Origin of the sequence: Enterococcus lemanii, from assembly GCF_016909125.1 — a bacterium.
GTDB classification, from domain to species: domain Bacteria; phylum Bacillota; class Bacilli; order Lactobacillales; family Enterococcaceae; genus Enterococcus_I; species Enterococcus_I lemanii.
Window position 1 is genome coordinate 1 of the sequence record NZ_JAFBFD010000009.1, and the last position, 57,671, is coordinate 57,671.

The 57,671-nt window shown below is 37.5% G+C and carries 50 protein-coding genes and 1 pseudogene (1 of these 51 running past the window's edge); 14 read left to right on the top strand and 37 right to left on the bottom strand.

Annotation, left to right across the window (positions count from 1 at the left end; translation table 11 throughout):
- Nucleotides 1-1,032 (top strand): IS4 family transposase (locus JOD14_RS03755; RefSeq protein WP_204653362.1); only part of this gene is annotated, 1,032 nt, incomplete at its 5' end.
- A 127-nt stretch (nucleotides 1,033-1,159) separates the two neighbouring features.
- Here JOD14_RS03755 and JOD14_RS03760 read toward each other — a convergent pair.
- Both JOD14_RS03760 and JOD14_RS03765 read right to left on the bottom strand, forming a co-directional pair.
- The gene (locus JOD14_RS03760) at nucleotides 1,160-3,079 is read right to left on the bottom strand and encodes a PTS fructose transporter subunit IIABC (protein ID WP_204653363.1); all 1,920 of its coding nucleotides are present in this window, start codon (nucleotides 3,077-3,079) and stop codon (nucleotides 1,160-1,162) included.
- A 122-nt stretch (nucleotides 3,080-3,201) separates the two neighbouring features.
- Nucleotides 3,202-4,665: a peptide MFS transporter gene (locus JOD14_RS03765; protein WP_204653364.1), complete on the bottom strand. Its 1,464-nt coding sequence runs from the start codon at nucleotides 4,663-4,665 to the stop codon at nucleotides 3,202-3,204.
- A gap of 383 nt (nucleotides 4,666-5,048) precedes the next feature.
- On the opposite strand from JOD14_RS03765, the pseudogene JOD14_RS13590 reads away from it, so the two are divergent.
- Nucleotides 5,049-5,132, top strand: a pseudogene (locus tag JOD14_RS13590) (oleate hydratase); the annotation flags it as partial.
- 183 nt (nucleotides 5,133-5,315) lie between these two features.
- Here JOD14_RS13590 and JOD14_RS03775 read toward each other — a convergent pair.
- From JOD14_RS03775 to JOD14_RS03800, 6 genes are all read right to left on the bottom strand, one after another.
- The gene (locus tag JOD14_RS03775) at nucleotides 5,316-6,431 is read right to left on the bottom strand and encodes an RNA-guided endonuclease InsQ/TnpB family protein (protein ID WP_204653366.1); all 1,116 of its coding nucleotides are present in this window, start codon (nucleotides 6,429-6,431) and stop codon (nucleotides 5,316-5,318) included.
- A gap of 332 nt (nucleotides 6,432-6,763) precedes the next feature.
- The gene (locus JOD14_RS03780) at nucleotides 6,764-7,168 is read right to left on the bottom strand and encodes an organic hydroperoxide resistance protein (protein ID WP_204653367.1); all 405 of its coding nucleotides are present in this window, start codon (nucleotides 7,166-7,168) and stop codon (nucleotides 6,764-6,766) included.
- Nucleotides 7,152-7,598 carry a MarR family winged helix-turn-helix transcriptional regulator gene (locus JOD14_RS03785; RefSeq protein WP_204653368.1) on the bottom strand — a complete coding sequence of 149 codons (447 nt, stop codon included), beginning with the start codon at nucleotides 7,596-7,598 and terminating at the stop codon, nucleotides 7,152-7,154. The genes JOD14_RS03780 and JOD14_RS03785 overlap by 17 nt, the downstream gene beginning before the upstream one ends.
- 66 nt (nucleotides 7,599-7,664) lie before the next feature.
- Nucleotides 7,665-8,318 carry a GNAT family N-acetyltransferase gene (locus tag JOD14_RS03790; protein ID WP_204653369.1) on the bottom strand — a complete coding sequence of 218 codons (654 nt, stop codon included), beginning with the start codon at nucleotides 8,316-8,318 and terminating at the stop codon, nucleotides 7,665-7,667.
- A 146-nt stretch (nucleotides 8,319-8,464) separates the two neighbouring features.
- Entirely contained in the window at nucleotides 8,465-9,781 is a 1,317-nt protein-coding gene (locus JOD14_RS03795) for an APC family permease (RefSeq protein WP_204653370.1), read from the bottom strand.
- Nucleotides 9,782-9,917: 136 nt separating this feature from the next.
- Nucleotides 9,918-10,946, bottom strand: coding sequence for an NAD(P)H-dependent amine dehydrogenase family protein (locus JOD14_RS03800; protein ID WP_204653371.1), 1,029 nt, complete (start codon nucleotides 10,944-10,946; stop codon nucleotides 9,918-9,920).
- An 86-nt stretch (nucleotides 10,947-11,032) separates the two neighbouring features.
- Between JOD14_RS03800 and JOD14_RS03805 the strand changes: the two genes are divergently transcribed.
- The 5 genes from JOD14_RS03805 (at nucleotide 11,033) to JOD14_RS03825 (ending at nucleotide 16,798) form a co-directional block, all read left to right on the top strand.
- Nucleotides 11,033-11,869, top strand: a complete 837-nt coding sequence (locus JOD14_RS03805) for a MerR family transcriptional regulator (RefSeq protein ID WP_204653372.1) — start codon at nucleotides 11,033-11,035, stop codon at nucleotides 11,867-11,869.
- Between the two features lie 255 nt (nucleotides 11,870-12,124).
- Complete coding sequence (locus JOD14_RS03810) at nucleotides 12,125-12,814, top strand: response regulator transcription factor (RefSeq protein ID WP_338031664.1); 690 nt, start codon at nucleotides 12,125-12,127, stop codon at nucleotides 12,812-12,814.
- 1 nt (nucleotide 12,815) lies between these two features.
- Entirely contained in the window at nucleotides 12,816-13,781 is a 966-nt protein-coding gene (locus tag JOD14_RS03815) for a sensor histidine kinase (protein WP_204653375.1), read from the top strand.
- 199 nt (nucleotides 13,782-13,980) lie between these two features.
- Entirely contained in the window at nucleotides 13,981-14,751 is a 771-nt protein-coding gene (locus JOD14_RS03820) for an ABC transporter ATP-binding protein (RefSeq protein WP_204653376.1), read from the top strand.
- Complete coding sequence (locus JOD14_RS03825; protein WP_204653377.1) at nucleotides 14,726-16,798, top strand: FtsX-like permease family protein; 2,073 nt, start codon at nucleotides 14,726-14,728, stop codon at nucleotides 16,796-16,798. The genes JOD14_RS03820 and JOD14_RS03825 overlap by 26 nt, the downstream gene beginning before the upstream one ends.
- 66 nt (nucleotides 16,799-16,864) lie before the next feature.
- Here the strand turns inward: JOD14_RS03825 and JOD14_RS03830 are convergent, their stop codons facing one another.
- A complete protein-coding gene (locus JOD14_RS03830) occupies nucleotides 16,865-17,149 on the bottom strand; it encodes a hypothetical protein (protein ID WP_204653378.1) in 285 nt (94 codons plus the stop codon).
- 105 nt (nucleotides 17,150-17,254) lie between these two features.
- Between JOD14_RS03830 and JOD14_RS13090 the strand changes: the two genes are divergently transcribed.
- Entirely contained in the window at nucleotides 17,255-18,061 is an 807-nt protein-coding gene (locus tag JOD14_RS13090) for a methyl-accepting chemotaxis protein (RefSeq protein ID WP_239576072.1), read from the top strand.
- A gap of 125 nt (nucleotides 18,062-18,186) precedes the next feature.
- On the top strand, nucleotides 18,187-19,230 hold the full coding sequence (locus JOD14_RS03840; protein WP_204653379.1) for a hypothetical protein: 1,044 nt from the start codon (nucleotides 18,187-18,189) through the stop codon (nucleotides 19,228-19,230).
- Nucleotides 19,231-19,295: 65 nt separating this feature from the next.
- Here JOD14_RS03840 and argF read toward each other — a convergent pair whose 3' ends face one another.
- From argF to JOD14_RS03915, 15 genes are all read right to left on the bottom strand, one after another.
- Nucleotides 19,296-20,198 (bottom strand): ornithine carbamoyltransferase, encoded by a 903-nt coding sequence (gene argF / locus JOD14_RS03845; protein WP_204653380.1) that lies wholly within the window; start codon nucleotides 20,196-20,198, stop codon nucleotides 19,296-19,298.
- Between the two features lie 13 nt (nucleotides 20,199-20,211).
- On the bottom strand, nucleotides 20,212-21,390 hold the full coding sequence (locus JOD14_RS03850) for an aspartate aminotransferase family protein (protein ID WP_204653382.1): 1,179 nt from the start codon (nucleotides 21,388-21,390) through the stop codon (nucleotides 20,212-20,214).
- A gap of 14 nt (nucleotides 21,391-21,404) precedes the next feature.
- Nucleotides 21,405-22,262, bottom strand: coding sequence for an acetylglutamate kinase (argB, locus tag JOD14_RS03855; protein WP_204653383.1), 858 nt, complete (start codon nucleotides 22,260-22,262; stop codon nucleotides 21,405-21,407).
- Between the two features lie 18 nt (nucleotides 22,263-22,280).
- Nucleotides 22,281-23,513 carry a bifunctional glutamate N-acetyltransferase/amino-acid acetyltransferase ArgJ gene (gene argJ, locus JOD14_RS03860; protein WP_204653385.1) on the bottom strand — a complete coding sequence of 411 codons (1,233 nt, stop codon included), beginning with the start codon at nucleotides 23,511-23,513 and terminating at the stop codon, nucleotides 22,281-22,283.
- A 4-nt stretch (nucleotides 23,514-23,517) separates the two neighbouring features.
- The gene (gene argC / locus JOD14_RS03865; protein WP_204653387.1) at nucleotides 23,518-24,465 is read right to left on the bottom strand and encodes an N-acetyl-gamma-glutamyl-phosphate reductase; all 948 of its coding nucleotides are present in this window, start codon (nucleotides 24,463-24,465) and stop codon (nucleotides 23,518-23,520) included.
- A 33-nt stretch (nucleotides 24,466-24,498) separates the two neighbouring features.
- Complete coding sequence (gene argH, locus JOD14_RS03870) at nucleotides 24,499-25,872, bottom strand: argininosuccinate lyase (RefSeq protein WP_204653388.1); 1,374 nt, start codon at nucleotides 25,870-25,872, stop codon at nucleotides 24,499-24,501.
- Nucleotides 25,872-27,101, bottom strand: a complete 1,230-nt coding sequence (locus JOD14_RS03875; protein ID WP_204653389.1) for an argininosuccinate synthase — start codon at nucleotides 27,099-27,101, stop codon at nucleotides 25,872-25,874. Before JOD14_RS03875 ends, argH begins: the two co-directional genes overlap by 1 nt.
- 1,021 nt (nucleotides 27,102-28,122) lie before the next feature.
- Nucleotides 28,123-29,313, bottom strand: a complete 1,191-nt coding sequence (gene iadA, locus JOD14_RS03880) for a beta-aspartyl-peptidase (RefSeq protein WP_204653390.1) — start codon at nucleotides 29,311-29,313, stop codon at nucleotides 28,123-28,125.
- A gap of 69 nt (nucleotides 29,314-29,382) precedes the next feature.
- Entirely contained in the window at nucleotides 29,383-31,104 is a 1,722-nt protein-coding gene (gene yfcC, locus JOD14_RS03885) for a putative basic amino acid antiporter YfcC (RefSeq protein WP_204653391.1), read from the bottom strand.
- A gap of 739 nt (nucleotides 31,105-31,843) precedes the next feature.
- The gene (locus tag JOD14_RS03890; RefSeq protein ID WP_204653392.1) at nucleotides 31,844-33,232 is read right to left on the bottom strand and encodes a DUF1958 domain-containing protein; all 1,389 of its coding nucleotides are present in this window, start codon (nucleotides 33,230-33,232) and stop codon (nucleotides 31,844-31,846) included.
- Nucleotides 33,233-33,363: 131 nt separating this feature from the next.
- The gene (locus JOD14_RS03895; RefSeq protein WP_204653393.1) at nucleotides 33,364-34,254 is read right to left on the bottom strand and encodes a helix-turn-helix domain-containing protein; all 891 of its coding nucleotides are present in this window, start codon (nucleotides 34,252-34,254) and stop codon (nucleotides 33,364-33,366) included.
- Between the two features lie 73 nt (nucleotides 34,255-34,327).
- Complete coding sequence (locus tag JOD14_RS03900) at nucleotides 34,328-36,136, bottom strand: FtsX-like permease family protein (RefSeq protein ID WP_204653394.1); 1,809 nt, start codon at nucleotides 36,134-36,136, stop codon at nucleotides 34,328-34,330.
- A gap of 13 nt (nucleotides 36,137-36,149) precedes the next feature.
- Complete coding sequence (locus JOD14_RS03905; protein ID WP_204653395.1) at nucleotides 36,150-36,902, bottom strand: ATP-binding cassette domain-containing protein; 753 nt, start codon at nucleotides 36,900-36,902, stop codon at nucleotides 36,150-36,152.
- A 21-nt stretch (nucleotides 36,903-36,923) separates the two neighbouring features.
- Complete coding sequence (locus JOD14_RS03910; protein WP_204653397.1) at nucleotides 36,924-37,301, bottom strand: DUF1093 domain-containing protein; 378 nt, start codon at nucleotides 37,299-37,301, stop codon at nucleotides 36,924-36,926.
- Between the two features lie 157 nt (nucleotides 37,302-37,458).
- Entirely contained in the window at nucleotides 37,459-38,364 is a 906-nt protein-coding gene (locus tag JOD14_RS03915; protein ID WP_204653399.1) for a LysR family transcriptional regulator, read from the bottom strand.
- Between the two features lie 120 nt (nucleotides 38,365-38,484).
- On the opposite strand from JOD14_RS03915, the gene JOD14_RS03920 reads away from it, so the two are divergent.
- A complete protein-coding gene (locus JOD14_RS03920) occupies nucleotides 38,485-39,675 on the top strand; it encodes a coenzyme F420-0:L-glutamate ligase (RefSeq protein WP_204653401.1) in 1,191 nt (396 codons plus the stop codon).
- Between the two features lie 432 nt (nucleotides 39,676-40,107).
- On the opposite strand, the gene JOD14_RS03925 is transcribed toward JOD14_RS03920, so the two are convergent.
- The 4 genes from JOD14_RS03925 to JOD14_RS03940 form a co-directional block, all read right to left on the bottom strand.
- Entirely contained in the window at nucleotides 40,108-40,500 is a 393-nt protein-coding gene (locus JOD14_RS03925) for a YbaN family protein (protein WP_204653403.1), read from the bottom strand.
- Between the two features lie 73 nt (nucleotides 40,501-40,573).
- A complete protein-coding gene (locus JOD14_RS03930) occupies nucleotides 40,574-41,770 on the bottom strand; it encodes an NAD(P)H-dependent oxidoreductase (protein WP_204653405.1) in 1,197 nt (398 codons plus the stop codon).
- 17 nt (nucleotides 41,771-41,787) lie between these two features.
- A complete protein-coding gene (locus JOD14_RS03935; protein ID WP_204653407.1) occupies nucleotides 41,788-42,396 on the bottom strand; it encodes an NADPH-dependent FMN reductase in 609 nt (202 codons plus the stop codon).
- Nucleotides 42,397-42,430: 34 nt separating this feature from the next.
- Nucleotides 42,431-43,330: an FAD:protein FMN transferase gene (locus JOD14_RS03940; protein WP_204653448.1), complete on the bottom strand. Its 900-nt coding sequence runs from the start codon at nucleotides 43,328-43,330 to the stop codon at nucleotides 42,431-42,433.
- A gap of 459 nt (nucleotides 43,331-43,789) precedes the next feature.
- Between JOD14_RS03940 and JOD14_RS03945 the strand changes: the two genes are divergently transcribed.
- The 3 genes from JOD14_RS03945 (at nucleotide 43,790) to JOD14_RS03955 (ending at nucleotide 46,728) form a co-directional block, all read left to right on the top strand.
- On the top strand, nucleotides 43,790-45,307 hold the full coding sequence (locus JOD14_RS03945; protein WP_204653408.1) for a DUF1846 domain-containing protein: 1,518 nt from the start codon (nucleotides 43,790-43,792) through the stop codon (nucleotides 45,305-45,307).
- Between the two features lie 15 nt (nucleotides 45,308-45,322).
- Nucleotides 45,323-46,147, top strand: coding sequence for a DUF368 domain-containing protein (locus JOD14_RS03950; protein WP_204653410.1), 825 nt, complete (start codon nucleotides 45,323-45,325; stop codon nucleotides 46,145-46,147).
- 74 nt (nucleotides 46,148-46,221) lie between these two features.
- Entirely contained in the window at nucleotides 46,222-46,728 is a 507-nt protein-coding gene (locus JOD14_RS03955) for a COG2426 family protein (protein ID WP_204653412.1), read from the top strand.
- A 201-nt stretch (nucleotides 46,729-46,929) separates the two neighbouring features.
- Here the strand turns inward: JOD14_RS03955 and metF are convergent, their stop codons facing one another.
- Entirely contained in the window at nucleotides 46,930-47,790 is an 861-nt protein-coding gene (gene metF, locus JOD14_RS03960; protein ID WP_204653413.1) for a methylenetetrahydrofolate reductase [NAD(P)H], read from the bottom strand.
- A gap of 3 nt (nucleotides 47,791-47,793) precedes the next feature.
- Entirely contained in the window at nucleotides 47,794-50,040 is a 2,247-nt protein-coding gene (gene metE / locus JOD14_RS03965) for a 5-methyltetrahydropteroyltriglutamate--homocysteine S-methyltransferase (RefSeq protein WP_204653414.1), read from the bottom strand.
- 181 nt (nucleotides 50,041-50,221) lie between these two features.
- On the opposite strand from metE, the gene JOD14_RS03970 reads away from it, so the two are divergent.
- On the top strand, nucleotides 50,222-51,154 hold the full coding sequence (locus tag JOD14_RS03970) for a LysR family transcriptional regulator (protein ID WP_204653415.1): 933 nt from the start codon (nucleotides 50,222-50,224) through the stop codon (nucleotides 51,152-51,154).
- A 714-nt stretch (nucleotides 51,155-51,868) separates the two neighbouring features.
- On the opposite strand, the gene JOD14_RS03975 is transcribed toward JOD14_RS03970, so the two are convergent.
- From JOD14_RS03975 to trpD, 7 genes are all read right to left on the bottom strand, one after another.
- Complete coding sequence (locus JOD14_RS03975; protein ID WP_204653416.1) at nucleotides 51,869-53,095, bottom strand: hypothetical protein; 1,227 nt, start codon at nucleotides 53,093-53,095, stop codon at nucleotides 51,869-51,871.
- An 18-nt stretch (nucleotides 53,096-53,113) separates the two neighbouring features.
- Complete coding sequence (locus JOD14_RS03980; RefSeq protein ID WP_204653417.1) at nucleotides 53,114-53,626, bottom strand: hypothetical protein; 513 nt, start codon at nucleotides 53,624-53,626, stop codon at nucleotides 53,114-53,116.
- A gap of 176 nt (nucleotides 53,627-53,802) precedes the next feature.
- Nucleotides 53,803-54,582: a tryptophan synthase subunit alpha gene (gene trpA, locus JOD14_RS03985; protein ID WP_204653418.1), complete on the bottom strand. Its 780-nt coding sequence runs from the start codon at nucleotides 54,580-54,582 to the stop codon at nucleotides 53,803-53,805.
- A gap of 1 nt (nucleotide 54,583) precedes the next feature.
- The gene (trpB, locus tag JOD14_RS03990; RefSeq protein WP_204653420.1) at nucleotides 54,584-55,777 is read right to left on the bottom strand and encodes a tryptophan synthase subunit beta; all 1,194 of its coding nucleotides are present in this window, start codon (nucleotides 55,775-55,777) and stop codon (nucleotides 54,584-54,586) included.
- A 5-nt stretch (nucleotides 55,778-55,782) separates the two neighbouring features.
- A complete protein-coding gene (locus JOD14_RS03995) occupies nucleotides 55,783-56,400 on the bottom strand; it encodes a phosphoribosylanthranilate isomerase (RefSeq protein ID WP_204653421.1) in 618 nt (205 codons plus the stop codon).
- Nucleotides 56,397-57,155: an indole-3-glycerol phosphate synthase TrpC gene (gene trpC, locus JOD14_RS04000; protein WP_204653423.1), complete on the bottom strand. Its 759-nt coding sequence runs from the start codon at nucleotides 57,153-57,155 to the stop codon at nucleotides 56,397-56,399. Before trpC ends, JOD14_RS03995 begins: the two co-directional genes overlap by 4 nt.
- A 17-nt stretch (nucleotides 57,156-57,172) precedes the next feature.
- Nucleotides 57,173-57,671 carry the 3' portion of an anthranilate phosphoribosyltransferase gene (trpD, locus tag JOD14_RS04005; RefSeq protein WP_204653425.1) on the bottom strand. 506 nt of this gene lie beyond the right edge of the window, so 499 of the gene's 1,005 nt are visible here — the last part of the coding sequence; the start codon falls outside the window, past its right edge; its stop codon occupies nucleotides 57,173-57,175.

Genomic DNA, 57,671 nt, shown 5'->3' on the forward strand with positions numbered 1-57,671 from the left:
AATGAGGACCGTAAAGAAGTGTTTATTGTAGATGACTCCATGTATGAGCGATTAAACGCGAAAAATGTCGAGCTTTGCGGTTGGCAATACGATCATGCCAATCATAAAAATAAGAAAGGCTTTCGTTTTCTTCAACTTGGCTGGAGTGACGGCAATACCTTTTTACCTGTTGCTTTTAGCCTGTTATCTTCAAGTAAGAAAGTCCGTGAAGCAGGGAAAGTGGATCATCGCACCCATTCTGGAAGAAGAAAAGCGCAGGCACAACGAAAAGGCACGGATGTCCTAGTTGAGCTTCTTCAAGCGGCTCTAAAAGAAGGAATAACAGCCAACTATGTCTTGTTTGATTCTTGGTTTTCAAGTCCCAAAATGTTTCATGCGCTACACAAGATGAAGCTTCATGCCGTATGTATGCTTAAACGCTCAAAGAAAGTTTATTATCGATACCATGGTGAATGGGTCGATGTTAAAACCATTTTTCAAACAGAGAAAAAGCGAAGAGGTCGTTCAAGATATCTGCTTTCTATTTGTGTTGAATCTGAAATAGATGGTCAAGTACTGCCAATTAAACTTGTGTACGTAAGAAATCGGAATAAGCGCAATGATTATCTCGTCCTAGCCACCACTGATATTTCTTTGAGTGAAGATGAAATCATTCAGCTATATGGAAAACGCTGGTCAATTGAGGTTTATTTTAAAATCTGCAAACAACATCTTCGTCTGTCCAAGTATCAAGGGCTTTCTTATGACGGAATTTTTGCGCATACGATTACAGTCGCCGTTAGTTACCTTATTTTGGCTGTCCAACACCGTGAACAAACCGATGAAAGAACGATGGGCGAGTTATTTTATTTGATGATTGAAGAATTATCAGATATCAGTTTTTCAGAAGCAATCAGCCAACTTCTCGAGCTTTTTAAAGAAGTATTTGCGAACGAAATGGTGCTTTCTGAAGAAACTTTAAATAACATCATGGACCAGTTTCTCAAAAAACTACCTCAAGCAACACAAAACCAGTTGAAGTTGGTTGCTTGAAACTAAATTATCGGGTTGTTTTCTTGATATCATGGGATTCGTGTGCACTTTTTATGTTTCAAGTTTTAGTCTATAACACTAAAATAAACCATGTTGACGAGAATTACCAACATGGTCTACTTTCTTTTTACATTTCAGCAAGTAACGCTTTAATTTCTGCTTGATTTTTGGCTTGCATTAATGCTTGACGGAAATCATCGTCCATTAACTTACGTGATAAGCGTTGTAAAATTTTTAGATGCATATCGCCTTGTGCATTTTTAGGCACGGCAATCATAAAGATTAAATGAGACGCTTCACCATCAAGTGATTGCCAGTCAACACCCGCATTGCTTCTTGCAAAAGCTAAAGTTGGGGTGGTTACGCTGTCTGATTTTCCATGAGGAATAGCGATTCCCATACCAATTCCAGTTGTACTTTCGGCTTCACGGGCATAAATGGCTTCTTTAAAACGAGCTGCATTGGTCACATTCCCAGTTGCTGCTAAACGAGTCGTTAATTCATCAATCACGGCTTCTTTTGTTGCAGCTGGAATATCTAAGACAATCGAATCATCGGCAATAATATCTAAAATGGAAGAAAATTCTGCTTTTGGTGTGGTTGCTTCTGTTTGAGTAGCAACTTCTGCTACAACGACAGGCGGTGCTGTTTGAATGGTTGGTTTTAAGAAACTTAACATCAAGACAGTTACAGCAATCCCGGCTGCGACTGCCACAAAGAACATTAAAACATTCCCAACCGCTCCTAATACTGCGACAATTGGGCCACCGTGTGCGACTTGGTTGGTTACACCACTTAACATCGCAACGACGGAACCAGTCATTGAACCAACAACAATACTTGGAATTACTCGAACTGGATCGGTTGAAGCAAATGGAATCGCTCCTTCAGTAATCCCAAAAAGTCCCATTGCAAACGCCGCTTTTCCAGCTTCTTGTTCTGGACGAGTAAATTTATTTTTCAAAACAAACGATGCAGTTCCTAAAGCAAGTGGTGGGATACAAATCGCAACTGCAATTGGTCCCATAATAGAGTAGTTCCCTTCTGCAATTAGACCTGAACCAAATAAGAACGCGACTTTGTTAAATGGCCCACCCATATCAAAGGCAATCATCGCCCCTAAAATCATCGCTAAAATAACTTCACTACCACCTTGCATGCCAACGAGAAATTCCGTTAACGCTTTAAACATCCAAGCAACTGGTTCGCCAATAATATAAATAAAAGATAATCCGACAATGACTGAACTCACAATTGGAATAATAATAATTGGCATAATTGATTGGACAACTTTTGGTACGGGAATTTTTTTAATCGCTAACACAATGTAACCGGCTAAGAAACCAGTAATAATTCCGCCTAAGAAGCCCGCATTTGCGTCACTACCATACAAGGCACCGTTAGCCGCTAACATCCCGCCGACAAAACCTGGAACTAAACCAGGACGATCCGCAATACTTTGTGCAATGAAGGCGGACAAGACGGGTACCATTAAGCCCATCGCAATACTACCAATACTTAACATCGTGGCCCAAATCGTACCCTCAGGAACCGCAATCCCACCAGGACCAGGTTCACCACCTAAAGTTAAAGCCAGTGCAATTAATAATCCACCAGTTACCACAAATGGCACCATGTAAGAAACACCATTCATCAAACTCTTATAGATTTGTTGCCCGATTCCTTTGGCTTCTTTTTGTTGCTCAAGGTGTTCCGTTTTTGAATCACTTAAATGAATCGGCGCTTTGTTATCTAAAATTTGTTGAACCAAAGCAACTGACTTATGAATGCCATCTTGCACGCCCACGTTAATTAATTGTTTGCCATAAAAACGAGACAAATCAACTTTCGTATCGGCTGCAATAATCACCCCTTGCGCTTCTTGGATATCTTGGGCACTCAGTTCATTTTCAACACCAATGGAACCATGTGTTTCGACAATGACTTGTACGCCTAATTCTTTTCCAGCTTTTTCTAAGTTTTCGGCTGCCATGTACGTATGAGCAATACCAACTGGACAAGAAGTAATTGCTACGATTTTTTTCATTTTTACCACTCTCCTCACTTTCTATTATATAAAAAAAGAAAAAAGAATTAAGGTTAAGCGCCTTCCGTTATAACGGCAATCAGGGAAAGATTAAAAAAAGCCGCATTTCTGCGACTTTTCTTTTAGCGAACGTTCCCCATTAAATTTTGAATTGGTTGGCGAATGAAATAAAGGGCAATCCCTGTTAATACTGCGACGCCTCCGACAATCCCGAAATACGCACCTTCTGTAGCTGGTGTAAAAAAACGAGCAATTTGTGCATTAATCGCTTGCGACGTTGCATCGGCTAGTAACCACAAAGCCAAAGTTTGTGCTTGGAAAGCTTTTGGCGCTAGCTTAGTAGTCACTGATAAACCAACTGGTGATAAACACATCTCACCAATAATCATAATAAAGAAGCTCAAAATTAACCACATCGGGCTCACTCGTTGCTCAGTTCCAAATAAAATTGATGGAAACATTAATAAAATGAACGAGCTACCGGTAAATAAAAGCCCAATTGAAAACTTTGCCACCGTTGAAGGTTGTCGATCCCCTAATTTTGTCCATAACCAAACAAAAAATGGCGTTAGCACAACAACAAAGACGGGATTTAAGATTTGGTACCAACTCGCTGGTACATTAAAACCCCACAGCGTCCCTTGCGTTCGATCCGCCGCAAACAAAGCTAAAATCGATGACCCTTGCTCTTCTAAAGACCAAAAAACAATTGCTGATAAAAATAAAGGGATATACGCTCGAACTTTACTGCGTTCTTCTGGTGTTACGTCTTTTGAAGTCAGCATTTTGGTAAAATAATAAAAAGGCAAGCCAATTCCGAGCACACTAACAAAATTAATAAAAAAATCAATCGTTAGACGGTTGGTTAAAGCAGCGAATACAAAAATGAGCATCACTACTGCTGAAACCAAGCCAATTGTTTTGGCTAATTTTTGACGTTCTTCTTTTAAAATTGGGTTCGTTGGTTTTAAACCAATGGCTTTTAATGTTTTTTTCCCTTGAAAATAATAAACGACTAACCCAACAAACATCCCCACAGCCGCCACTGAAAAACCTAAATGATAATTCACATTTTGACCGAGTGTACCGACAATAATTGGGGCGAGTAAACTTCCTAGGTTAATCCCCATATAAAAAATTGAAAAACCTGCATCGCGTCTTAAATCTTCCGGCGCATATAAATTGCCGACCATCGTAGATACGCTAGCTTTTAGCATTCCTGTCCCAATTACAATGAAAATCATCGAAATAAATAAAGCCGTCATCCCAAATGGTGTGGCCAAAACAATGTGGCCGAGCATAATAAATAGCCCACCAATAAAAACGGTTTGGCGCATCCCTAACAAACGGTCAGAAATCCAACCGCCTAAAATACTTGACATAAAAACGAGCGAGCCATATACGGACATAATGGCTACGGCTGTTGCTTTTGGTAAAGCTAAACCACCATTAGCAATCGTGTCATACATGTAATAGAGTAAAATTGCCCGCATACCATAATAACTAAATCGTTCCCACATCTCGGTAAAAAATAATGTTGCGAGTCCTTTGGGTTGGCCTAAAAAACTTTTGTCTGTACTGTCCATAATTCCACCTTTTCTTTTTTCAAAAATAGTTCAATTTTTCTGAAAATTTATGCTATGCTTTTCCTAAACACTGAAAAATTATACGCCTTTGATGAAGCGATGCAAGGTATCCAACAAAAAAATCATTTAATTCTCATGATTTTAATTTAAAATCGTTCTTTTTTAATTTTATTTTAAAATTAGACATTTCTATTAAATAATCACTATTTAAAAACCAATTTAGTTTGTACGGAGGAGTTAGCAATAAATGCATAAAAACCTTTTTTAACAAAAGAATATGAAACAATTTATTTAAAAAAAGAATGAGTGACGAGTATCAATTAACAAATCGGGGGAGGGGGCATCAAATGAAGGATTGCAAATAAGGATTTTCTTGAATTTTAATGGAAAACCATTTTGAAACGCTTTGGGATCTCTTTCGCTCCATTCCGTCACTTGAGCAACCCGGACAATCTGTTTTAGGTCAACGACCCACCACTTAACGTAACCGTTTGAAGTGGGGGCTTGTGTCTGTCTAAATTCGACAGGGTTTCTGCCCTTACAGATAACCATTACACTTATTCCTACCCAGTAGTGCGAACGGTTGTTTAGACCTCCTACCTTCGTATGGTGGAATATAAGGACGGTTGACTTCGCCCCTACCACAAGAGTTATACTCTTGTGGTAACAACACCGATATGTTCAATTCCTTTGCGGTGTAAGTTCATCGCTGCAATACGGTCGTCATTTGATTCGTACTGGCAATTCTTACACTTAAACAGGTGTCGTTTTTTATTGCGATTTGCTTTTTCAATATGTCCACATTTCGGACACGTTTGAGACGTGTATCTAGGATCGACCGTAATTACCTTTTGTCCGTTCAGTTTTGCTTTATATTCCAAACATTGACGGAATTGGTAGAACGCCCAGGAGACAGAAACATAGCGGTTTTTCACGCGTACTTTTTCAGTCGCCGAACGAACGCCCGTTAAATCTTCTAAAACAAACAGCGTCCCTTTCGGGTATTTATCAACGAGTGCTTTTGTAATCTGATGGTTCACATCAGCGACATAACGGTTTTCTCTTGAGCCGATTTGTTTTAATTTTTTACGAGCAGAAGGCGTTTGACGCAATTGCAATTGTTTACGAACGGCTTTAAATTGCCCGCGTTTATGTTTGACAACGTTACCATTGTAGAACGTGGTCTTTCCTTGACTGTCATACGTCGTCGCTAGAAAATTAATACCTAAATCAATACCAACAATATTCTTGACATCGGTGTCGTTCAGTTCTGGAAACTCTTTTGTCATCGGTATGTGCAAAAACCATTTTTGATATTTGTACACTAATTTCGCCGTGCCGAATTTCCACGTACCATTAAAGTATTTTTTCATGGCGGTACGTTCGTAATTCAATTTAAGGCGACCCGCTAACGTGTTTACGCTAAATTGATTTTGCGTCAGAGAATAATCTCGATTCCAAACGAGGTCGTATTCAGGAAGCTTAAACACAATGAAAGACCAGTGGTGTCCGTTCGATTGCGCTGATTTATAACGCGCGCTAACGGTTTTCATTACCGATTGTGCCATCTGGCTTTTTAGCTCAAACAGACGTCGCAAATCAGCGTAATAGCGCTTGTTTAAACTTACTTGATTCAGGTCTTTTGTCTCAAAAACATGTTTCGACAGCCAATTGCACGCCTCACGGTAAGCGTCCGTTGTGGCCTTTAGATTTTCCGCTTGGAGACTCGAAACGTAAACTTGTATTTTTGCCGTAACGGTAGACATCCACTTCACCACCTTTCACTAATGTTATTATACTATATATATCCTAGTGAAATTAAATACTTTATGTTAGAAAAAAGCATTTCAGCTATGTTCGTAGCTGACGACCATTCCTCACCCACTTATCGTTTGGCTTCGCCCTGCACACGATGGAAGTGGGCGTATCCTTGTCGGGTTTAGATGAAAGATAAGCTCTTCTTGCATGAAGCGATGAAGAAAATTAAAGGAACTTTCCTTGAAGAAGTTCTAGAAGAAGCCAAACTCATTTAACAAAAAACACCTTTGAAATCCGCGTTTTTCCAAACGAATTTCAAAGGTGTTTTTCTTGCTATTATTTAAACAATCTCAAGCGTCACAGGAACATTTCCACGAAGCGCTTTTGAATAAGGACAAATTTGATCCGCTTTTTGAGCTAAGAAAGTGGCACGGTCATGATCGACGCCCTCAATGTGAATTTCTAATGTTACTTCAATATGGAAGCCTTCCACATCATCGGCAAATAAACCAACGCGAGCAGTTACGGTACTTGGATGTTCGTCTTTTTCTTGACTCATGGCAAGTTCTAATGCGCCATTGAAACAAGCACTGTATGCAGCAGCAAATAATTGTTCTGGGTTCGTTGCATTTTCAACTTTTTTTCCTGGAGAGGTCACTTTATGTTCAAAACTATGATCTGGTGAATAAACTTCTCCTTCGCGGCCGCCGGTGTTGATAATTTTTGTTTCATAAACTTTTTTCATGGGTGATTCCTCCTACTTTCTTTGCTAGTTGGTTGATTTGATGTAGTAAGCGAAAATATTCTTCTTGGTCTTCGGTCACAATCGTTAAACAACTCGTCACCGTTGAAAGAATTGCTTCTTGATTGTCTTGTGCTTTTTGGGTCAAAGCAACCAAAACTTTTCGCTCATCGCTCTTACAACGTTCGCGCGTCACGTAACCGTTTTGTTCCATTCGTTTAATCATTGGTGTTAAAGTACCACTATCTAGCGACAAGGCTTGACCAATTTCAGAAACGGTTTGTTGGTCTTTTTCCCACAAAACAAGCAGCGTTAAATATTGCGTATATGTTAATTGAAAAGGTTCTAACGCCATATTATACACACGGGAAAATTCTTTTTGCGCATTATAAATCGCAAAACACAATTGTTCACTAATTACCGGTCGGATCATTTTCTCTCACCTCCATCTATTTAGATTGTACACAATTTAATTTTAAAAAACAAATGATACGCTCACTTATTTTGTTACTTGTTTTATTTCAGTTAAAATGGGTTCTTTGATGACCGTCGCTAATACCTCTAAAAGCCCATGATGGTAGTCATTGTCTAAACGTAAGCCTTCATTTTTGCATAAATAAAAACCAAGTTTGTGGTACAACACCACTGCTGGGTAGCTCCATGTTTGTGTATGAAGCATCACGTCTTGACCTGGGTTTAATTCTGGAAATAAAGATAAAACTTTAGCAACAACCGCTTGTCCCAGTCCTAGACCTTGTCGGGTTGGATCCACGCTCACCCAATGCAAAATCGGTTGAAATACTCCTTGCTTATCGGCAAACCAAGCCGTCGCGGTTGCAACGACTTGTCCTTTAGCATCTTCAATAAAGACTTGCCTTTTAGTTAAATCAATTACTGGCAAATGATATTGTTCTCTTAATTTTTCCAAACGTTCGCCGCCTGGTAAAAATTCAGCCTGATAACGCTCAAGCGCGGCCTTATCCGTTTCAAATTCAGCTACGGCTAACTCTAACTTCGCCCAGTGCTTCTCATCGCCTGGTTGATAAAAGCGAAAACGATAACCCTTGGGTAACGCAGGCACTTGGACCTGTAAAAGATCTTGGGCTGCAATTTTCATATAAATGTGTTTAAATGGAATATTTTTATCTAGCATAACAATGACCTCCAGTTCTTTTTTCTCTATTATAACGGATGATTAACAAAAAAAGGGACTGCGACATCAGCCACAGCCTCTTTTGATCTATAAGTATTCTTTTTATAATCCCGGATGCAAGAACAGCTTGGAGCAAAACGCCATTTTCAACACCTTTTTTTGCCGTAATAATAAACTGGGATTCCTAGTAGGGTTAGGCCGATTCCGGAGATGACGAGTAAAGGTTGGGTTAAACAAGTCATGACTAATATAAAACCACCGCCCAACATGGCAATGAGTGGTACGATTGGATAAAATGGTACTTTATAAGGACGCAACAGATTCGGTTGTTTGACGCGTAAAATAAAGACTGCTGCAAAAATTAAGAGACTGAAAAACCACATAACAAACACAAGCATGTCTGTTAGTAAGTCGAAGCTTCCTACAAAAATCATCGCACAAGCAATTAAAATTTGAAAAAGAGCTGCCCAATAAGGAACATACGTCCGACGTGATAATTTTGTTAAAGGTTGGCTAAAACGAAAATTATTTTGCAACGCAAGCGCATAAGGGACACGTATGCCGGTCATTGTATAACCATTTAATGCGCCATAGACTGAAATTAAAATACCGAGTGTGACTATTTTTCCGCCTGAATTTCCAAAAATCGCCATGGCCACTTCTGATGAGGCATTTAAATTTCCAGCGATCGCATCGACTGGTAAAGTTTTTACAAAAACAAAATTAATAAAGCAATAAACGAGTGTCACAAAACCAAGTCCTAAAACAATGGCTTTGGGCAAATCTTTTTCTGGTTGTTTCATTTCACCAGCAACGTTTCCAACATTTAACCAACCATCATAAGCAAATAAAGTGGCTAACAACGCCCCGCTGAACCCCGCTAACCAAGAGGAATTCGTATTTAAATCTAGGTCGACTAGTGAGACGGTTACTTGTCCAGGTGTCAATAAACCGACGATAATAATCGCTGCAATTGGCAATAGTTTAATAAACAATGTGATTGTTTGAACTTTTGCAGCCACTCTTGTTCCTAATAAATTAATGCTCGTGACACTAATTGCCGTTAAAAGAGCAATTGGGATTAAAAAGACGGTACTTAGATGAAAAAGATGAATAAACTGTGTTGCAAAAATGATACTCAAGGCGGCAATATTGGCTGGGAAATAGATAATTGATTGCGCCCAACCTAACAAGAAGGCCGGTAATTTGCCATAAGTTACTTCAATGTACTGAATTGCGCCTCCTGTTTTAGGAATGGCTGTTGCTAATTCTGCAACTGTTAATCCACCGCAAATTGTTAACAACCCAGCGACAAACCAAGCAAGTAAAGCGAGTTGCGCATTTTGTGTATGCGAGACGACCGCTGCTGCTTTAAAAAAGACCCCTGCACCAATCACGGTCCCCATAACAGTTGACAAAGCGCCTGTTAAAGAAATCTCTTTTCTTAATTTTTGATTTTCCAATTATTCCACTCGCTTTCTGTAATAAAACTTATTAGTCAAAGTATACTGAAAATTTATGGAAATTTCCATTGTGATTTCATAAAAAAAGAAAAACTCAAATGCAGATCAAAATGATCAGCATTTGAGCAAATTTTATTTATACATAAAGATGTAGCGGGTAAGTTAAGTAATTAGGTTCTTCTAATTTTTCAGCTGTTACAAAACCCGCTGGGGCATGTAAAACTGATGGGATTCGGTTAACTACCGTTGCACAGGTATGCGCTACAGTATCCGGTTTTTCAAGTGAGAAGACCATATCTGGCTCTCCAGTAATTTCCCAATCACACATATCGCCATCATTTTCACGGTACACTTTTCCAATACATTCGACTTCAAGTTCAATGCCTTGATGGGTATGAATTGTTGTTACTGCCGACATACCAATTGCATCGCCAGCTGGGATTGTCCGACCTAATGTTTCAGAATAAACATCTTCTTCTAAGACAAATGGAACACTCTTTTGGCTAATCGCTTGAATCGTCCAATGCATTTTAGCACAAATGCCTTCTGCTGCGTTCCACATGTAAGATGGTAAACTTTCAGCTTGGGCAATTTCAGTTTCAAATGTTACTAAATCATAACCTGCACCATGCGCCTCTGCTAAAGCCAAACCATAATCTTCTACGTTATAGCTAACTGCACCTTTTATTTTTTTAATTTTGTTCATTCCAGCCATCATCAAGGTTGGTATATTAATCCAGTAAATATCTTGCATGCCACTTCCAGTAATTGTTACCCCATGTTTTTTTGCCAATTTGTCTAAGCGGTTGGTAACAGCCGGTGCGGTATTCCATGGATAAATCGCTTCCTCACACGTCGTAATTACGTTTACGTGGTTAACAATGCATGTTTCATAGAACTTTTCCATTTCTTCCATATAACTAAATATCGTTACAATCGCAATGTCTGCGTCACAACTTTCCAATACTTCTTGGGCATTCGCAGCTATTTTTACGCCTGTTTGATAGCCTAATTCTGCGAAATCGCCAATGTCTTTTCCGACAACATTCGGATTATTATCAATCGCACCGACAATTTCTGCACCATGATCCATTAAATACTTCACTAAAACTTTTGACATTTTACCGCAACCATATTGAACGACACGAATTTTTTCTGTAAACATTGAACTGCCTCCTATTAATTGTATTTATTTTCACATTCATAGTATAATCTCTCTAGTAACTATAGAGTCAAGGGAGAGTATTGAAAATGTTTTCAAAGATGAAAATTGGTGATTTTGCACGTTATAATCAAGTTTCGATTCAAGCGTTACGTTATTACGAAGAAATTCATTTGTTAGCCCCAATTTGGGTTGACCCCATAACCAACTACCGCTACTACCATATTAAGCAATCGGCTGTCATCGACAACATTCAATTCTTCCAACAGATCAATTTTTCTTTAGCTGAGATAAAACAAATCATGAATGATACTGATAGTTTGACCGAACTAAATGAGCTAGTTGAAAAAAAGAAAAACGAATTAACGAATCAGTTAGCTAGTATTCAATTACAACTACAAGCTATTAAGAATTTTCAAGAAGGTGCACTCACTTATCAAAATAAACAACACTGTCAAACCATTGAAATTTGTGAATTTCCGGCAAGGTATATTTTGTCGTATCCAATTAGTCAAAACATTTATACGATGTCAGAAGAAGAGTATGAATTTTCTTTGCGAGAGTTTAAGAACCAGCGAAGTGATTCAAATCAATTTAAATGTGTTGGTTCTCTGATGCCACGCCAGTCTTTTATTGACCAAAGTTTTATTTCAAAAGAGCTTTTTATATTTACGAACAAGAAAAATCCCCTAGCAAAACAACTACCTAAAGGAACATACGCTACTTTTTATTGTCACTCTTTTAAGGAAGAACTGCATCGCTTAAAATCGTTTCATCTTGAATTAGAACAAAAGAATTATCAAGTCATTGGTGACTATATTTGCGAGGTTTTATACGAAAAAAATAAAACTTCAGATATTAACCGCTCCATGTTTATTCGTATGCAAATTCCAATTAAACAAGTCGCTTTAAACGAATCCTTTTAAAATTAGAAGTGATTCGTTTCTCTCAAAAATTCATTTTGCCAACATTCAAAGTAAATCTTATCTTCACTTAATAGCTCCTTTTTTTCACGCGCTTTATTTTGCATAACAAGTCGATTTGATATCAATTTCCCCTTCTAGCATTTACGCATTAAAAATTCTTATAATAAAGTGGTCTTCTTTTACAAGAAAAGGTAAAATAAATAGCAACACGTACTTTATGGATGGAACAAAAAATAGTAAATGAGGAGACTTGCTGTGAAAATATTTTTAGTTGAAGACGATTTTGCTCTTGCCAAACTCGTGAAAGAAGCAATTGAAAAATATAATTTTGAGGTTTTTCCTAGCACCAATTTTCAAGCACTTGATCAAGAATTTCTAGAAGTTCAGCCTGATCTAGTCTTAATGGATATTAATTTGCCTTACTTTGATGGCTTTTACTGGACAAAACAAATTCGACAACACACCAATGTTCCTATTATTTTCTTATCTGCCAGAGATTCACCGATGGACCAGGTGATGGCTGTAGAATATGGTGGCGATGATTATTTGGTCAAGCCTTTTGCCAATGAAGTCCTTATCGCTAAAATTAAAAGCCAATTACGGCGTGCTTATGGCGAATATGCAGCCAATAAGGAACGAACTCTTGCGCGACAAGGTCTAGCTTATTATCCTGAAAGGCTAGAAGTACATTATCAAAATCAAAAAGAATTGCTGACCAAAAAAGAAGGCGAACTTCTCGAACTACTACTAGAATCCGCACCAAAACTTGTCCCTCGTGAAATTTTATTAATGAAAATTTGGGACGATGCTCGTTTTGTCGATGATAATACGTTATCGGTGAACATGGGACGTTTACGAAAAAAACTAGAGGACCTCGGTTTGCCGACAAACATTATCACAACGGTTCGCGGCAAAGGTTACTTATTAGACTGGGGGGAAGCTTAAATTGATCCGTTTCTACTTAAAAATGAATGGTTTTGCATTGTTTACTAGCTTTGGGATTGTTAGTTTTCTTGCCTTTGTTATTTATTTAACCAATGCTTTTTCCTTACAGTTAGTCCTTTATTTTTGGTTTATTTCGATTTTATTGTTTGTTTTTGTTTTTTTCTTTGATTGTCGGTCGAAAAAAGAGTTGTATCGTTTTTTATCGGGGAAAACCGATCAATTGCTAATTGGTGATACGAGCAATCTAAGTCAACAAATGAAACGAAAAATGGACGAACGTTTACGAATTGAAGAACAAATGGTTTTAAAACATGCCCAACGTCAACAACAACAAATCACTTTCATGAATTTATGGGTTCATCAGATGAAAACGCCACTGAGTGTTCTAGAGTTAATGGCACAAAATAACCAGCTTACTCGTCACGATGTTTTGACTGAAACCCATCGCTTAAAATCTGGCTTAAACTTAGCGTTAAACGAAGCGCGTCTAGGAACTGATTTTCAAAAAGACTTTATTTTAGCGCCTTTATCGCTAAATAAAATCGTTACGAACGCCGTCAATAACCAAAAAACCGCTTTTATCCAGCGGAAACTTTTCCCTAGTGTTGAAATTGAAGAGGCCTTGCAAGTAATTAGTGATGAAAAATGGCTAACGTTTATGATTGAGCAACTACTTACCAACGCACTGAAATATTCACATCCACAAGGAACGATTGAATTAAAGGCGGTAACTGAGGAACAAGCAGTGACACTCACGATTACCGATCACGGGATTGGAATTCCGGCTTCTGATTTACCACGAGTGAAACAAGCTTTCTTTACAGGGGAAAATGGCCGGAAATTTGGTGAGGCCACAGGGATGGGGTTATATTTAGTCCAACAAGTTGCCGATGAGTTGGGGATCGAATTAACGATTCATTCAACTGTTGGCTATGGAACGAGTGTCGCACTACAAATCCCGACTTAGACATCCTTTCAATAAAGAACAAGCACTCAAACATTTTCGTCGCAAAAGAACTTTTGCCACTTGGCTTAAAGTTGCGCATTTGTTTGCGTCTTTGTTCTTTTTTTATCTTACAAATTTGTAAGCAAGTTGTTAGTTACAACAATAGGCAGAAGTTTGGTTCTTTGCTACACTTTAGAAAAGACGTTTTAGGAGGAAAAGCATGTCGTTACTAAAAATTAAACAACTCACAAAAAATTATTCTGGCGAAGTCACGGTTGAAGTCTTAAAAGGAATTGATTTAACGATTGAAAAAGGGGAAATGGTGGCGATTATGGGGCCTTCTGGTAGTGGGAAGACGACTTTACTTAATTGTATTGCGACACTTGACCAACCAACAACTGGCGAAATTTTACTAGACAATGAAAATCCCCAGCTTTATGAAAAAAATCGCTTGGCTGATTTTAGACGTCATAAGCTTGGTTTTGTTTTTCAACATTATAACCTGCTCGCTCCTTTAACCGTGATTGAAAATATTGTCCTGCCACTTACTTTAGATGGGGAAAAACCAGATGTCATGTTAAAAAAAGCGGATGAATTGTTAGAAGAATTAGGGATTGCAGCTTTACGTGACAAACGTACTTACCAACTTTCTGGTGGTGAAATGCAACGAGTGGCGATCTGTCGTGCCTTGATTCATCAACCAACCTTGATTTTAGCCGATGAGCCGACTGGAAACCTTGATTCAAAATCAGCAGATACGGTCATGCGTTTATTAAGTCAACTGAACTTTGAACGTCAAATTACGACGCTAATGGTTACGCATGACGCTTATTCTGCTAGTTTTTGTAACCGTGTGATTTTTATTAAAGATGGTAAATTTTATAATGAAATTTACTTAGGGAAAAGTCGAGAAGAATTTTACCAAAAAATCTTAACGGTTTTAAGTCATTTAGGAGGTCGTTCGCATGCGTTTTTCCAAGCTGATTATTAATAATGTCATCCGCTCACATCGAACCTATCTTGGCTATTTTTTAAGTAGTACTTTTTCAGTATTTGTCTTTTTTATTTTTTCAATTTTGAATTTCCATCCTCAACTAAAAAGCGGCCTTGGGGGAAGTAATCATTTAATTGCTGAGTTTGCTCAAATGGCGATGGTCGTCAGCCAACTCTTAATTGTTTTTCTTTCTTTCATCTTCCTTTGGTATTCTTTTGGTGTCTTTGCTAAATCAAGGCAAACCGACTTAAGTATCTATGTCATGCTTGGGATTCGACCACGTGATCTCAAACGTTTGCTTTTTGGTGAGAACATGGTCATTGGAGCCGCTGCGATTACTTCTGGCACTTTATTTGGGTTGGTTTTTATGAAGATTATTTTAATTTTCATAAAAAGTTTATTAAATATTACGAGTGGTTTAGACTTTTATTTCCCAACGATGGGGATTCTTACCACAGTAGTTATTTATTTTCTTTTATTTTTACTTGTTAGTTTTTTACTGATTATAAAAATCGAAACAGCGAATCTCACGCAACTTGGCAAAAGTGGCGACATGCCTGATCCTTTACCAAAAGTTCGCTTCATCTATGTGTTGCTCGCTTTTTTATTAATCGGTTCTGGTTATGGTGCACTTGTTTACTTTGTTTTCAGTCTTCGAGGTTTCTTCACGTTGTTTTTCGTTGTTTTTGCCACGGTGATCGGAACATTTTTATTCTTTCACCAAGTTAGTGTTTTTTACTACTTACGTAAACGACAATCCACCCGTTTTTGGAAAAAAGAAACTTTTTTACTTACGACAGAAGGCATTCATCGCGCCAAAGAAAATGCCAATTTATTTGCTTTAATTACTTGTACTGCCGCCGTTGCCCTTGTCGGTGTTTCAGTCACTGCAACTTTAGGTAGTTATGAGGCAACGACTAGAAACAACTTACCGGCAGCTTTTGTTTTCAGTCGTCCGTCTTCCATTCATAAAAACACGGCCACAACGACTGAAAATTTAGGACAAGAGATTCTAACAAAAATCAAAATAGCTGGTCATTCAGCGAGTTTGGAAGAATTTGATACGTATGCTTTTAGTTTTCGCATTCCAACGGTTAGCTCGAATTTTTATGGTAGCATCATGCGGGTTTCTGATTATAATCGAATTGCTAAACGATTCAAACTTGAAACACTACCAATCACTGAAAATGACCTTTTCGTCCCTGCTTTTGATGTAGAATCCATTGTTGAAAACCCTACCGAACAAGTGATTGAAGTCCCAAAAAACGAAGACGATTATAGTGATCCCTATGAATTAAATTTAATCGATGCGCCTTTTTCCTTTCGACTAATTAATTATGAAAAGACTTGGCTTGCTTCGGATGCGTTTGTCGATCGTTTTTTAAATGACGCACAACCAACAGATATCTACGGACGCTCTTATCAAGTCATTGATTTTCCTGGCTGGGAAAACTTCCCGGATTTAAATAATCAAATTATTGATGAATTGAATTATAAAGTGCATCTTTTTGAAGAAAATATGGAAAACTTACATCAGGCGTCTGAGGCTGGTAAAATTACGAACGAGGAATACGCTGAACAATGGGATATCGCTTATCAAGATTTTTTTGAATTTACTTCTTTGTATAATAATTGGAAAATGAAGCGACAAGCGAATGGGTTTATCTTAATGATTGGTTTATTACTTGGCGGGGTCTTCTTTCTTTTCACTGCTTCTATTTTATATTTTCGTTTATTTGGTGATTTGGATAAACAAGGTCGTTATCACCAGACGCTTTATCAAATTGGTTTAACACCTAAAATGCGACGAAAGATTATTATACGCCAGTTATTTACCATGTACTTTTTACCACTCTTACTTGCGACATTGCATTCGGCCGTTGCGTTTTGGGGGTTAGTGCAACTAAGCGGCATCTCTCTTTGGCATTATTACTGGTTCATCATCGCGATTTATTTTGTTTTACAACTGATTTTATTTACTCTTTCGTGTTGGCGTTATTTGATTCATCTAAATGTGCGTGCGGAAAATCCACAATCTTTTTAAAACAAGGTTAAAGAGCACAAAAAAGAAGGAACGCTTTTTTATAAAGAGCGTTTCCTTCTTTTTTCTTTACTGTGCGAGTTCGCTGGCTTTTTTCAATAACTCATAAGTTGTGGCATACGTCTGGCAAGCGTCGTTTGGCAAGGTATAGTTTTTTGTTATCGTGGCGATTTTATTAAGATAAATACGTAAATCAGCTGTTGGTGTCGTCTCAACAGCGTCTTTCATTTGTAAAAAGGTTGCGCGAACGACATGTAGTTCAGGGTGGTTTTCACCATGTACTTTGGCAACGACTCTTGTAAATTTGTCTAGTTGTTCTAAATTTTCCATTAAGTAGTCTTGATAATTTTCCATGTTTTTTCTCCTCTTTCTATCTTTTCCCTCTTAAACTTGCTTATATTATAGCCGATAGAGTCATTGATGGAATTGATAAAAATCAAGTAAGAATGGAGAATAAAAATGAATATCTCTACACAAGTGCTGAATCCAAATGATGTCCTTTTTGCAATGGAAAATAGTCTGGCGATGATTCAGTTAAACTTGAATCGGGAAGTAATTTGGGTAAATCAAACATTTGCTCAAGTTCTAGGCTATCAAGCAAGTGAAATGATCCATTTAAAACACCAAAGCCTTTGTACCCAAGAGCTTTTGAAACATCCACGTTACGAAAAATTTTGGCAAGATTTGCAAGCAGGCAAAAAATTCCAAAATAAAATCCAACGTGTTGGGAAAAGAGGGGATATTGTTTGGCTTGAAGCAACTTATTTTCCAATTGTTGGGGAATCGGGAAAAGTTGAAGCAGTCATGAAAATTGCAACCGATGTAACAAAAAGAGAAAATGACCACCAAGCGGTTCTAACACGCTTAAAGCAAGCACCAAAAGAATTGGTTACACTTGTTCAGCATAATAATATTGAGCAAGAACTTGCCTTAAATGCTTTAAATGAACAAACGATGAGCATCCAAGAAGTCTCTACTTTGATTCAACAAATTTCTCGTCAAACAAATATTTTAGCTTTAAATGCAGCCATTGAAGCGGCTCGGGCGGGGGAACATGGCAAAGGTTTTAATATTGTAGCTGAAGAAGTCCGAAAATTAGCTGCGAACGTCGCTAAATCAATTGAGCAAGTCAATAACAACGTTGACAATATTCGTCGAGAAGTTCAAAGTGTCAATACGATTTCACAACAACTTCAAAGTGAAATGATTGAAACTGAAAAACATTTCGAAAAAATGATTGAAGAACTAGAAAAAGAAGCAAAATAAATAATAGCACTCCCCACCTACCGTTCAAATTGACTATCGCATAACAACCCTAAGAGCCTCTTAGGGTCTTTTCTTGCTTTTTTTGCTTAATTTATTACAATTTAACTAGGAAGGGGGAATTTATTTTGAAAAACAAAAAAATAATACTTGGCCTAATTGTTTTAGTAGCTGGCGGTTTGTTATTTGCTTATTCTTTGTTTTTTCCGAAATCGAATTATTCCACAACTACGACCCATTTAGCCAAAGAATATCCAGAACTTCATGCTGCTTTGTTGGATGAAAAACCTTATACGCAATACAAAATTCCGAACTTAGATAAGATTGCTTCAATCAATGTCGAAACAGGCAAGGTTGGTTTTACAGCTAATATGGTGCCACAAGGGCTCGTTATTGCTGAAAATTATTTGATTCTTTCGGCCTATAACAAGGGAAAAGAATTCCAGTCGGTTTTATTTTTACTTGATAAAAATTCTGGTAAGTATATAAAGACCATTGTTTTACCTGGGACCCCGCATGTTGGTGGCTTAGCTTATGACTTTATTCATCAGAATTTATGGATCACAACGGAAGCCGAAAATGGTTCTGCTCAAATTTCAGCTTTGTCATTGCAACAATTAGAGGATGATGATTTTTCCCATGCAAAAAAAGAAATCCAATACTTAACCCAAACGCTTTTGACCGATGTAAAGAGTGCTTCTTTTATCACTTACTATAACGAAGAATTATGGGTTGGTGACTTTACAAAAGAACATGAAGGTGAATTGATTAGTTATTTTTTAAATGAACAAGGTTTTTTAGATTTCTCAAAAAAAGGGAGTAATCAAGCTTTAAAAAGTCGCCGAGCAAAAGATGAGACTTTTAATACGGAAAAGAAACTCCAAGGCGTCGCTTTTTATCACGATACGATTTTATTTTCGCAGTCGTTTGGTGATAAAAGTTCCCACCTTTTGTTTTTTGCTAATGATATTCATAAGCCGCAATTTGATTTTGATTCCGATGATTTATTGCAATCATTGGACTTTCCTGCTTATCTTGAGCAAATCTTTGTTGAAGATGAGCGTTTGTATGCGATTTTCGAGTCTGATGCAAAAGAATATCGTTCTAGACTAAATGCGTTTCCAATTAATCACGTGTTGGTCTTTGATTTCAAAAATTTAATTCAACAGTAGCTTGGTTTTGCTAAAAAAATCCGAACAATCTTCGCCTTCTTTTTGGCTTGATTGCTCGGATTTTTTTACTTCATTAATTTTACTAAGACGGCTTTTTGTGCATGAAGGCGGTTTTCGGCTTCATCAAAAATTACATCGGCATATTTTTCAAAGACTTCTGTTGTAATTTCTTCTTCGCGGTGTGCAGGTAGACAGTGAAGCACAATGGCGTCTTCTTTTGCAACGTCCATCACGGCTTGGTTAATTTGAAAACCAGCAAAATCCTGTTTTCTTTGCTCGGCTTCTCCTTCATCGCCCATTGACGCCCAAACGTCGGTAATCACTACGTCGGCTTGGCTTGCCGCGGCTAAAACATCGGATGTTTGTTCAAACAATGGATTATCTGCTACGAAAGCCGCAATTTCTGGATGTAACTGGTATTTGTCCGGGGTTGCTAAAGAAAATTGCATCCCTAATTTTAACGAACCTACAATTAAAGAATTGGCCATGTTATTGGTATCCCCGATGAAGCAAACTTTTAATCCTTCAAAACTGCCTTTGTACTCACGAATCGTTAATAAATCGGCTAAAATCTGGCAAGGATGAGCAAAATCGGTCAATCCGTTAATGACTGGAATCTGACTGTATTTCGCTAATTCCTCTACTTCTTCTTGTCCAAAAGTTCGAATCATAATACCGTCACAATAACGAGACAACACGCGCGCCGTATCAATGGTTGGCTCCCCACGACCAATTTGTAAGTCATTTGAACTTAAGAAAAGCGGATGGCCCCCTAATTGAAACATCCCCACTTCAAAAGATACGCGGGTTCGGGTAGAGGATTTTTCAAAAATCATCGCTAATGTTTTACCGGCTAAATGAGGATGAGCAATGCCGTTTTTTTGTTCATATTTTAATTGATCGGCTAAGTTTAGCAAGTCTAAAATCTCTTCTTTTTCTAGGTCTAAAATTTTTAATAGATGTTTCACTGGGTTTTCCCTCCTAATGGTTGGTCGCATTTAAAACGTGCAATAAAATTTCTAATCCTTGATTTAATTCTTCTTTTGTAATGTTTAATGGCGGAAGTAAGCGAACTTTTTCCTTGGCGCTTAAGACAATTACCCCATTGGCTAAACATTCTTTTAAGACTGCTGGTGCGGTTTTTGTTTTTAGTTCAATCCCAAGCATTAAGCCAAGTCCGTCAATTTGACCGACTTCTGGCGAACTTTGTAAAACGGTCTTAATTTGGTCACTTTTTTCTCTGACTTCTGCTAACAACGCGTCATCAAGCGTTTGTAAAATTACTAGTGCACCGGCACAAGCAACTGGATTGCCGCCAAAAGTAGTGCCATGATCCCCATATTGAAAAACGTTGGCTAATTTCTCATTACATAAAAACGCCCCGATTGGCAATCCGCCACCTAAGCCTTTTGCTAGTGTGGTAATATCTGGTTGAAAACCGTATTGTTCGCTGGTTAAGAAAGTCCCCGTGCGTCCGACACCTGTTTGAACTTCGTCAGCAATAATCAGGATATCTCTTTCTTGGCAAAAGGCGACGAGTTGTGCAACAAACGCTTGGGTTAACGGAATCACGCCCCCTTCTCCTTGAATAAATTCAATGATAACGGCACAAACTTGCTCGTCTAGCGCTTCAGCTAAATGGCTCGTTTCGTTGGCTGGTATCGCAACAAAACCGGGTGTAAATGGAAAATAATTTTGATGGAAAACTTCTTGTCCTGTTGCCGCTAATGTCGTAATTGTTCGTCCGTGAAAAGAATTGACTAAACTTACGACTTTGTTGCGATTGGCTTTGGCTCCGTAGCGATCATGGCTATATTTCCTAGCGAGTTTAATGGCGCCTTCATTAGCTTCGGCTCCTGAGTTTGCAAAGAAAACCTTTTGGTAACCGGTTCGTTCACAAAGTGCTTGGGCTAATTCTGCAGCAGGCTTAGTGTAATATAAATTAGACGTATGCTGTAGGGTTTGCGCTTGTAAGGCGACTGCTTGGGCCCATTGTTCTGGTGCGTATCCTAGTGCATTGACCCCGATACCACTGCCAAAGTCAATATAGGTTTTCCCTTGTTCGTCTGTTGCCGTTGCACCTTTGCCTGAAACAAGGCAAACTTCTTGTCTTTTATACGTTTGCATCGTGTATTGATCCATTTTTTCCTGCGTACTCATGACTTTCCCCTTCCCTAGTAAAACATCGTTCCGACGCCTTCTTTTGATAATAACTCAATTAAAATCGAATGTGGTGTGCGCCCGTCAATGATAATTGAACGCTTCACGCCTCGACGAATCGCCTCCACACAACAATCAATTTTAGGGATCATGCCCCCAGAGATAATGCCTTGTTGTTTCAAACGTGGGACTTCACTAACATGAACACTTTGAACAAGCGTTGATTCATCGTCTTTATCGAGTAATAACCCTTTAATATCAGACATTAAAATTAGATTTTCCGCGCATAAAGCCGCTGCAATCTTTGCCGCTGCGGTATCAGCATTAATATTATAACTTTGCTGGTCGTCTCCAATACCAATCGTTGAAACCACTGGAATATAACCTTGGTCAAGCGCCGTAAAAATTGGTTCTGGATTAATTTGTGTAATTTCTCCAACAAATCCTAAATCGTCTGGACCGGTTAATTTTTGGGCTTGGATCATTGACGCATCCATTCCACATAACCCTAAAGCTTTCCCGCCATTTTTTTCGAGTTGAGCGACTAAATTTTTATTAATTTTACCTGCTAAAACCATTTGCACAATTTCCATGGTCTCTTGATCGGTATAACGTAGGCCATTAATAAATTTCGGCTGTTTCCCAACGCGGGCTAACATGTCATTAATTTCTGGTCCACCACCATGAACAAGTACGATTTTGATGCCAATTAAAGAAAGCAAGACTAAATCTTTCATGACATAATCTTTGAGCTCATCGCTAGTCATTGCGTTGCCGCCGTATTTTACGACGACAATTTTTTGATGGTATTTTTGAATATAAGGCAGGGCATCGGTTAAAACATCTGCCCGTAACTGGTTTTCAATTTTCAATTTTGCCCCTCCTGTATTTTAGGTATGGTAATCCGCATTAATTTTGACGTAATCATAAGTTAAATCGCAACCCCAGGCGGTCGCTTCTTCATTCCCGGCTTGTAAATCGATAAAGATTTGAATTTCATCGGCTTTTAAAATTTTACCTAAATCCATTTTCTCAAAGTCAACGCCACGACCATTTTGACAAACAATTGCTTGCCCTTTATCGGAAGCAAACGTCACATTGACTTGATTAATATCAAAATCTGCTTCGGTATAACCAATCGCGCATAAAATTCGGCCCCAGTTCGGGTCTTCGCCAAACATCGCGCTTTTCACTAAGCTAGAAGTAATGACGCTTTTGGCAATTTTACGTGCAGTTAATAATTCGCTCGCACCGACTACGCGACATTCAAGTAATTTCGATGCGCCTTCGCCATCTTGGGCAATTGCTCGTGATAAGTAGCGTAAAATAATGAAAAGGGCTTCTTTAAATGCTTTAAAATCTAGCGAATCTTCAGTTGAAATGAGTGGGTTTTCGGCTTGACCGGAAGCTAAAATACTAACCATATCATTCGTTGAAGTATCACCATCAACCGAAATCATGTTAAACGTTTCATCGGTGATTTCTTTTAATGCTTTTTGTAATAGTTCGGGGTGAATATTAACATCAGTGGTTAAAAAGCAAAGCATCGTCGCCATATTAGGATGAATCATACCACTTCCTTTGGCGATACCGCCCATGGTAACTTTTTTTCCGCCAATTAAAAACTCCAGCGCAAATTCTTTTTTGCACGTATCGGTCGTTAAAATCGCATTGGCTGCTTCGTCATTTCCTGTAACGGCTAATTTATTTTTTAATTCTGGGCAAGCTTGAACAATTTTTTCAACGGGCAAACTTTCACCAATGATGCCTGTCGACGCTACAATCACATCCGTTGCCGCAATGCCTAGTTCTTTGGCAATCGTTTCGCACATGATTGTTGCTTTTTCTTCACCGTCCGCGTTGCATGTATTGGCATTGCCACTGTTCACGATTACGGCTTGCGCTTTTGGGGTCGTTAAGTGTTTTTGAGTGATATAAATGGGGGCCCCTTTTACTTTATTTTGAGTATAGACCGCCGCTGCTTGGCATAAAACATCGCTATAAATTAAGGCTAAATCGGGGCGGTTTTTATTTTTACGAAGACCGCAATGCACACCTGAAGCGTAAAAACCTTTTGGTGCACACACGCCTTCTTCAATGACTTGATATTGGAACGTGGTCATTTTTTCACTCCTTTTTTTTCGTTGTTAGTGACGTTGTTTCGTCAATTCCTAATAAAATATTTAAACATTGAACGGCTGCTCCGGAGGCCCCTTTTCCTAAATTATCTAAGCGTGCGACCAATAACACTTGGTCGTCATGTCCTTCAACAAAAATTTCTAACTCATTAGTTTTGGTTCGTTGATTGCCAGCTAAAAAAGTTGTTTCTCCTGCTGGTTGAACATGAATAAAATTCGTTGCTTGGTAATAATCAGCAAAAAAACGTTGCAGTTCTTGGGCGCTTTTTTTCTCCTTTAATAACCGGGTATGCAGTGGAATTGAAACGATCATTCCTTGGTAATAATCGGCAATGATTGGGTTAAATAGCGGAGGATAAGCTAAGCCTGAAATTGCTTGCATCTCTTTCAAATGCTTATGCGTTTGTCCGAGAGCGTATAAGCGTGGCGCGTCCAGTTCACTTGAGCGCTCGCTTGCTTCATACTCGGCAATCGTCGCCTTCCCGCCACCACTATACCCACTGATTGCATGACAAGTTACGGGATAATCTTTGGGTAAAATCCCAGCTGCTATGAGTGGATAAACTAACGCTAAAAAGCCCGTTGCATAACAGCCCGGGACTGCTACACGTTTAGAATTTTGAATTTTTTCGCGATGTGCGCCCGATAATTCGGGAAATCCGTAAGCCCAGTCTGGATCCGTCCGGTGAGCCGTTGACGCATCGAGCACTTTGACTTTTTCGTTTTCAATTAAGGCGACTGCTTCTTTGGCGGCTTGATCGGGTAGACATAAAAAGACATAATCGGCTTGGTTTAACATTTTTTTACGTTCAGACAAATCCTTGCGTAACGCCTCATCAATTTTTAAAATTTCCAAATCCGCTCTTTTTTCTAATCGTTCATAAATTTCTAAACCGGTTGTGCCTGCTTGTCCATCAATGTACACGGTTTTTTTCACTTGGCGCTCCTCCTTTTTTTCAGTTTGACATGCTTATAATTTTTCAAGGGCTTCCTTTATTTGTACTTCAACTTGTATCTTAGCCGGACCACCGATGACTTGTCGTTGATTGACACATTCGACCAAATCGATGGCTTGATAAATGTCTTGGGCAAAAGTCGGATGGAATTTTTGATAATCCGCTAGCGGCAATGTTTCCAAGGTTTGTTCTTGTTCGATACAAAAAGCAACGATTTCACCGGTGACTTGATACGCTTCCCGAAAAGGTAAGCCTTTTTTCACTAAGTAATCCGCACAATCGGTCGCATTAATAAACCCTTTAGCGGCTGCTTGGTACATGTTTTCTTTTAAGACTTTCATCGTCGCAACCATTGGGGTTAAGGTGCTGACACATAATTTTACGGTATCAACCGTATCAAAAATGGCTTCTTTGTCTTCTTGCATGTCTTTGTTGTAAGCCAGTGGTAAACCTTTCATCATTGTCAAAAGGGTCACTAGATTGCCCACAACCCGACCGGTCTTTCCTCGAATTAGCTCGGTAATGTCTGGGTTTTTCTTTTGTGGCATCATACTTGAACCTGTTGCGTATGCGTCGTCTAGTTCGACAAACTTAAATTCCCAAGAACACCATAAAATGACTTCTTCACAAAAGCGCGACAAGTGCATCATTAAAATGGCTAAATCACTATTTAATTCCAAACAAAAGTCTCGGTCTGAAACGCCATCTAAACTGTTTTGTGTCACTTGTGCAAAACCCAAAATTTCAGCGACACGCCCACGGTTAATGGGGTAAGTCGTCCCAGCAAGTGCCCCACTACCTAAAGGCATCACATCTAAACGTTTTTGTGTTTCGCGCAAACGTTCAATATCTCGTAAAAACATTTGAACATAAGCCATTAAATGATGCGCAAAGGTAATCGGCTGTGCTCTTTGTAAATGGGTATAGCCACTCATCACAGTTTCAGTGTTTTCTTTGGCAACTTGGCAAAATGTCGTGCTTAATTCTTGCATCAAGGCAATGAGTGTTTCAACTTCTTCTTTTAAATAAAAGCGTAAATCAAGTGCCACTTGGTCGTTACGACTCCGCGCGGTGTGGAGTCGTTTTCCTGTTTGACCAAGGCGCTTGGTTAATTCTGTTTCAATAAACATGTGGATGTCTTCTGCCGTCTCATCAATTTCTAACTGACCATTTTCTAAATCCGCTAAAATTTCTTTTAAGCCAGCTACGATTGTTTGACTTTCACTTGGTTCAATAATTTGTTGTTCACCTAGCATCGTCGCGTGCGCAATGCTTCCTTGAATATCTTGACGATACATTCTTGCATCAAAGCGAATCGAGCTATTAAAATCATTGACTTTTTCATCTAATTCTTTTTGGAAGCGACCTTTCCATAATTGTGCGACCATTATGCTTCTCCTTTTTGTGCCATTAATGCTTGCACCGTAATTGGCAAGCCAAATAATTGAATAAAGCCTTCTGCATCTTTTTGATCGTAAACATCGTCTTCATCAAAAGAAGCAAATTCTTCGCTGTATAAAGAGTAAGGCGAACTCAAACTCACTTTGGTTAAATTCCCTTTGTATAATTTTAATTTCACTTCTCCAGTAACCGTTTTTTGTGTTTCATCCACAAAAGCACTTAAAGCGGCTCTTAATGGCGTGAACCAAAGACCGTTATAAACTAATTCAGCAAACTTAATGCCAATTAATTCTTTATAATGTTGCGTTTCTTTGTCTAAGCAAAGTGTTTCTAGTGCTTGATGGGCAAAGTATAAAATCGTGCCACCTGGGGTTTCATAAACACCTCTTGATTTCATTCCGACCAAACGGTTTTCAACAATATCAATGATGCCAATACCATTTGCGCCACCAATTTTGTTTAATGCTTTAACTAAGGCAACACTTGCCATTTTTTCGCCATTTAAAGCGACTGGAATTCCTTTTTCAAAAGATAAAGTAATCTCCGTTGCCACATCTGGCGCATTTTCTGGTGAAACACCCATTTCTAAAATTTGGTCATATTTCGGTTCGTTTGTTGGGCTTTCTAAATCAAGTCCTTCGTGCGATAAATGCCACAAGTTCCCATCTTTTGAATAGTTTGTTTCACGCGTAATTTTTAAAGGAATTTCATATTTTTCAGCGTAGGCAATCGCATCTTCTCTTGATTTAATTTCCCATGTACGCCAAGGAGCAATGATGGTCATATTTGGCGCAAAAGCTTTAATCGCTAGTTCAAAACGAACTTGGTCATTGCCTTTTCCTGTACAACCGTGACAAATGGCGTCCGCACCTTCTGCTAAAGCAATTTCAACAAGACGCTTGCCAATCACAGGACGCGCAAAAGAAGTACCCAGTAAATAATCTTTTTCGTATTTCGCCCCAGCTTTTAAAGTTGGGAAAATAAAATCTTCAACAAATTCCTCTTGTAAATCTTCAATATATAATTTACTGGCGCCAGTATTTAACGCTTTTTCTTCTAAACCAACTAGTTCGGCTTCTTGACCAACATTCCCAGTGACCGCAATGACTTCACAATCTTCATAATTGGCTTTTAACCAATGGATCATAACGGATGTGTCCAAACCTCCTGAATATGCTAATACGACCTTTTTGATTTTCTTTGCTTCTTTTGCCATTTTCGTTCCTCCTAGAATATGTATTAATGTATACTATACGCATATTTTTGTTATTTTCAAGCTTTTTATGTATATTTATTCAAATTTATTTTAGATTGTATGGATTTTATTCAATTTATACGCTTTTTTAATAATTAATATTCTTATTGCTTTTTATAAAAGAAATTGGAGGGCTCGCTGACTTTTAATTGTTTATTCGGAAGTTTTACGCGAATTGAGTTCTTATACAAATAAGACTCTAATGTTAAAAAAAGAAAAAAGAGCCGAAGCCTTTCTTAATTTTATCGATTATACATAATAATAATGTCTACTGAATAATTGCCAAATATTCATAATGTGCCCAATTTAATTTGTAAGCGCCGCTCACCTACGAGAATTCATTGGCTTTTGGGGCCGTGAGACCGCTTCGAGCCCGTGGTCTCTCAGCTTTCGAGCTTCAAACGGAAAGCTAGTTGCTAAAGCACCAAGCTTCCGTAATTCACATCGAATCTTTTGACACGGCTCCGGCGCCAATGATTCTCTTCGGCTCGCTAGTCTGAATTAACCAAGCTACAGATGTATAAAAGCCTTTATTTAACAAAAAAAAGATTCCAAATAAAAATTTTCTTGAATTAATAAGGCATCCAAAGCCATTCGTAAAGGTTGCCAACATTGCCTTTTTTATTATGGGATTTTTTAGCACATTTCTTTTCTAGCTATGCCCAAGGAATACGAGTTGCTTTTTTTATCCAACGATTTTCAGAGGTTATTTTTAAACTAACAGGTTGATCAAAGTCTGCAAAAGTAATTGCGTGTAAATTTGTGGTTTATACATTAGAAGCCTCCAATATTGATAAAAGTGCATGGTTTGCCGCGTTTTTCCGTTACAAATCTTGCATTTATTATATAAAATACCGAGGTCAAATACTGTTGTTTCAATTGATGAAAAAAAGTAAAAAAAAAAAAGAGCCGAAGCCCTTTTTCGTTTTATCGATTGTATAAATAGACAAAATAATGCGATTTAGTTTGTCTGCTTAATCGTTTAGCTGTTCAGAATTTGTTCAAAGGTTCCCCAAATGCAAACTTCTTTTTCGTCGACCATGACTTGACCTTTCGCAATCACCGTGCGAATATCGAGCGTTTCTTTATCTAAGAGACAAAAATCAGCGTCTTTCCCTAACGCAATGTTGCCTTTTTGGTGTAATTTTAATATTTTAGCTGGGTTACATGTCACAGCGCGTAAGACAATTTCTAATGGAATCTCTTCGTTAAATACCGCGTCTTTTATCCCGACTAGCAGCGATTTTGAACTGCCAACGCCCATACCAAGAAATTCGTTATTTTCATCAAAATAAGGCAAGCTACCTTGACCGTCCGAAGTCATCGTAAAATTATCTAACGATACGCCTTCTGCTAATAAACGTTTTAAAGCTTTACTAAAAGGAACTTCGCCATCGGTTTTTTCCCAGAATTCTGGGTTTTCACTACCGGTAAAATCAATCACGCCACCTTTTTTAGCAAATTCAATACAAGCTTCAAATACCCCTTGTGTTCGATTGGCGTGGGTCGGTAAAAATTGGGTAATTGGAATTTCCGTTTCTTCAATCGTTTGATTAATTAATTTTAAGCGGTCTTTCCCATCACCTAGATGCACGTTAATAATCCCTGCTTTTCCAGACAACATGCCACCAACACGTGCGTCAGCTGCTGCTCGTGTAAATTCAGCAAAGGTTGGTTGTGAAGAACGGTGATCAGATATCGCAATTTCACCAATGCCGATGATTTTATCGATTGTCAGGAAGTCTTTAATAATTGAGTCGGTCACCGGGGTCAGTGGTAAACGATATGAACCATCATAAACATACGTTGTAACGCCTTCTATTTCTAATCCACGTGCTTTACTAATTAAAGCAACCATATCGCGCCCCACGCCATCTGTCCCTAAACAACCAACGACTGTCGTAACGCCGGCTTTGGTAAGTTGGCTAAGGGTTACTTCTGGTGTTCGGTTATGGTAGCCATTTTCGCCACCACCACCCAGTAAGTGAAAATGACAATCAATAAAACCCGGTGTTAGAATTTGACCTTGTCCATTAATTTCTTCCACTTCAAGATTCTCAAAACAACCGATAATCGCGTCTTCAATCGCCACGATTTTATCATTAACAATTAAAATATCTTTGACACCTAAATAATCTGGTGCATATACTTCTGCTTGACGAATAATTTTCATCTTGTTTTCCTTCTTTCTAAAAAAAATTGAGGTAGTCGTTTTCGACTACCTCACAAATTTGCTTATCGATTATTGTAAGCCAATCGCAATGGCAATCATAATGAAGATGGTTCCTAGTGCAAATAAAAATCCTTGCATTTTTATTTGGAATTTCGCCCAAGTTGCCCAATCAATTTTGGCTACTCCTAATACCCCAATTAAGCTCGCAGATACTGGTGTAAAGGCGTCCATGAAACCTGCTCCTAATTGGTATGCCAAGACAGCAATTTGGCGTGACACACCGACTAAGTCCGCTAATGGAGCCATAATTGGCATGGTTAAAGCGGCTTGACCAGAGTTTGAAGTGACCACTAAGTTAAAGAGACTTTGGAAAATGTACATCGCCCAAGCACCAAGCCAAGCAGGTACACCTGACAGAACCGTTCCCATACTGTGTAACATCGTATTTAAAGCCGATGGTACGTTGGCATCTGAGCCACCAAGTACAAGTAAAATTCCTTTGGCCATCCCAACCACAATCGCAGTGCCAGCTAAGTCAGCGGCGCCCGATTGAAAGGCAGAAGCAACATCATTAATTCCCATGCCTTCTAAGTTAAAGATTACAGCAATTATACCAGCTAAGAGTCCCATCACAAAGAACTGAGAAGCAATTTCTGGAATGTAGTACCCTTTTTGGGTCACACCCCAAACAATCCAAATTAAAACAATTAGCATTTCACCTAAAATTAATTTATGACCGAGTAAGAATGGTTTGTTTTCATCGGATGTTTTTTGAATATGTTCGCGGAAATAATTATCCGTTTTGTAAGTCAATGATTTTTCTGGATTTTTTCGAATTCTTTCGCCATAAACCATTAAATACGTTGCCGCTAAACCGGTCACAACAAACCACATAATTAAACGGAAAGTTGCACCAGATAAGACCGGTATTCCTGCAATCCCTTGCGCTACCGCTACACTAAATGGACTCATCCAAGAGGTTGCATTCCCGACTTGAGAAGCAACATAGGTCACGGTTACCGCAACGATTGAATCATAACCTAAAGCAATGACAAAAGGCACCATCACCATTGAAAAAGGAATCACTTCTTCAGCCATTCCAAATGTTGCACCACCAAAAGAAAAGGCAAAAAATAACATTGGCAAGGCTAGGCGCTCAAGCCCTTTCGTTTTATTAATAAAGGCAAAAATCCCTGCATCAATGGCCCCGGTCTGCATAATAATACCAAATGCGCCACCAACAACTAAGATTAAAGCGGCAATCCCAACGGCCGATCCGTATTTGTCGCCTGATGTTAGTCCTTCAAACACAAAGTTTAAAAAGCCAAAACCGCCTGTATCGTCTGTCCCCCAAACGCGGGCTGTCTTGTGTAACTTTTTAGACGTATCGTATATTTTTTCACCGTAAAGTTCATACAATGTGTCATCAGTTAAAGAAATCTCATCTAACGCCGATTGGGTCAATTCTTTTTGACCTCCTGCTAAGATTTCTTCTAAGCCCTCTTTAGGAACTTGTAGCTCTTCTAGCGCTTCTGGATTATTTTGTAACGTTTCCAGTTGTTCAAAGACAAACGCTTGATCTAATGCATACGAGTAGCGAAACGATTCTTGTTTTAAGACGGTACGAGTGCTCGTCTCGCCATTTGCGTTTTGATATTCAATCTCCTCTGTACTAAATTTTCCTGCTGGCACTAAAAAAGTCAATAACCAAGCAAAGACAACGACACCAAAAATAATAACATACGTGTGTGGCGTTTTCATTTTAGTAAAATCACGTTTTGTTTTACCCATTTGTTTTTCTCTTCCTTTCGCTTTTTTTGAAATTGAGCAATCTTGCTATTTGCTCAAACGAAGATTCTCTCGATTTCATCCAACTAATTCATCCAATTTAAAAAAATAATTTGATTTTTATGCAAAAATTAGATAATAGCCAAATTATTATACCTTATCTAATTATTAAATTCATTGGTAAAATATGAGAATTCACGATTTTATAGCATATTTCTTTTCTAGCTCTACCAAGGAATACGAGACGCTTTTTTAATCCAACGATTTTCATAGGTTATTTTTTAAGCACACAGATTGATCAAAATCTGCAAAAATAAATTGCGTGTAAATTTGTGGTTTATACATTAGAAGCCGCCAATATTGATAAAAGTTCAAGATTTTCCGTATTCTACCGTTAAAAATCTTGAACTTGTTCCATAAAATATCGAGGTCAAACACTGCTATTTCAATGCTTTTTATTGAATCGGTAGACATTAAATAATCGTTTCGTGTGAATATTTAGATAAGAAGAGTTCTTTTACTGTGTCATTACAACCACATAACGATTGCTTTAATTTTTTTAAGTGATTGACTAGGAAGTTTACAAAACAAAATACGCTTCGTTACTTTGTTTTGCTCCCTGTTTGAGTGAATAGTAAAAAAGATAGCCATTCAGATGAGTGGCTATCTTTTTTGTGAGTTTCAAAAATTTATTTATAAACACAAAAGATTTTAAGCTCCAAGAATTTGGGCCTCGCGCTTTTTATCTTCTTCCTCGATTTCGACGAGCTTGTCGGCGTTTTCTATTCGTTTGTATGACGACTAGTCCTGTAATCAACACGATTAAACCAAAGATAAAGGCTAATAGCCATTGAATTTTTTGAATTCCCTTTTCAATAATGGTTTGGACCCCAAAGTTGCTTGATGAGGCTTGGGGTTTGTCAGGTGCTGATTGATTCGGTTTGTTCAAAAGCTTCACGTTTTGTTTTTGACTAGGAATTTTTTCGGAAACAGTTGGTAAACGATTGGCTAATGACAAAGTAGTCGCTTCTAATTGAAAAGTTGGTTGAACATCTTTTGGCATTAAATCGAAAAAACCTTGCGCTAGTTCAAACTTTTGGTCGGCTATTTCTTGTGCGCCAGGTTTTAAAATTTCACGATAAGTAAAATTTTTAAAACCATAATCTAAAATGGCATTGGCAAAAGGATGGCGTTTGTATTCTCCTTCTGGATCTCCCCATTCAGAGACACCTAAAACAATCGTAATTAAACGTAACCCTTCTCGTTGCGCGGTCATCGCAATATTATAACCGCCTGACATGCTCGAACCAGTCTTTAACCCATCGACGCCCGCAAACTCGTAACGAGTACCTGGCAACGAATGATTATACGTGTCGTGCGTCTCCTCATAAGGGGTTCCTTGCATCACGGTTACTTGTCGGGTGTGGGTGTAGTCTAATATTTCTGGGTACTCATTTAATAAATGATACACCAAAATTGAAAGGTCGCGCGCCGTTGTTTCATTGTCTGCCATTGGATCAAGCGAGCTTCCATCATAACCATTGGGAACGTAGAGTCCTGCAAAAGAACCAATGTCTGCACCGGTTGCGTTATAAATCGTTGTATTGTCCATTCCAAGTCGTTGCGCAGTTTCATTCATTTTCGCTAAAAAAGCCACGGGGTCTTTTTCGACTAATTCTGCTAACATAATCGTTGCTACATTTGAAGACGGTACTAATACCATCGGCAGTAAATCTTTTACGGGGTAGTTTACTCCTTCGACAATTGGCGCGTTGCTTAAGGCATAAATTTGAGACATCGCTTGATAACGAGCGTCGCCAGTAATCGTTGTATCAAGAGTAAACTGACCATTTTCGATGGCTTCATAGACTAAATATAACGTCATCAATTTCATAATACTTGCTGGATTTCTTGGCAAGTCCGGATTTTCACCCCACAAATATTTTCCCGTATTGGCATCAATTAGGATAGCTGATTCTGGGCGATCCTGTACAAGTGCTTCTTCCCCAATTTGTTCGATTAACTCCATTACAGAAGGACTGCCTTCATCTGCCAATAGATTTTTTGGTAAAAAAATAAGCAACAGGCTTGCCATTAAACCAATAACTATTTTTGTTCGTAATTTTCTCACTCGTCTAATCCCTTTCGTTGTTTCTTACATAATCATTCATTCCGTTGTTTGCTTTAACCTTCTTAGTATAACAAATCTTCCCTAGTAAAAATAGAAGCAACCACCATTTTTTACTGGTAGTTGCTTCTTCACTAATACAAATAAATATTTTTAAACTCTGGTGCACTGGCTAACTCTTCTTTAAAAGCTTCCAAACCTTTTAATTCAATAATGTTGCGATTAATTTTGGCAAAAGCTTTCGTGTCATAGTATCGTTCGACGATTTCTTGCGGTGCTTTGTTTTGTGCAAAAGCATTTTTAGCCAATTGGAACGTCAAACGCGCGAGATAATAAGTTACATGATGGTTTGAACAAATTTCTATCCCGTGCTTTAATAACGCATCACTTGTTTGGAAATCTTTGATATTCGCATAAAACGAACCACAATAATACAAAATATTTAACATTCGCCAAACATCATGTGTTTCTTGAATTGGTATTTGGTAAACTTCACTTACCGCTTTATTAAAAAAGTATTCGGCTTTTTCAATTTCACCAATATTTTCGTAAACCATTCCCATTCCCGTGTAAGCAAGCAAACCTAAAATCTCGACTTGTTCTTTAGGAATCTCAGAAATCATTCGGTTAAAATAGAAAACGGCATCTGCTGATGAACCTTTTTGTAAAGCAATTAAATAGCCTTTTAAGTAATCAAAAGACCAGCTTTGCGTTTGATCCGTTAGCTGACTTTGATCAATCGTTGCTAATATTTGTTCACTTTCTTGATACTCTTGTAATATTAAATTAAATTCTGCTTTTATTAACTTCTGGTTGATCTCATCTTCTTCTACGCTGACTTCTGGAAACAGCTCACCCAAGCCGATGTTCAAGCGGTCACATAATTGGACTAGGATTTTAACTGTCGGAATTTGACCATTGTTTTCAAAACGACTTAGTGTTGCTTGTGTACAGATTCCTTCGCTTAGTTCTTTTTGTGAAAGACCGAGCGCTTTTCTCGTATTAATAAAATGCTGTATGTCCATCTTTTTTCCCCACCCAATCGTTAGTATGTTTATTGTAGCACAACTTTTAGGCTAAAATAAAGAGAACTCTTTTTTAATTTTTTTGAAAAACGATGCGACTGTAAAGGTGATCGGTAAGCAAATAATAGATAAAATATAATGTGAGGAAGATACCAAAAGCAAGTGGTACCCCACTGTACGGGTTACGCATAAACTCTGTAAACATTTGTAAGCCAAAAAGGACATGTAACATCCCTACAATTCCTGGTAAAAGGAATAAAATCGCAATTTCTTTATGGATGGCTCTTTTTAACAACGTTTGTGGGGCGCCAATTTTAGCCAGCATTTCATAACGCTTTTGATCGTCGGCTGCTGAAGATAAAATTTTAAACATTAAACAACTTGCAAGCATAGTTAAAAATGAAATTCCTAAAAAGAAGCCCATAAATTCAAAACCTGAGAATAGGCTATTAAATAATTCATAGACATAATATTTTTGTGAAAAAGCATTTATATCTTCTAGGCCTTTTATTTCGGGATTATTTGCTTGATTTTCCTCAACCAATGCTTGAATCAGTGGTATATTTTGTTCAAAATCATTGACTTCAATTAAAGAGAGTTGCCCTTCTGAAAGATCAAGGGCCGCAAATTCGTTTGCTGGGAGCATCAGACTTTCTTTGGCATTTTGACTCGTTAATTCAAAACGTTTGATTTGCCAAATCAGCTCTGGCGTACTCAAAAAATCATCTCCAGTGTACTGGACTTTTGTCGCTGTCGTGTTGATTCCTGTTTTTTCTAACACTTTTAGCGGCATTTCATTCCATTCTGAAGCATTATAATAAATTTTTTGGCTATCTTCTTTAAAATGATAAGTTCCTTCAGACACGGGCTCTAACGCTTGTATTTTTGCTTCATTTATTTTTTCACTATGATTTAAAACAAGATCATAGCTTGCTGTTTCTTTGGTCATCGTCGTAACGGCTTGTTTAAAACTCACCCCGACAGTAATGGCGCCAAGAGCCAATGCAAAAATAATGGTCACCATTGCTAATATTTTTGTATAGTCACGAATTCTAAAGTTAAGCTGTCCTAAAGTAAAATTATTTAACCCTTTGGAAGAATAATTGCTCAAACGTTTTAACAAACGAAGCACGGCAATTACGGTTGAATGAAATAAGAAATAGGTGCCCAACGGTACCGTAAAGACTGAGACGGTTAGACCAAAAATTTGGTATTTTGCAATATTTAAGAAAAGATACCCACTAATTAAAAGTAAAATAAAGCCAGTAATTGCCTCTAAAATAAATAAGAAAGGATTATTTTTAACTCGAACCGGCGTTTCTTCTTGTTTTAATAATTGTAAAATTGGTTGATGGATAAGCGATAAAGCATTCATAATAGCAACGATAAAAAATAAAAAGATAAAAAAGAGAATCGTCACCATAAAAGCATGGGTGTTCCAAGAAGAAAAATTGCTCACTTGAATGTTTAAACGTTTCATCAATAATTGTTGAACGATACTCGTTAAGCCAACGCCAAAAATTCCACCAACTAACGTTGAGAAAAAGCCAATTGTTAACGTCTCAATAAAAATCATTGTCGCAATTTTACTAACCTTGGCGCCAAGCATCATTAATAAGGCATAGCTTTTTTGGCGCATATTCATTAAAAAAGTATTGGCATAAAAAATATAGACTACCGTAATTAGACTAAGTAAAACCGTTCCGATGCGAAAGACCACAATGACCGAACCAATCGTTGGGTTACTTAATAAAAATTCTTTATTTAAAGCTAAACTTTCAAACATATAAAAGACGCTTGAAGCAACAAGTAAACCGAAAAATAAGACAAAATAGTCACGCATCCGCGATTTCATCCCTGTTAAAGCAAGTTTAAATAACATCTAGACGTCCCCTTTACTTCTCCAAATTTCCAATCGAAGTTAAAATTTCTTGGTAAAACTCATTTTGTGAAAACCCTTTTCGTTCAAGTGTTTGGTGGATTAGACCATCTTTAATTAATAAGATTTTTTGACAATAGCTTGCTGAATAAGGATCATGCGTCACTAATAAAATCGATACTCGATCTTGTTCATTTAAATCACGCATTAAAGTTAGCAAATCTTTGGCACTTTTAGAGTCTAGTGCTCCAGTTGGCTCATCGCCTAATAGTAACGTTGGTTGCGTAATCAGCGCTCTAGCAGCAGCTACCCGTTGCTTTTGCCCACCAGAAATTTCATTGGGGTATTTATTTAAAATCGCAACAATCCCTAACTTCTTAGCTATTTTTTGCGTACGTGCTTGTATTTCTTTTGCTTTTACACCTTGCAAGCTTAAAGGGATAGCGATATTTTCTGCTGCGGTTAATGTCTCTAACAAATTAAAATCTTGGAAAATAAAACCAATCTCTTTTGCTCGAAAATCAGCTAACGCCCGACCTTTCAAATGGCTAATTTCGCGCCCTTTCATCGCGACACTACCAGCCGTTGGTTGATCTAGTGTTGATAATAAATTTAATAAAGTGGATTTCCCTGAACCAGAAGCACCCATGATTCCAATAAACTCGCCTTCTTCTACTTTAAATGAAATTCCTTTTAGCGCTTTGGTTTGTTCTTGGTCCGGTTTGCCGTAAGTTTTTTCGACTTGATGCACTTCTAAAATAGTTGACACTTCTTTTCCTTCTTTCTACGATTATTTTAATTTAGCTAAAACATTTTCAGGAATTTGACTGACATCGACAGGATTCGGACCTTCGACGATTCGTTTTTTACTAATTTCAGCAGTGACATAAGTATTTGGCGTTAACGGCGTTGGATCTTGGCTTGAAAGCTCGTAACTTTGAACGGCTACCTCGCCTTTTTCATCGACAAATTCTAAAGTATAGTTATAAGAATAGTAATTTGAAATAATTTTTCCTGAACTATCTTTCGTTAATTCTTTATTTGGAACAGTCGCAGGAACAAGGGCATAAGCGGTTTTGCCAACGTAAGTATCATTGTAATATTTATAAGTAATGCCTCCTAAAAATAAAATAATGACGATTCCAATTAGACTGAATATTTTTTTCATTTTTTTCCACCTCAAATAGTTTTGTTTTTTACAATGCTTACTATACGCCCTTTCGACTCAAAAAAAACTTACAAAGATGACACATTTTGTAAGTTGAATGAAAGATACTGAAAATAGGTTTCATAATTGAATAAATACCGTCAGCCCTCGTAATCATTTAATGGCTGACGGTATTTAGCTGTTCCCCTGCGATACTGCGAATAAACATCTTCACGGCTTGTGACAAAGAAACATTTTTCAAATAGCAAATACCGATACTTCTTTTAGGAAGTGCTTGAACAAGTGGAACTTCAAAGACTTCTCGACTCTCTAAATAATGCGTAGAAAACTCTTTAATCACGCAAGCCAAACCTAGATTAATTTTAGCAAAATCTAAGACTAAATCATACGAACCTAGTTCAAAATCTGGCGTGAAAGTGTGCCCTTGCTCGGCTAAATAATTTTCGACAAATCGGCGTGAATTCGACTTATTCTCCAAAAAAATCAGTGGTTGCGCCAATAATGTTTCATAACTAAGCGGGTTTGAAAGCAATGGTAAAAACTTCTCCCCACAAACAAAAATATCTTGGATTTCTTGACAAGGAAGCACTTCAATCGCCTCTTCTTCAATTGGCAAGCTACACAGACCGACATCAACTTTACCTGATTTCAAAAAACTCATGATTTCGGGCGTCGTTCCGTTTAAAATCGTTAATTTAATCCCAGGGTATTTTTCGTGAAATGCTTCTAAATAAGGTAATAAATAATAGCGAGAAATGGTATCACCCACTCCGATTCTTAAGCGACCTGTTTTTAAATTTTTAAAATCAAGTAATTTTTCTTCTCCAACTTGAATCATTCCTAACGCCGATTGAACATATTCTTGTAAAAGTTTCCCTTCGCTTGTTAGAATAATGCCTTTACTCGTTCGATAAAACAATTGAATCTCAAGTTCTTTTTCTAAACGCATGACGGCTTGACTGACTGCTGATTGTGTCATGTACAGCTCTTGTGCCGCTTGGGAAAAACTATTTTTTTGACTAACAATATTAAATATTCGATACAAATCTAAATTCCCAATCATATAAGCACTCCTTATGTCTGATATTATTTATATTAATTTTATTTATATCACATGCATGTGGTATAGTAAACAAGTAAGGTTTTTAAACCTAATAATTTACTCACTAGAGGAGAGATTTGAATGACAAGAGCCGTTGGAACTGTCGTGCGTGGCCTACGTGGTCCGATTATTAACCAAGGAGACGATATTGAACAAATCGTTGTAGACACTGTAATCAATGCAGCAAAAGTGGAAGGATATGAAGTCCGCGACCATGATATTATCTCAATTACTGAATCAATTGTCGCTCGTGCACAAGGAAATTACGCTGACTTAGACGATATTGCAACTGATATTAAAGAAAAATTCCCTAACGGAACAGTGGGCGTCATTTTTCCAATTTTAAGTCGGAATCGTTTTTCTAACATCTTAAGTGGTGTGGCACGTGGGGCGAAAAAAATTATTTTGATGCTAAGCTATCCTTCTGATGAAGTGGGGAATCACTTAGTTGCTTTAGAAGATTTAGATCAAAAAGGAATTAACCCTTGGACTGATGTTTTAACAGAAGCTGATTTCCGTAAACATTTTGGTAACATTGAACACCCTTTTACTGGTGTGGACTATGTACAATACTATAAATCACTTGTTGAAGCAGAAGGTGCTGTTTGTGAAGTGATTTTCTCTAACACTGCAAAAACAATTCTTAACTATACAAAAGACGTTTTAACTTGTGATATTCACTCTCGTTTCCGTACCAAACGTATCTTAAAAGATAATGGTGGCGAAACAATTTACGGTTTAGATGATATTTTAAGTCAATCAGTGAATGGTAGTGGTTTTAATGAACAATACGGCCTTCTAGGTTCAAACAAAGCAACCGAAGAAAGTGTAAAACTATTTCCTAATAACTGCCAACCAATTGTCGAATCGATTCAAGAAAAATTAAAAGCGGCAACTGGAAAAACAATCGAAGTGATGGTTTATGGTGATGGTGCCTTCAAAGACCCCGTTGGGAAAATTTGGGAACTTGCTGACCCTGTGGTTTCACCAGGTTTCACTCGTGGTTTAGAAGGAGTGCCGAATGAAATCAAACTAAAATACCTCGCAGATAACAACTTCGCTCACTTAAAAGGGGACGAGTTAAAAGCAGCTATTTCTGAGCATATCCAAAACAAACAAGAAGACCTTGTTGGGAAAATGGAAGCACAAGGAACAACTCCGCGTAAATTAACAGACTTAATCGGTTCACTTTCTGATTTAACTTCTGGTAGTGGCGATAAAGGAACTCCAATGGTTTACATTCAAGGTTACTTTGATAACTACACAAATTAAGATAAAAAAACAAAGACGATGACCAATTTACGGCATCGTCTTTGTTTTTTTGTGTAGCGACTGGGTCTCTTGCTCTCCTACGAAAAGTTGTTGGAGGGGGAGCCGTGGGACCGCCTCGAGTCTATCGTCTCTCGGCTGCCAAGCTTCAAACTCTGCGTACGCAAAGAACTTTGCTACTCAGAGTTTGAAGCTTGGCTCCTTTTACACGACTTTTCTCCAACAATTTTTCTTCGGCTCGCTGATGTTCCTTTTTTATTCAATTGAGAAAAGACAAGCACACATTTATTTGAGACAAAGAACTCGCTGTTGCTAAGTACTCGTTTTTTCAAATTCTCAAACGAGGAAAACAAGCGCTTTTTTGTATTAAATAAAAAAAGTGTTGCCACTTAATTTGCAGTAACAACACCAGATACTATAGTTTCTTATTTTTACTTATTTTATTTCCTTTGCTTGAAATTTGATTTTTGGTTGTCGGTGAAAATACCATAGCAAGCCAAAAACATGCGCAAAATAGATACTCACGAGTAGTAGTTTTAACCACCACGAAGAGACAAGGATGATCGGAAGCGAAAAAACAACGGCCATTGAAAGAAACATTTTGACTTTGCCTTTTTTTGTCATTTTCTTTTTAACAAAAAGCTCAACAATATACGTTTGATAATAAGACGATTGTGTAAATTTTAGATACAACTTTTCTGAACTTCTCAACCAAAAAAAACCCGTCAATAAATAAAAGCCGGTTGTTGGTAAAAATGGCAGAAAAATCCCTAGTGTTCCCAAGGCAAACGTCAAACTGCCTAAAGCAATATAAATGAACTTCTTCAAATCGAATCCCCCATTCTCTTAAAAAAACAGATAGGCTTTGATTATACCTATCTGTTTTATTTTTGTTTGTTATTTAGCTTTTCATTGATGCGCCGGATACGCCGTCTGCTGAATCGCCATGATCACTTGCAGAAGCACCAGAGACACCGTCTGTTTGCTCACCGCCAACTAATTGTTGACCGGTTTGTTTCAAGTACCATTCAATTGTTGGTTTTAAATCCCAAATAAATTCGTTGATGCCCATGTACTCGCCATTTTCATCATGCATCGCTTGGTAGTTGTGTACGATGTATTTTTCAGGTACTTGTTTTGGTACGTGTACACGAACACAATCCGTTGCGCCAGAACGCAATTGTTGAATGACCCATTCGACGTTTTTGAACGCGGCTTCTGGGTGACATTTTGCTAGCGGGTTACCAACTTGGCCTGGTGTACGAGAAGCTAACATATCGCCTGCTTCCATGGTCTTATTATAATACAAGAATTGATTATTGTGGTCAGCATAAGTTAATTCCATTGGCATTGAAGATAAGAAGTAATTTAATTGATCGACCGTTAATAAACCACGGTCTAATTTTACATAGTCGTTGCCTTCCGCAGCATTCACTTTTGCAGCGGCTTGCTCTAACCAATCTTCTGCATACATATCCACGCCTTCAACCGTTGTATCAACTTTTCCAGTTGCAAATAAATCTTCTGGTTCAAGCGCTGGTTTTGGCCCTTGCATCACTGACACGACGTCAATAAATTGGGCGAATTTTTCCAAACAACTTGTTAAGAAATCAATTGTTCTTTGTTCTTTTAAATTATTATTTTCGTCAAAAGCTTGTTTTACGTTGCCAAGTAAAAACTCATTACCAGGCATAACAATCGCATTTACTCCCGGTGCATCTAAAATCTGACGTAAGTGCAACTGGGCACGTGAAGACCCTTGACTAAAGTATGAAGCACCGACAATCATCACTGGTTTATTTTCAAATGGGTGTAAATTGAAAGAGTACCATTCTAACGCTGATTTTAAAGCAGCTGGAATCGTATGATTATGTTCTGGTGTTGCAATAATCACGCCGTCTGCCATTTTAATTTTTTGGTTAATGTATTGAACAGGTGCGCTATTTGATTGATCATCGCTTTGGTTAAATAATGGTAAATCTTTAATTTCCAAAACTTCTAAAGTAAATAAATTTTTATATTTTTTAGCAATATATTGTAATAGTAAACGGTTATATGAAAATTCTGCGTTTGATCCAACGATTCCGACTAATTTCATTTTAATTTCCCCTATTCTTAGTTATTTTCCCATGAAAAGTTTTCTGCTGCTTTTTTATTGGCGGCATGTGCGTGATTTAATTGTTTCATAATTTCCACAAAGGTGTTGAAGTCTTCAAATAATCCTTCTAATTGTTGAATGGTTTCTGGATTTTTCAGATTGCCTTCTTCGTCAAAAGCTTGTAAAGAATGCCCTAATAAAAATTCTGAACTTGGCATAATCCGTGCTTTTAATTCAGGTGAATCTAAAATTTGACGTAAATGGGCTTGCGCACGAGAGGAACCAAGCGTGCCATAAGAAGCACCAGTAATCATTACAGGTTTATCAACAAATGGGTAAATGCCATAAGATAGCCAGTTTAACGCGTTCATTAATGATGCTGTCACCGCATGGTCATATTCTGGTGTGCTAATAATCACGCCATCTGCCGCTTCAATTTTATCTGCTAGTTCTTGCACAACTGCTGGTACTTCCATTTTTTCTGGCTTATTAAACATCGGAATTTCTTTAATTTCAGTTACTTCAATCGCTGCTTCATTTGCAAAATGTTTTGCCATAAATTGCAACAACGTTCTATTTGTTGATTTATCTGAGTTTGTTCCTACTAAACCAATATATTTTTTCATGTTATTCTTCCTTCCACTTTAAAAACATTTATTATTAAGCAATATATTTTTTCAACTCAGGCGAATAGTAAACTTCACCCGTGTTGGTAATGACAATGGCTGAAATATCAGGCAAGGCGTCAACCGTTGCTAAAATTTGTTGTGGTGTATGACCAAATAAACGCGTCGTCCATATCTCACCATCAATTGATTGTTTCGAAACAATCGTTAAGCTTACCACCGACGTTTCGATTGGGTAGCCTGTTTGAGGGTTAAAAATATGGTGGTAAGTTTTTTGACTTTGCGTTAAGCTTCGTTCATAAACCCCTGAAGTGACCACTGATTGATCGCAAATTTTTAAAATAATTAATGATTGATTGCGAGGTTTCGTTGGGTTTTGAATGCCAATACGCCAAAGTTGATCTGAATGATTCGAGGCTTTACCGAAAGTGACTAAATTCCCCCCTAAATTGATTAACGCAGCATTCACACCGACTTCTTTTAAATACTTCACAATTAAGTCTGCGATATAACCTTTTGCTAAACAACCTAAATCGATTTTCATTCCTTCTTTTGCTAAATAAACTTGACCTTGTTCTTGATTTAACAAAATATTTTCAGGGCTAATGAGTGATAAACAATGGTTAATCGCTGTTTGACTGGGTACTTTTGCATCACTAAAACCAATGCGCCACGTTTGAATGAGTGGGCCAATTGCAATATTTAAGTGACTATCTTTGGCTAAACTTTGCCTTTTTCCAATCTCAATTAACTCAAATAACTCGGGGTGAACTTGAACCCACTTTTTGCCGGCTTGTAAATTTACAGCCATCAACTCAGAGCTTGAGTCATTCGCGCTAAACCGCTTTTCATAACGTTTTAGTCGTTCGATTGCTTCGGTTAAAATCGGCTGTGGGTTGTCATGTTCGATGGTTAAATCGATGATAGTGCCCATTAAACGCACTGTCTGTTTTTCTTTTACCAAACTTGATCACCTTTTTCTTCCATTCTTAATTTTTTAAGTTCACCATTTATTACGAACCCCATCAAATCACTAGCAACTTCGCTACACACAAAATTCTCGCAAATATCCTTTTTTGATTTCACTTGATTTTGTGTTTGTTTTCACATTCGCCAACAAACTCATTATACTATTTGTGAATTTTTTAGTCAACTTAAATATATAAAATAATATATATTTCTTTTCTTTCTTATTTTTTGACGGAAAGGATGAGCCGTCGCAGGAAATTCATCACATTTTTCCAATCAACTTAACAAAATCGCAAGAAAATGATTTCTCTCTAATTTTTCTCTAAAAATATCCTATTATTAGTTGTTATTTCTTTCATTTTCTGTTTGAATAATACAAGAGCATTTCTTTTGTTCTCAATAGAGATAAAAGGGGTATAAATTTATGACAAAAAAAATCGGTTTTGATCCACAAAAATATATTGAAGAGCAATCAAAATATATTTTAGAACGCGTAGATAATTACGATAAATTGTATCTGGAATTCGGTGGAAAACTAATTGGTGACATGCATGCCAAGCGTGTTTTACCTGGCTTTGATCAAGATGCAAAAATCAAATTATTGCATAAGTTAAAAGATCAAATAGAGATTATTATTTGTGTATACGCCGGTGATATCGAACGTAATAAAATTCGCGGAGATTATGGTATTACCTATGATATGGATATCATGCGTTTAATCGATGAGCTAGGCGACTATGAACTCGCAGTAAATAGTGTCGTCATTACTCGTTACAACGGGCAACCTTCTACAAAAATCTTCATGAACAAACTACAACAACGTGGCATTAAAGTATTTACACACCGTGAAATTGAAGGCTATCCAGTGAATGTTGATAAAATTGTTAGCGATGAAGGTTTTGGGCAAAATGACTATATCCCAACCACAAAACCAATCGTCGTTGTAACCGGTCCTGGAGCTGGTAGTGGGAAGTTAGCAACTTGTTTAAACCAGTTGTACCATGAAAGTCGCCAAGGGAATTCTGGTGGGTATTCAAAATTTGAAACGTTCCCCGTTTGGAACATTCCTTTAAAACATCCCTTAAATATTGCTTATGAAGCAGCAACGGTCGACTTAAAAGATGTGAATATGATTGATTCTTTCCATTATGATTATTATGGTGAAGTAGCGGTTAATTATAATCGCGATATTGAAACGTTCCCTATTATTAAGCGAACCATTGAAAAAATTACTGGACGCGAAGCTGAATTTCATTCACCAACGGATATGGGTGTCAATCGCATCGGTTTTGGTATTATTGATGATGCCATTATTCAAGAAGCTTCAAAGCAAGAAGTCATCCGACGCTACTTTGAAACAGCAAGCAATTATAAAAAAGGGGTAACAGATTTAGATACCCTTAATCGAATTCAAATTATTATGGAAGAACTTGACTTACGGCCAGAAGATCGTGCTTGTGTTCTGCCTGCACGACAATATTCTGAAAAACTTAAAAACCGCTCTGATTGGGATCAAGAATTTACCCCACCAGTGATGGCTTTAGAGTTAGCCAATGGCCGGATTATTACTGGGCGTGGTTCTGAACTAATGGATGCAAGTGCGTCCGCTGTTTTAAATGCGATTAAATTTTTAGCAAATATTAGCGATGAAATTTTACTTCTTTCACCAAATATTTTAGAACCGATTCAACGCTTGAAATCCAATGAATTAGCTGGGCGAATCACTTCACTAAATATTTCAGAAATTCTAATTGCCTTGTCCATTAGTGCGGTTACAAACCCGACTGCTCAATTAGCTTATGCCAAACTGATTGAACTAAAAGATACTCAGGCGCATTCAACCGTGATTTTAAATAAAGATGATGAACAAATTTTACGTAGTTTAGGAATTTCATTTACTTGTGATCCTGACTTCCCTTCTAAAAACTTATTTTATGTTTAAAAATGGGGGGCATCTATGATTAAAAATAAACAAGATTGGTTTTTGCGTTTTGTTAAGGGGATGTTTATTGGTTCAGGCTTTATCTTACCAGGGGTTAGCGGTGGTGCACTCGCTGCTATTTTTGGGATTTATGGACGGATTATTTCTTTTTTAGCAAACCTAACGAAAGATTTCAAAGACAATGTTTTCTTCTTTTTACCAATCGGCTTAGGAGCAATCACAGGGGTCTTTATCCTTTCGTTTTTCGTGAGTTTTCTTTTAGGGGCTTACGAAAAAATGATGATGTGGTTTTTTATCGGTTGCATCGTCGGAACGGTACCCGCACTTTGGCAAGAAGCGGGAAAAAAAGGACGTTCTAGGCAAGAATGGTTCATTTTATTCGCGAGTTTAATTGGTGGTTTTTTATTCCTATATAGTGGCGCTCAATTTTTTCCAGAAGTCAGTCAAAACTTTTGGACCTGGATGCTAGCTGGCGCTTTGATTGCTTTAGGTATGATCGTTCCAGGATTAAGTCCTTCAAACTTTTTAATTTATATGGGCATGTATAAAGCGATGTCGGATGGTATTAAAGAAATAAACTTTTCGGTCCTGTTCCCCCTTGCTTTAGGTGGGATTTTAACCGTTATCGTTTTTTCGAAACTCATCGATTATGCTTTCAAAAAAGCCTATCCACAATTGTTTCATTTTATTTTGGGTATTGTTTTTGCTTCAACTCTTATGATTGTACCAACGGATTATTCTAGTTTTACCTTCTTTCATTCTCTTGCTTCCTTCTTTTTATTATTAGGTGGCATTGGTTTGGGTGCTTGGATGAGTCGTTTAGAAGAAAAATATACATAAAAAAGTGACAACTAATGGACTTGATTGTCGATTAGTTGCCACTTTTAACAACTACTTAAGGAGAATTTGTTTTTATGTTAGAAATGATGATGGCTTTTTTTGAACAATATTTAACCCCTAAAATGGTCGTATTTTTTATTTCACTAATGCCCGTTTTGGAGTTACGTGGTGGGTTAGTGGCAGCCAGTATTTTGGGACTACCTTGGTATGAGGCGATGCCAATTGCGATTATTGGAAATTTAATCCCCGTCCCTTTTATTATTTTCTTTATTGAGAAAATTTTAACGTTCCTTGCTGAAAAAGGCCCAATAAAAAAATTAGCCAACAAAATGATTACGAAAGGCCGCGATGGTGGTCAAAAGATGATGGAGAAATATCCTGAACGATTGATGTTAGGTCTTTTCTTATTCGTAGCGATTCCATTACCAGGAACCGGTGCTTGGACAGGTTCTTTAATTGCCGCTTTACTTGGTTTACCACCAAAAAAATCATTCTTCCCAATTGCTTTTGGTGTCTTAACCGCTTCTGTGATTATGCTTTTGTTAGCATACACCATCCCCGGCGCATTCGGATTAAAATAGGTTATTTAATGAGCGTTTTGCTTCGAGTCATAACGAACGATTTTTTCAAATGGCTTTTTCATTTCAAAAAATTGAGAGCTATGACCGAGAAGCTGCTCATTAAATACCGTCTATCCAGGTTATTTTATAAGCATTCTGTTTTAAAGTATCACGAAAAAGCGAGCTCCCTTAATATTTTGGGGCTCGCTTTTTTTATTTTTCTCAAACGACTTTTGCTAACTGACAACTAAAAAGTGATTTTGTATTGGCAACAACGTGTTGAGCAACTTGGGCGTCGTTCATCGTGTATAAATGAACCCCTGCTACGTCTTGTGTCACTAAATCCACAATTTGATCAACTGCATAGGCAAGTCCTGCTTCTCGCAACGCTTGTGGGTTGTGCTCATATTTTTCTAAAATCGCTAAAAATTTTCTTGGTAATTTTGTTTGCGTTGTTTTAATTAAACGTAATGCTTGTTTACGATTTACGATGGGCATGATTCCAGCGATAATCGGTGCTTGAATATCCGCTAAAGCGCAAGCCTCCTGGAACTGATAAAAAACATCATTGTCCAAAAACAATTGCGAAATCAATTTCTCACAACCAGCATCGACTTTTTTCTTTAGATTTTGGACATCAGCAACGCGACTGCCGGATTCCGGATGAATCTCTGGGTAACAAGCGCCACTTAGTTGAATATTAGGTGAATGATTTTTAATATAGCTTGCTAGTTCACTCGCGTATTTAAAATCCTCTTTTGGCACCATGTTCGGCAAAATATCGCCACGCAAGGCCAAAACTTGGTCAATTCCCAGTTGATTCAATTGTTGTAGTACGTCATCGACTTCTCTTTTGGTTAGATACGTCGCCGGTAGATGAGCAATCGTTGGAATATGGAGCTCTTGATGGATATAACTCGCCACTTTGACGGTTGTTTCCGCTACTTGATTGGTACCATTGCTACAAGTGACACTAATAAATTCTGGTTCTAATGCCTTTAATTTTGGTAAGGTGGTCATTAACTTACTCACCCCCGTTGTCGTATTTGGCGGAAAAACTTCAAAAGATAAGCCTTTTAACATTTTCTACAACTCCTTTCGTATCTGCTTCACTGCTTTTGTCATATTTTCTAAGCTGGCTCTTGTTTCGGAGATTCCTCTTGTTTTTAAGCCACAGTCTGGGTTTACCCAAACTTTTGGTAATGGCACCTTCGTTAAAATCGTTTGAATTGTTTCTGTTATTTCTTCCACACTTGGCACACGTGGTGAGTGGATATCGTAGACACCCGGTCCAACTTGTGTTTTGAAGTTTTGGCGTTGTAATTCATCTAGAATTGCTAAATTCGAACGAGACGCTTCAAAGGAAATCACGTCGGCATCCATTTGATCAATCGCACGAATAATATCGGTAAATTCGCTATAACACATATGCGTATGAATTTGTGTTTTTTCTTGTACTTTACTATGAACCAAACGAAAAGCTGGGATGGCCCAATCTAAATATTCTGAGTACCAATCGGATTTTCGCAACGGTAATTTCTCACGTAAAGCTGCTTCATCAATTTGAATAATTTGAATGCCATTTTTTTCCAAATCAAGGACTTCTTCTTGAATCGCTAAGGCTATTTGTAAAGTGGAATCTTTAATACTAATATCTTCACGTGGGAATGACCAGTTTAAAATCGTAACTGGACCTGTTAACATCCCTTTGACAAATTGATCGGTTTGGCTTTGCGCGTAGCTCGACCACTTCACCGTAATGGCTTGTTTACGGGTCACGTCGCCCCAAATAATTGGTGGTTTCACGCCACGAGTACCGTATGATTGAACCCAACCATTTTGACTAAATAAATAGCCTTCTAGATTTTGACCAAAATACTCGACCATGTCGTTTCGCTCAAATTCCCCATGAACAAGTACATCTAATCCGACTTCTTTTTGCCAAGTTAACCAGTCATTAATTTGATCGGCAATGTATTGGTCATATTCTGCTTGCGTAATTTCTTGGCGGTTAAATTTGGCGCGCGTTTGTTTCACTTCTTTCGTCTGTGGGAAAGAACCAATTGTTGTGGTTGGTAAAACTGGGAAATTAAAATGCGCTTTTTGCGAAATTTCTCTTTCTTCAAAAGCCGGTGTCCGTGTAAAATCAGCCTCTGTTAATTGGGCAACCCTATCGTGTAATGCTTGATTTTTTGCAAAACGTTCTTTGGTAAATAACGCTTGATTCGCTTCTAAATAAGTTTGACCTTGCTCATTTAAAATGGCATTTAATTCTAACAATTCAGTCAATTTTTCTTTAGCAAATGCAAAATGCTCTTTAATTTCTGCTGGGAAGCTTTCATTTTCAGTCGTAAAAGGCACATGGAGCAATGAGCAAGAAGTGGTTAAAACAATTTGTTCAACGGCTAACTCTTTGATGAAAGCAAGTGTTTGCGCATAATCGTTCCGCCAAATATTTTTCCCGTTGACAACTCCCGCATACAAAATCTTATCAGCTGGGAAATTATTTTTTACTAATTCTTTATTTTTAATCCCTTCCACAAAGTCCAAACCAATCGCTTCAAACGGTAAAGCAACTAATGTGTCATAAGCATCGCGGACATCGCCAAAATAGGTTTGTAACAAAACAGGCAAGCTTTGGTTTTCTAATAATGTCTCGTAAATCGCTTGGAATTCCGCGACTTCTTTTGCCGTTAAATCTTTTACTAAACCAGGTTCGTCGATTTGAAGATCTTTAGCGCCTAACTCAAATAACCGTGTCGCAATTTCTTTGTATGCAGCAATTAAATCTTGTATCACCTGTTCGCGATTGACCCCTTCAGAAAATTCACTAATTTGAAGTAAAGTAAATGGTCCTAAAATAACCGGACGTGTTTCGATCCCTAAGGCTTTTGCTTCTGCATACTCATCGAAAATTTTCGTACCGTTTACTTTAATTTGTGTCGTCGTTTCAATTTTTGGCACAATGTAATGGTAGTTCGTATTGAACCATTTTTTCATCGGGCGTGCTTTAATGTCGCCTTTTTCTCCTTGGTAACCACGAGCTAATGCAAAATATTTATCTAGTGTTGATAAATCAATCGTCGTTAACTCCGCTGGCACGATATTCAATAAAAACGATGTATCTAAAGTAGTATCGTAAAATGAAAAATCGTTACTTGGAATTTCATCAATCCCTTGTTCTTTAACGAGTTGCCAATGTTTTTGACGCAAATCTTTGGCAAACGCTTCTAATTCTTTCGCACTAATTTCATGACGAAAATATTTTTCCGTCGTATATTTTAATTCACGTTGCTCACCAATTCTTGGAAAGCCGATAATAGTTGTTGTCATAAGCCATTTCCTCCTGCATCTTTGTTAAGTAATAAACTACCATGTTTTCTTTGTTTGCGATAATTCAAAAAAACAAGAACCAGTTATAGCTTTAAACTATACCCCTATGTTATACTAAAAAGAATCATTTGAAGTTCAGCCTGCGATTGGTTAGTGAAGGAATAAAAAAAGGAGTGATTCGGTGCGTTTAGAACAATTGATTTATTTAGAAAAAATTATTGAAAAAGGTTCCATCAACGAGGCGGCCAAAGATTTGTATTTGTCGCAACCTAGTTTATCAAATGCCATGAAAGAACTTGAAAGCGAGATGGGGATCCAGCTCTTGTTACGGAATCCGCGAGGGGTTAGTTTAACTGAGCAAGGACGCGAATTTTTAGCTTATAGTCGCCAAATTCTAGATCAAGTCAACCTCTTAGAAGAAAAATACAAAGACATTCGCCCGCGAAAACAAGCTTTTTCAGTTTCTGCCCAACACTATGCTTTTGTCGTGCATGCCTTTGTAGAGCTTATTCGCACGGTTGATACAGAAGAATATAGCTTTACTTTGCGTGAAACAGAAACAGAAAATATTTTTGATGATTTAGCGAGCTTTCGTAGTGAATTAGGGATTTTGTATTTGAATTCTTTCAATCATCAAGTCATGACCAAGTTATTTAAAGAAAAAAATTTAACATTCACTCCTTTATTTGATGCACAACCACATGTGTTTGTCAGTCGAGAGAATCCTTTAACGAAAAAAAAATCACTCACTCTAGAAGATTTGGAAGACTATCCTTATCTTTCTTATGAACAAGGCGAAAACAATTCTTTTTATTTCTCGGAAGAAATTTTAAGTACTTGGGACCGGAAAATGAACATTAAAGTCAGTGATCGCGCAACGATTTTCAACTTAATGGTCGGTTTAAATGGCTACACTATCAGCTCGGGCATTATTAGTAGCGAGTTAAACGATGACAAAATTGTTGCCATCCCACTTGAATACGAAGACACGATTACCCTTGGTTGGTTAAAACAAAACCAGCGCGAACTAAGCCCGATTGCTCGTTCTTATTTAACCATGCTGAAAAACCATATTCGTGGCTATGGGTTTGAGATTTATCCGGAAAAAGAGTAGGCAAGAGATTATTTAATGTCGGCAAATGAAGGATTTTCTTGAATTTGCATCACGGTTTCTTCATCACTGAAGCCATATTCTTTTTGAATGAGTAAGGCACCTAAAGCTATTCGTAAAAGTTGTGTAACATTGCTTTTTAACTAACAGGTTGCTCAAAATCTGCAAAAATAGGTGGCGTGTAAATTTTTGATTTATATATTAGAAACCTCCAACATTGATCAAAGTGCACGATTTTCCGTGTTCTACCGTTAAAAATCTTGCACTTGTTCTATAAAATATCGAGGTCAAATATCGCTGTTTCCATGTTTTTTATTGAATCGGTAGACAATAAATAGCTCAAAATAAATGGCGTTTTACTGTGGTTCTTATTTAAAATTTATATAACGGAATGAAATTTTTTCCTTTCTTAACATCGTTTCAATAATAAGAAAAAGAAGTATTTTTTTGTAACTTGCTTAGAAGTCTGTTACAGAATTGTGTTCATTCTCAACTTTTAGCACACGAAAAAAGCGAGCATATGAACGCTCACTTTTTTCGTGTGTTTTTTACTAATTTACATCAAAACTTGGGAAAGAAACAGAAATAAGAGCCATCCCTTATTTACAAACAAGCAGCGTGAAAAAAACATTTTTTTATTTTCAGTTAGATAATTATTTTTAATTTAGCGTAATGATATTAAGGATGGTATTGGTTAATTTCCTCTATCAATAATTATTACTGTTTTGCTGAGCCATTTCCATGTCCTGGGCTATAGTTCGCTGCCTCTTCAATAGTAATTAGTCGAAAATTGTTAGGTTTTTTTACTTGACCATACGTTAAGCGGCTTGATTCTTTTAAAAATTTATAACCTGCAGGGGCTTGATACCAATCTCCAACTAATCGTAACTCCCCAGGTCCGGAAGCTTTTTCCGCTTCTAGTGCCGCTTGCCTCTCAGCCGCAGCTTGCTGTTGGGCTTTTTCTTCCAATCGTTTTGTACTATTATTTGAATATTCATCATAATTTTTCTTTAACTCTTGATAATTTATTGCTAGGTTCCCTGGTTGGTACTCTGTTAGATTTAATGAATTTGTGAGTAATAAACTTGTTGTTTTCAAAGTTTCTTTTTCTATTGTAGATAACTCACCTGTGCTAAGCAGTGTATTTACTGAATCGATCAAAGCTAATGACTGATCTTCATTATCTGTAAAATCTCTTTCTATTTTTTCTTGTTTTTCACTTATCTGATTAATTAACTTTTGTGAAGTTTCTCTTCTCTTAATTACTATCTCAATATCATTGGCGTTTTCAAAAAACTGAGAACTTTCATTTTGATCTGTTTCCAAAAGATTTTTATCTTCTTTTGATACATATTTTCTACTAAGCAATGCACTTGATTCAATATTTAGGTCTTTTAATTCATCAATAGCAGAAATCATTTGTTGTTGTTTAATCGATATTCCTTGAAATAAATTATGAATTTTCTTTTCTAAATTTCGAATTGGCTTTACTTTATCTGTTGATTTTAGATTATTGACTTCTTGCTTTACATCTGGAATATTTTGTTTATCTTCTAAAAGAACATATGCTTCTTCACTCTTTTTTTCTAAAGTTGTAAACTCCTTTAATAGTAGTGAATATTCTTTTTGAGCAGTTTTCGCTTCAGCTAATAAATTTCTTTCTTCTACTTCGGAAAGATGTTGTTTTTCTGTTTCAATTAGTTTGTTTAGCGCTTTTCGGTTTTGTTTTTTCTCGACTAATTCAAAATTATTTAATTCTCTTGTTAGTAATTTGGAATCTTCTGAAGAAATAAATTCTGATTTTAATGTCTCATTTATTCTAACAACTTGCTTAGTTTGTTGCGTATATATTTCTTGATAAGCATTTTCATTTGCTTTTGTTGCGAAAATCCCAGCAGTTGAAAAAGCTAATACTATCCCTATTAATTCGCGTCTAATTCTCATTTCCCCCTCCTCCTAATGCTAAATTAAATCTTTCTTCCGTTTCTCAATTGATTCTCTATACCAATCTAAAGATAATTCGATATTTTGGTCATGTCGTTCATCTAATGTTAAAAATTCATAATAATTGATAATTTCTTGAATAATTCTATGGATTTCATTTTTAGATTTTTCAACATTCCAATTTTCGCCATCAGTTAAACGATTCCAAATTTCAGTTGATTCTTGTTTAAAATAACTATCTAATTGATAATCAATAAAAAAGACTAGCTCCTTATTATCAGATATTTCCTCATTATTTTTTAAAAAATTTAATAATTTTTGATAATTTTTACTCTCAACTCGTATTTTATAAGCATAATAACAACTTACTAACATACCTATAAAATAAATAAAAATTGGTTCTATTCGAAATAAATCTAGCCATACAAAACAACTAGTAATAACTAAAATTAAAAGTGAAAAGAAGATTACCTTTAACTCATAACGTTTGTGTTTCTGATACAAAGATAAAATATAATAATACTCACTCATATAATAAAATCTCCTCTTTTGTTTATGACTTCAAGTAATCATAACTTGGATATAAACAAAAAACAATCCTATAAAATTCCGTAACTATTATACTACATTCTATCATTTTAGTAGTATAATAGTTACAAAATAACGACTCCCCATGAAATTAAAAAAGTAATTTCATGAGGAGTTTTTTAATTATTCTTTTTCCCGGTCAACTCAGCCACTAACTGACTGGTTGTTTCTTGTTTTTCTTGTGCCAAAGAGGCGACAATTTTTGAACCAACAATTACGCCATCACAAGCGGCATTAAAACGTTCGACTTGTGCGCGGTTTGAGACGCCGAATCCAGCTAAGACAGGGATGGGACTTTGATCAGCGATATAAGCCAAATGCGTATCTAGTTGTGCTTGGAAAGCTTGATCAATTCCTGTTGTCCCGTTCACTGTCACGGCATAAATGAAGCCTTCACCGACTGCAAGTAAATCTTTCATCCGTTCTTTTGTACTTGTCAAACTCACTAGTTGAATGACCGCTAAGTCACTTTCAGCTAGTCGCGGTAAGATGAAATCACGATGTTCATAGGGAATATCCGGGACAATTAGCCCTTTGACGTCGGTTGATTCTAAGTCTTTCACAAGTTGATCAAAGCCATAGTGAAAGAATGAATTGGCATACCCCATCAAAATAATTGGAACTGGTGAATGAATGTTTTCCAAAGTGGCGACGATTTTTTTGAAAGTAACGCCTTTTTTAAAAGCATTTAACGCCGCTTTTTGAATAACAGGACCATCCGCAACGGGATCGGAAAATGGAATACCTAATTCAATAGCTGTTGCGCCATTTTCAGCCAACAATTGAATTTCAGCTTCTAATTGGTCTAAACCATTGCCTCCTGCCACAATATAAGGAACAAAGATTTTTTCCCCTGCGTCTTTTTTTTGTTTTAAATAAGCGGTTAAACTTTTTTCCATCCTATTTATCCCCTTCCATGCGTTCTTTGATTTGGACCACGTCTTTATCGCCACGGCCTGATAAACAAACGACAATACTTTGATCTGGTCGCATTGTTGGCGCCAATTTTACTACTTGCGCTAACGCATGCGAGCTTTCTAGGGCGGGGATAATTCCTTCTACTCGTGATAACAAGTGAAATGCAGCCACGGCTTCTTCATCCGTTACCGCCACATAAGTCGCACGTTTAATTGCCGCTAAATGGGAGTGTTCCGGGCCGACTCCAGGGTAATCCAGTCCTGCAGAAATGGAGTAAGGTTCAATCACTTGACCATCTTCATCTTGTAGCAAGTGCATCCGCGCACCATGTAAATAACCGACTTCGCCTTTTGTTAAAGTCGCGGCGTGCTCGTTTGTCTCCACACCTAAACCAGCTGCTTCGACGCCGATTAACTGCACTTCTTCATCTTGAACAAAAGGTGAAAAAATCCCAATTGCATTACTACCGCCACCAATACAAGCCATTACGACATCGGGTAATCGTCCTTCTTTTTCTAAAATTTGGCGACGTGCTTCTGTTCCAATCACACTTTGAAAATCGCGGACCATTTCTGGGTAAGGATGCGGACCTAGGGCTGAACCAATAATATAATGGGTGTCTTCAATATTAGCGACCCAGTATCGTAATGCTTCATTCACGGCATCTTTTAAGGTATGATTCCCTGAATAAACACTTTCAACTTTGGCGCCGAGTAACTCCATCCGAAAGACATTTAACGCTTGACGCTTCACATCTAGTGCTCCCATAAAAACAAGACATTCCATCCCAAACAAAGCTGCGGCCGTCGCTGTTGCCACGCCATGTTGACCGGCGCCGGTTTCTGCAATAATTTTCTTTTTCCCCATTTTCTTAGCTAATAAAACTTGCCCGAGTGCATTATTAATTTTGTGCGCCCCTGTATGATTTAAATCTTCACGTTTTAAATAAATTTTGGCGCCACCGAGTTTTTCACTTAAGGCTTTGGCATAATAAAGTGGGGTTTCACGTCCAACATAATCTTTCAAGTAATTAGCTAGTTCTTCCCGAAAATCCTCGTCATTTTTTGATTCCTCATAAGCTTGTGTCAGTTCTTTTACTGCATGCATTAGGGTTTCAGGCACAAATTGTCCACCAAATTCGCCGTAAAAGCCTTTTTCGTCTGGTTGTTGATACATATTACTTACTCCTTTACAGCCTGGATAAAGGCTCTTATTTTTTGAATATCTTTTTGACCGTTTGTTTCAACGCCACTGGAGACGTCTACTGCAAAGGGGGTGAAAAAAGTGATGGCTTCTTTGACATTTTGTGGATTTAAGCCACCTGCAATAAAGGTTCGCCGCGTTTTAAGTATGTTTTGTAATGCTGGAGTAACGCTTTGCCAATGAAAGGTTTTCCCATTGCCGCCAGCATATTTTTCGTTTGTAATCGGGGCATCTAGCAAAATAAACGCCGTGTCACTTGTTTCAATTTGTTTTTTCAAACTTGGACTTTGGCCGTTAAAACTTTGAATGATTGGCAAAGGGCTCGCTTGTTGTTCTTCTTTCCATTCACCATGGATTTGTAATAAATCCAGTTGGGCAGTTTTAGCGATATGGATCACTTCTGTCAAACTTGGTGACACAAAGACGCCCACTTTTTTGACTCTTTTCGGTACATTTTTAGTGATGGCTAATACTTGTTCTGGTGTGACTTGCCGTTTGCTTTTTGCGAAAACAAAACCTAAATAATCGGCCCCTGCTAAAACGGTCGCATCCACCATTGCTTGATCCGTTAAGCCACAAATTTTAACTTTCGTCATACGCGACTCACTTGAAGTGCTTGGGCGACTTCTCTTGGGTTTTGTGCTTTCATTAAAGTTTCGCCAACTAAAACACCATGATAATAAGGCGCCACTTTTGCAACATCTTCGGCCGTTTTAAAACCCGACTCACTAATATAAATCGCCTCACTGGCTGGTGGGGCCAAAGCGACACTTGTTTCAATACTGACGTCAAATGTTTTTAAATTACGATTATTGACGCCAATGATTTTGGCACCAATCTTTTGTGCAATTGCTAATTCTACTGCATCGTGGGTTTCAACCAATACTTCTAAATTTAAGTCACTAGCTGCTTGATATAATGTTGCTAAGCGTTCTGGACTTAAAGCAGCGACAATTAGTAAGACGATACTGGCCCCTGCATTTTTGGCCCGCACGAGTTGTTTTTCTGAAAGAATAAAATCTTTGCAAAGGAGCGGTACAGAAACGACTTGGCTGACCGACTTTAAATCTGTAATGGTTCCTTTAAAAAAAACTTCATCCGTCAAAACCGAAATCGCACTTACACCCGCCGTTTCATATTTTTTGGCTTGAGCTAAAATATCAAGATCCGTATTAATGTTGCCTTTTGAAGGCGATGCTCGCTTAATTTCACCAATTAAATGCATTTTTTCGGCATTGTTTTTTACTAAATCGTAAAATTTAGCCCGTTGATTTGGCGTTTGGAGCGTTTCATAAGGCATTGCCTCAATCTCTTTGGCTTTTTCTTTTAAAATTTTTTCTAAAAAATCCATTCTTTTTCCCCCTATTCTTAACGTTGAGCCGCCAGTAATTGTTGTAATTTATCATAGGCCGCACCAGAAGCCAAACACGTTCTTGCAAGCGTAAAACCTTCTGCGAGCGTCTCGACTTTTCCGTTAGCATAAAAACCCAACCCCGCATTTAAAACAACTGTTTCTAAATACGGCGATGGCTTATTCGCCAATACATCGACTAAAATTTGCGCATTTCTTTCCGGATTTCCACCGACAATTGCTTCAATGGGTATCGTTGAAAACCCGTAGTCTTCAGGGAATAAATCAAATTGCGTTACAAAACCTTCTTTTAGTAATGCGCATTTGGTTACACCAGCTAAATTGGCTTCGTCCATACCGTTTGCCCCATGTAAAACGATTGCCCGCTTCCGACCAAGTTTGCCAAGTGTTTCTGCTGTATTTACGATAGTATCCGCGGCATAAGTGCCCATTAATTGCGTTTGTAATGGTACAGGGTTAATCAGTGGGCCGAGCAAATTGAAAACAGTCGGTGTG

Coding starts and splice junctions, on each gene's coding strand:
- metE (WP_204653414.1), bottom strand. CDS start 50,040: ATGACAACAACTATTATCGGCTTTCCAAGAATTGGTGAGCAACGTGAA.
- JOD14_RS03790 (WP_204653369.1), bottom strand. CDS start 8,318: ATGCTAGATAAAAATATTCCATTTAAACACATTTATATGAAAATTGCA.
- JOD14_RS03895 (WP_204653393.1), bottom strand. CDS start 34,254: ATGGACATACAGCATTTTATTAATACGAGAAAAGCGCTCGGTCTTTCA.
- JOD14_RS03875 (WP_204653389.1), bottom strand. CDS start 27,101: ATGGCAAAAGAAGCAAAGAAAATCAAAAAGGTCGTATTAGCATATTCA.
- JOD14_RS03760 (WP_204653363.1), bottom strand. CDS start 3,079: ATGAAAAAAATCGTAGCAATTACTTCTTGTCCAGTTGGTATTGCTCAT.
- JOD14_RS03940 (WP_204653448.1), bottom strand. CDS start 43,330: ATGGGCACTATCATCGATTTAACCATCGAACATGACAACCCACAGCCG.
- trpB (WP_204653420.1), bottom strand. CDS start 55,777: ATGTATCAACAACCAGACGAAAAAGGCTTTTACGGCGAATTTGGTGGA.
- JOD14_RS03915 (WP_204653399.1), bottom strand. CDS start 38,364: ATGATTGGGAATTTAGATTTGTATCGAATATTTAATATTGTTAGTCAA.
- JOD14_RS03825 (WP_204653377.1), top strand. CDS start 14,726: ATGCGTTTTTCCAAGCTGATTATTAATAATGTCATCCGCTCACATCGA.
- JOD14_RS03830 (WP_204653378.1), bottom strand. CDS start 17,149: ATGGAAAATTATCAAGACTACTTAATGGAAAATTTAGAACAACTAGAC.
- JOD14_RS03850 (WP_204653382.1), bottom strand. CDS start 21,390: ATGAGTACGCAGGAAAAAATGGATCAATACACGATGCAAACGTATAAA.
- JOD14_RS03910 (WP_204653397.1), bottom strand. CDS start 37,301: ATGAAAAAAATATTCAGTCTAATTGGAATCGTCATTATTTTATTTTTA.
- JOD14_RS03800 (WP_204653371.1), bottom strand. CDS start 10,946: ATGTTTACAGAAAAAATTCGTGTCGTTCAATATGGTTGCGGTAAAATG.
- trpA (WP_204653418.1), bottom strand. CDS start 54,582: ATGGAAAAAAGTTTAACCGCTTATTTAAAACAAAAAAAAGACGCAGGG.
- JOD14_RS03995 (WP_204653421.1), bottom strand. CDS start 56,400: ATGACGAAAGTTAAAATTTGTGGCTTAACGGATCAAGCAATGGTGGAT.
- JOD14_RS03945 (WP_204653408.1), top strand. CDS start 43,790: ATGACAAAAAAAATCGGTTTTGATCCACAAAAATATATTGAAGAGCAA.
- JOD14_RS03820 (WP_204653376.1), top strand. CDS start 13,981: ATGTCGTTACTAAAAATTAAACAACTCACAAAAAATTATTCTGGCGAA.
- JOD14_RS03950 (WP_204653410.1), top strand. CDS start 45,323: ATGATTAAAAATAAACAAGATTGGTTTTTGCGTTTTGTTAAGGGGATG.
- argH (WP_204653388.1), bottom strand. CDS start 25,872: ATGGTCGCACAATTATGGAAAGGTCGCTTCCAAAAAGAATTAGATGAA.
- JOD14_RS03785 (WP_204653368.1), bottom strand. CDS start 7,598: ATGATCCGACCGGTAATTAGTGAACAATTGTGTTTTGCGATTTATAAT.
- JOD14_RS13090 (WP_239576072.1), top strand. CDS start 17,255: ATGAATATCTCTACACAAGTGCTGAATCCAAATGATGTCCTTTTTGCA.
- JOD14_RS03805 (WP_204653372.1), top strand. CDS start 11,033: ATGTTTTCAAAGATGAAAATTGGTGATTTTGCACGTTATAATCAAGTT.
- JOD14_RS03900 (WP_204653394.1), bottom strand. CDS start 36,136: ATGTTATTTAAACTTGCTTTAACAGGGATGAAATCGCGGATGCGTGAC.
- trpC (WP_204653423.1), bottom strand. CDS start 57,155: ATGGATTTTTTAGAAAAAATTTTAAAAGAAAAAGCCAAAGAGATTGAG.
- JOD14_RS03930 (WP_204653405.1), bottom strand. CDS start 41,770: ATGAAATTAGTCGGAATCGTTGGATCAAACGCAGAATTTTCATATAAC.
- JOD14_RS03775 (WP_204653366.1), bottom strand. CDS start 6,431: ATGTCTACCGTTACGGCAAAAATACAAGTTTACGTTTCGAGTCTCCAA.
- JOD14_RS03935 (WP_204653407.1), bottom strand. CDS start 42,396: ATGAAAAAATATATTGGTTTAGTAGGAACAAACTCAGATAAATCAACA.
- JOD14_RS03975 (WP_204653416.1), bottom strand. CDS start 53,095: ATGAGAATTAGACGCGAATTAATAGGGATAGTATTAGCTTTTTCAACT.
- JOD14_RS03780 (WP_204653367.1), bottom strand. CDS start 7,168: ATGAAAAAAGTTTATGAAACAAAAATTATCAACACCGGCGGCCGCGAA.
- JOD14_RS03980 (WP_204653417.1), bottom strand. CDS start 53,626: ATGAGTGAGTATTATTATATTTTATCTTTGTATCAGAAACACAAACGT.
- metF (WP_204653413.1), bottom strand. CDS start 47,790: ATGTTAAAAGGCTTATCTTTTGAAGTTTTTCCGCCAAATACGACAACG.
- JOD14_RS03920 (WP_204653401.1), top strand. CDS start 38,485: ATGACAAGAGCCGTTGGAACTGTCGTGCGTGGCCTACGTGGTCCGATT.
- iadA (WP_204653390.1), bottom strand. CDS start 29,313: ATGAAAATTATTCGTCAAGCAGAAGTATATGCACCAGATTATTTAGGT.
- yfcC (WP_204653391.1), bottom strand. CDS start 31,104: ATGGGTAAAACAAAACGTGATTTTACTAAAATGAAAACGCCACACACG.
- JOD14_RS03955 (WP_204653412.1), top strand. CDS start 46,222: ATGTTAGAAATGATGATGGCTTTTTTTGAACAATATTTAACCCCTAAA.
- JOD14_RS03765 (WP_204653364.1), bottom strand. CDS start 4,665: ATGGACAGTACAGACAAAAGTTTTTTAGGCCAACCCAAAGGACTCGCA.
- argJ (WP_204653385.1), bottom strand. CDS start 23,513: ATGACCACGTTCCAATATCAAGTCATTGAAGAAGGCGTGTGTGCACCA.